We start from the raw sequence: 41230 nt of genomic DNA, 5'->3' as shown, positions 1-41230 counted from the left end.
AGTTAGTGTTGTTTTACCATGGTCGACGTGACCAATTGTTCCCACGTTTACGTGTGGCTTATTACGTTCAAACTTAGCTTTAGCCATGATGACTTCCTCGTTCACATTGAACAAAAAACTGATGAATTCAGCATATCGACATGTTTGTAAAAACACAAACACCCAATACTTTAAAAGCAGACTAATAAGCCTGCTTTTTTAAAAACTGTGATTAAATCACTTAAACTATTTTTTCTAGAATCTGGAGCTCTTATCGAGATTTGAACTCGAGACCTCTCCCTTACCAAGGGAGTGCTCTACCACTGAGCTATAAGAGCGATAGCTTCGATGGAGCGGGAGACGAGGGTCGAACTCGCGACATGCAGCTTGGAAGGCTGCCGCTCTACCAACTGAGCTACTCCCGCATATTGGTTTTAAACCAACCACTTCATCCGAAGTATATATGGTGGTGAGGGAAGGATTCGAACCTTCGAAACTTTCGTAGCGGAGTTACAGTCCGCCCCCTTTGACCGCTCGGGAACCTCACCATATCGCACTGCATTGGTAGTGCAGTTCCTTTTAAAACATCATGAAACATATGATTGGTGCCGACACTCGGATTCGAACTGAGGACCTACTGATTACAAGTCAGTTGCTCTACCAACTGAGCTATGTCGGCGTTTCATATTGTTTCGTACGTTTCGTATCGGAACGGTGTGCAGTTTAGCAAAACTTGCAAATGTTGCAAGTGATTTTTCCATATATTTTAAAAAAAACTTATAAAATCAGCCCAGTTGATGATAATTCAACCGCCTTGATCACTGCGCGAGCTTTTATTTGGGTTTCATTCCATTCTGAATCAGGATTTGAGTCAGCAACAAGACCTGCACCTGCTTGCACAAAGAACTGTTGTTCACGAATAACGCCTGTTCGAATAGCAATAGACATGTCCATTTTACCATCCCAACCTAAATATCCCACTGCGCCACCAAATACACCACGCTTCACAGGCTCGATTTCATCAATAATTTCCATTGCACGAATTTTTGGTGCACCTGATAACGTACCAGCGGGGAAAGTGGCTTTGAATACATCTAAAGCATCAACCCCCTCTTTCACCTCACCCTCAACATTTGACACAATGTGCATCACATGAGAATAACGTTCAATGACCATCTTATCCGTCACTTTGACCTTTCCAACCTTTGATACACGACCCACATCATTACGGCCAAGGTCGATCAACATTAAGTGTTCAGCAATTTCTTTTTCATCTGAGAGCAAATCTTGTTCTAATGCCAAGTCTTCTGCTTTACTTTGACCACGTGGGCGTGTTCCTGCCAATGGTCTGACAGTTGCAATGCCGTTTTCAAGCCGTGATAAAATTTCAGGTGATGAACCTACTATTTGGAAAGGTTTATTATTCTCTAAAGTGTACCCTTGAACTAAAAACAAATAAGGTGATGGGTTTAAATGTCTTAATGCACGATATACTTGTAATGCATTACCGTCAAAATAAGACACCATTCGATGGCCTGGGACCACCTGCATGACATCCCCTGCACGAATATATTCTTTGACAACTTCAATAGATGCTTTATAGGCATCTTCACCCGTCAGAGAAGTAAATTGAGGTGCAGTGTGCGGCTTGGCTGTTAATACTGCAGGTCGGCTTAGATAAGCTTCGATTTCATCAAGCTTTTGCTGTGCCGAGTCATAGTCATCACCAGCTTGTATATCCGCATGTACAACAAGGTAGAGCGTATCTTTTAAATTATCAAATACAATGACGGTTTTTGATAGCATCATCCAAATATCAGGCAAGCCCACCGGATCATCTGTTGGTATATTTTGAAGCTTAGGCTCTATATAACGTACTGCATCATAGCCAAAATAACCAACTAGCCCGCCTGTAAAGTGTGGAAGCCCTTCAATTTCTTCATGGTTTGGTACATGAAATTGTGCTTGAAATTGACGGATATAATCAAAAGGGTCTACACCTTCTTCATGGTGAATATGACCTTGTGGGTCTTTTACCGTCAAAACGCCTGCATTGAAAGAAAAAATGGTCGACTCACCCAAACCAATCATGGAATAGCGCGCCCAATTTTCTCCGCCTTCAACAGATTCAAACAAATAAGAAGGCACAGATTCATCATCTAATCTGGCATATACGGATAAAGGGGTTTCTGTGTCCGCCAAACGTTGGCGATAAACTGGAATGGTGTTGTAGCCTTGCTCAACTAATTTTTCAAAGTTTGTACGTTGCATGATGTAGAGATCTCATAAATTTAATTAAATGAATTAAGTGAATTTATGAGTGACGCCATCGAAGAATTCTATGTAGTTGCATGCTCTACCCATCCAATTGATCAACAAATTTACTTGTAAGAACACTATGATTTAGCCAGTGCTAATTAACAAAATTGATTCTTGTGATCTAAGATAGCAAATCATATTCAAGAACACCACGCTATTTCACCGCATAAATGGGCTGTTTCATACTGAGTTGCCTCTTTTTAGGCATAAAAAAAGTATGCCTCAGCATACTTTTTTACATCACTTAAATTACTTACTCATAGACCAGACCACAAAAGCAATAATAATAGCAACAACAAATATTACTATACCAACCATACGGGAAGACTGTTGCGGGGCTTTGGAAGGCGTTTCTTGCACTTCAGTTGCATGATCTTTCACAACAGATTGTTTCTGCTCTACAGATGCATCGTTCGACTGTGCAGGCTGTTGATGTGTTGACTCATGAGCTACATCATTGACGTCTGCATTTTGTGTGTCTTCGTTAGCATACGTTGTAGATTCATTGGATGCCAATACACGAAACTGCAAATCAGCAAATTGAATGACATCATCAGATTCAAGCTGTGTAGGTCTGTCAATTTGAATCTCATTGATAAAAGTACCATTAGATGATTGCAAATCTTCTAGCCACAATTGTTGGTCTTTAATATGAAACGCTGCATGCTTACGTGAAATTTTCGATGACTGCAAAACCAAGTTACAGTTCTGATGTCGACCAACTAGAACAGTGCTGTCTATAATCTCGAAGTTTTGATTGTCTAGCTCACTCGAAATAGCTTGTAATGTCCACTTCATATTTATTTCACTCATTTTTCTAAAAAGCCAAAACAATGTTCAGTATTATTAAATTGGTTTTATTTAAATCAAACACCAACCACCCCAATAATAAAAAATAAAACTACATTAACCTTATAAACGTACAGATCTGTATTATCATAACTATTTATATGCGTACTGGTCTGTACAGTTTATAATAATTGCGCTGATTTTAATCAAAGCCTTTAAAATAATAAATGAACATTTTTGCAGATTAATTAAATTATAAAGTCTTCCAATTGAGCGCCTTTTTTTAACTCTGCAACTAACCAACGCGGTTGTTTACCACGACCAGTCCAAGTTTCTTCTGGGTTGTTGATGTTGCGGTATCTTGGCTCAACCGCTTTACGTGTCGTGGTTTTACGCTTTTGTGAACCATATTCTAAAAGTTCTTCAATAGATAGCTCTAATGACGCTGCGATTTCCATGACCTTATGATAGGCATCATAAATAGCCTTTTCTTTTTTAGAACTGATTAATGCTTCAGCTTCTTGTTGTAAACGTTTTAATTCATCGACCGTTAGTTCATTAATACTAATATCTTTCATATAATCCACCCAATTAAAAAATTAAAAATTAAATTTCACTCATCATAATAAATAATTATTAATAAGTATATCAGTTTGTATTTAATTTAAAGATCAAGTTAATTCAAAAAACAAATCCACTTATTAATTTGATTGATTTTATCTTATATAAACTGAATCTTTATTTGATTAATAATAACCATTTAGGCTGTGATATTAGTTATTATATTTATAATACTTTGTAAGCTATTTCGTACATTTGTAGTAGTTTTATTTAAATTAATTTATTTTAAAAAAATATTAATACTAAATATTAATTTTTAGAAACTTAGTATCTGTTTCGAATATTTGATTGAGCTGTTCAACTAAATGATTATCATTTTTTATATTGGCTTTGATTCTTAGATAATTCATGAGGACGTGGTTAGGAAATTCTTTTAAAATGCTGTTTGCATCATTAATTCGTCCTGTTGCCTCATATACACAGTACTTGGTGAAGCTAAATACCGGCATTGGCATATAACGATCTTGCCAAATTTCAATTTGTTGCTCTATATCCGCATAATTTGGATGTTCACAAAGTATTTTTTGCTCAAACCACATAAAAAAGACATCTTGATCAAAACGGTCTTCTAATAAATGGGTGACTAATAATTCATGTTCGATCGCCAATTCAGGAAAACGAGCTAGAATTTTTAGCCACAATACTTTATTTGAATACACCGCTTCCGCCATCTGCTGTTCTAAACCAAGATAACGTGCTTTTAACTGATCCCTTTCTTCAGTTGATGCATGATCAAAAGTTTGTAAAATGGTGATTAACCATTGATGATTATCTTCTGGCGTTAAATTTCCATAGGTTGTTGCATTCAAGTATGCCCAAGGAAATTGTATGGCAAATTGTCCCCACAACTTTGCAATATACTGCGTATAACCATGCTGTAAGCTTAGTAGCCATGATGCAGGTTGGTGATTAGACAGTTTTTCTAAACGCAAAAGTGCCTGATCTTGCTGATGGTCTAAGATAAGCGTTTCAATATAATGCAACTCAGCAAGCTCATAAGCTGCAGGAGGCGTTTGTTCGAGCAAAGGATATACGGCGTCATACTCACCTTTTTTGCGTAAAAAAGATGCTTTAATTAAGGTATCTAGTAATGCAGATTGAGAAAAAATATCTTGAATCATTTGTTCTTTTTCAATATCAGCATCAAGTAACCAAAGTACTGCTAATTTCTCATAAGGATGCAATGTCTCAAATGAAATGACTTGCTGTGTTCTGCGATGACGACGTGACAAATAACGTTTAGCCAAATACCACACCACTTGAAATAACAGACTTGCTGTACATAATAAAATGACCAATACCAAGACATTGGTCTGCAATTCCCAGCCTCGAAAAAACAAATAGACATACCCAAGTCCACTGCCATAACTAAACAGTAAACATGTCAGAACCAATGTGGTTAAGACCAATGCATATGCACTTAAGATTTTTTTCATAACAATAACTATTTCAGTAATGCAAAAGTATGGAGTTTTGGTGGGTCATACAAAGGAATATTCTTTGCTTGCTGAATTAAAGCGAGTACTTCTTTTTTATTTAACATCGGTGATTGATGGCACAACGCTAAAATATCATCTAAGGCATAGCGGTATTCACTGTATTGCCCTGCATCAATCATTTGCTTGGCAATGATCAATCTTAATTGCGCCTCTTTAATCACAATAGACTGCCCCATTAAATTGGTTTTAGCTTGACTGCTTGGCTGTAAACTAAACCAACTAAAGCCGCTGTGCTTATGATCATCATTAGGTGAATAACTTAATGTGTTTTTCTTCATGAGCTGATTTAATAATTGGTCGAGTGAACGCAAAGTACGGTAAGCATGTTTAACTTGAATGCTATGCTGTAGATTAAATTGACTGATATTTTGTTGGTCTTGCAGCAACGAGGTATAAACACTTTCTCTTAATGCAGGTGCAAAGTCATAATTTAAAACTTTTTCTGATAAAAGCTGTAATCGCTCTAAAGCATAGACCGTTTGCTTTTGCTGTAATGCAAATTGAATTAAGTCGAGTTGTTGCTGAATTAAAACAATTGGATTAATGGCCATATGCTGGTCAGAAATAAGATGTTGTTCAGCTTGTGAAGGCACAGCTAAATTCATTTGTCCTTGATCTGCTTGCTGAGTGAGCGGCTGTACTTTCCGCTGAAAAGCAATCAATTGATCATTGATATTATCTGCATTTTGTTCAACTTTGGTGGCTTGGCGCTCCAAGACATCAAGCCGCTGGGTATACTGTTGCTGATCATAGGTTAACTTAGCAATCCAGAGTATTGATAAACATAAAAGTCCAATCCATAACTTTTTCATACGCGCTTCTGACCCTTGACCATGACCTGACTGATTGTTGTTGCATGCAAGTTTTCAATTTCATAAACATGCGTTGGATCAACTTCTGCCATCAGTAGCGTGGTCAAACGTGCTCCAAGCGCTACATAATAGCAGTCTTGTATGAACGAGAGATGATGATGACAGATTGATTTCCAATTTAACCAGCTTGCTTCACTGCTAATACAGACATAGATATTAGGCTGATACATTTGAATTTCAGCATAGTTTTGTAGTAGTTTTTGTTGCGTCGATACAGGTAAAGCACGTTGATATAATAAAAAGTTACTAATTTGTAACCCTTTTGATGCCAAATGTTGCATCATAAATTGTCGCCCACCTATCCCGCGCCAAAATGCCACATGATGAGTAGCATGTTGTTGCAGCACAGGTATATCTAGCATGCCTTCAGAAGTTTCAACTTCAGGCACATAGGGATTGAGCCCCGCTTTCTTTAACACCGCTGCTGTTTTTTCACCTACAGCAATCCAATGAATATGACTAAGCAAAGACAATGAAATATGGCATGCTTTTAAATATGCAAGTCCAATATCAGCTGCGGTTGGGCTAACCACCACAATCACCTCTGCACTCGGCAATGATAAAAACAGTTTTATCAATGCCTCATCTAAAGGCAATGTAGACAATTCAAGAAGCGGTAGATCAAGCACTTGAATGCCTGTTTCTTTTAACTTGGTGGTTAATTGCTGCGCCCGATCACTTGGGCGCGTATTAATAAACAACATCTATGAATGCAGTGCGTCAAGCAAAGGCTGAGCACCAAGCTCAAGTAAGTCTTGTGCCAACTGCTCACCAAGTTGGGTTGCATGTTCAGAGACATCAATGCGTTCAGCTTTAAGTAATGTTTGACCGTCTGTACTACCGACACGACCTTGCATAGTTAACTGATGGCCTTGTAATGTGGCATAACCTGCGATAGGAATTTGGCAACCACCCTCTAAATAAGCATTAAAAGCACGTTCAGCACGGACACATACTTCGGTTTCAAAATGACGTAATGGTTCAATTAATGCTAAAACATGTGCATCATCTGATCGGCACTCTAAACCCAATGCACCTTGTCCAACTGCAGGCAAACTAATCACAGGGTCAATAGAATGACGAATTCGCTCAGCTAAACCTAAGCGCTCTAGTCCTGCACAAGCCAAAACAATACCATCATATTCGCCTGCATCCAGTTTACCCAAACGCGTTCCCACATTGCCACGTAAGTCTTTAATAACAAGGTCAGGGCGGTAATGCAAAATTTGGCTTTTACGGCGTAAGCTTGATGTGCCAATCACAGCGCCTTGTGGCAAATCGATAAAGCTTTCATGGTTATTTGAAACAAATGCATCAAATGGATTTTCTCGTTCACAGATAATCGGTAAATCTAATCCTTCAGGTAAACGCATAGGTACATCTTTCATTGAGTGAACAGCCAAATCGGCTCTGCCATCCAATAACGCATTTTCAAGCTCTTTTACAAAGAGCCCTTTCCCACCAATTTTTGCCAATGGCGTATCTAAGATTTTATCCCCTTGTGTGACAAAGGTCACTAGCTCAACTTTTAGCCCAGCATGCAAGGTTTCAAGTTTTGCTTTGATATGTTCAGCTTGCCATAACGCCAATGGGCTTTTACGTGTTGCAATTTTTAATGTACTCATAAATTCTCAAAGCCACTCTTTCTTGATGCTTTAAACTAAACATCTTATAAAAAATTGCAAGCAGGATTTTTTAACTTGCCTCAAATTTGATATGAACTATATTTTTGTATGGGTTTTATTCCGCATACAGCTTGCCATAAGTGTGTAGTATAACGCAGAAATAAAACTTGATAAGAATGACTATGGTGCTTATAAATTATACATATCACTGAATAATACAAGTTTTCACCTTTAGATACGACATAGATATGCTTTCTAGGTATGAGTAGAAAACATAAATCTGCTAAAATGATTTGACCCATTCAAAATACTACAAGCCTACTGTTTTTAAAGATCATTCAGCATTTACATGACAACAATACGGAGTAACTATGGCCACATCTTCAAATATTCCAGATTCGCAATCTCAAACCTCTGGCATGTGGGGTGGACGTTTTACCGAAGCAACGGATGCATTCGTCGCTGAATTTACAGCATCTGTTCAATTTGACCAACGCTTTTATAAGCAAGATATTGCAGGCTCGATTGCACATGCCACAATGCTATGTAAAGTAGGCGTGTTAACAGAAATTGAACGTGACCAGATTATTCAAGGTTTAACAACTATTCAAGCGGAAATTGAAGCAGGTCAATTTGTATGGCGTGTTGAACTCGAAGATGTTCATATGAATATCGAATCAAGTTTGACAGAACGCATCGGAATTACCGGCAAAAAGCTGCATACTGGACGTAGCCGAAATGACCAAGTTGCCACAGATATTCGTTTATATTTACGTGATGAAATTGATGACATCTTAACAATTTTAAAAAAACTACAACTGGGTTTACTCAGTTTAGCTGCTCAGCATACTGACACCATTATGCCTGGCTTCACCCACTTACAAACTGCTCAGCCTGTCACTTTTGGTCATCACTTATTGGCTTGGTTTGAAATGCTCGTTCGTGACACTGAACGTTTAAAAGATTGCCGTAAACGTGTAAATCGCTTACCGCTTGGTTCTGCTGCCCTTGCAGGCACCACATATCCAATTGATCGACACTACACAGCCGAGCTGCTTGGCTTTGATGAAGTGACTGAAAACTCATTAGATGGCGTATCAGATCGTGATTTTGCAATTGAGTTCAATGCTGCTGCTGCATTAATTATGATGCATTTATCACGTATGTCGGAAGAATTGATTTTATGGACATCTGCACAATTTAAATTTGTACAAATTCCTGATCGCTTTTGCACAGGCTCATCTATTATGCCGCAAAAGAAAAACCCTGATGTTCCTGAATTGGTACGTGGTAAGTCAGGCCGTGTCTTTGGTGATTTAATGAGCCTATTGACGCTGATGAAGGGCCAACCTTTGGCTTACAATAAAGACAATCAAGAAGATAAAGAGCCTTTATTTGATGCCATCGATACCGTTCGTGGCAGCTTAATGGCATTTGCAGACATGGTTCCTGCATTGGTTCCTCATCAAGAAATCATGCGTGAAGCTGCATTACGTGGCTTCTCAACTGCAACAGATCTTGCAGACTACTTGGTTAAAAAAGGAACTGCTTTTCGTGATGCACATGAAATTGTTGGTAAAGCTGTGGCATTGGCCGTCAATGAAGATAAAGACTTGTCTGAACTCAGCTTAGAGCAATTACAACAATTCTCGGATTTAATTGGCCAAGATGTATTTGATCAAGCATTAACTCTTGAAGCATCTGTTCACGCCCGTAACCATATTGGTGGCACTGCACCGGCTCAAGTACAAGCTGCAATTGAACGTGCACACCAACGTATCAATGCACTTTATGCCTAACCCAAAGGAATTTAATATGTCAAACCAAGTATTTTGCCGAAAGTATCAACAAAATATGGATGCTTTAGATTTCCCTCCTTTTCCCGGCATTAAAGGACAAGAGTATTTACAAAGCGTGTCAAAACAAGCATGGCAAGAGTGGTTACAGTATCAAACAACATTGATTAATGAAAAAAGATTGAATGTTTTTGAGCCTGAAGCAAAGCAATTTTTGGAAGAACAGCGTGAAAAATTCTTCTCAAATGACCACTCTATTGAAAAAGCAGAAGGTTGGAAGCCAGAATAGTCTAGAAAAATGAATTGTTAGGTCGTATAATTTCCATATTACCTAACATTTTTTGACCGAAATAACCTAATATTACAAACTTGTAATAGAAACACACAACCTTTTACAAGACTTGTCATGACTTAAGTCAATTCACGCATTATTATGTACACATAGAGAAGCAGATTGCACTTCCTGAAATTATAACAATAACAAAAAGCAATCATCTATATTAATCCCAAATCTCCCCCAAGGTTTGGGATCTTTTTTTGTCTAAAGAAAAGTATATCAATGATCTTTAAACATAAGATGATTGCTTTTTAACTGGTGATGACCTTAATCAATACGGTGAATTTTTTGTTCAACTTCATCAATACTGGTATGTCTTACATCAAAACCTTTCACAATATAAATCACTTGCTCTGCAATATTGCGAGCATGATCCCCAATGCGCTCTAAAGAACGAAGTACCCAAAGTACTTGAATCACTTGTGATATTTTTCTTGGATCTTCTATCATATAAGTCATTAAAGTACGTGTTGCAGACTGATATTCTCGGTCGGTATCGGCATCTGCACGTAACACTCTTAACGCTTGCTCTGCATCTAAACGTGCAAAAGCATCTAATGCTTCATGTAACATGACTCGGACTTGATTACCAATATGGCGTGCTTCCATAAATCCGCGTGTGCTGCCATCTGCTTCACACAGCTCTTTAGCAATGCTTGCAATTTTGTTTGATTCATCCCCAATTCGCTCTAAGTCTGTATTGGCTTTACTCATGGCAATCACCATACGTAAATCAATTGCTGCAGGATGACGACGCGCTAAAATAATTGTTAAACTTTCATCAATTTCTGTTTCAAAGCGGTTAACAATATTTTCTTTTTCTTGAACTTCTAAAGCCAATGTAATGTTGGCATCAAGTAAGGCATGAATTGCATCCGCCACTTGCTGCTCTAACAACCCACCAAGCGACATAAACTTAGTATTTACTTCTTGTAGGTCTTCATTAAACTGCGATGATATATGATGAGCTAACATCGGATTTTTCAAGCTCAAGGTGATCTCCAAAATATTGAGATGTATGATGCAGCAGAGAGATTTAACCATTTTGTTTTGACAAAATTATGACATAAATATCTGCCTAGATTTGCGCTCAATATAACAAAGCTGTAGGTATGTAGAATATAGGAGTTTTATTACCAATTGAGTGAAATGTAAATTCGTGTTGATTCTCTTAACTAAAAGTCGTCATTCCTTTACAGTCTAAAATAATAAAGGCATGCATAATGAGTATATATCCATTAAGTACATCAATTGACTGGAATATATGACGCATCGCTATATGAAAAGCAAGGTCATTATTTTATCTGTGGTCATCGGTTTATTTTCGACAAGCTGTTATAAATTGCCTTTGCCTATAGATCGAAATGATCAACATTCTGAACATATTTTGCCTTTAGCAAAAGACACATGTGATTCATTAAGAGATCAGATTCAGCAAATCAATAGTCATAGTACAGTTGTCATGCTTGATCAGATTAATTTTCATATCACACAGTGTTTACCGCATTTGGCCATGGATGACCGTGTCTTATTACTTTATGCATCAACTGCCATGTATCAGCGCTTTTTGTCTGCAGATATGAATCGAACTTCTGAGCAAGAAGCCAATTTTCAAAAGCTCTTATCCAATACTGATATTTACTCACCAACCCGTATTCAACAGGCTGCTAGAACCAGTTTAAGAGATCAGTACTTATTAAAGTATCAAGGTCAATCGTATTATGAAATTTATAATGCAGGTGGGCATGAATGGACTTATCGCCGCAAACCTGACTACCTAAAAGATATATTTGCGCCGTTTTTACCTAAAGCAGAGCAAATTTTTATCACGCATTTGGCGGAACAAAATCAGCAGCCGGCTGTTTCAGATAATACATTTAACTTATCTTGGTCAGAAATTGCAGATCGTGCTCAATTTTGGGAAAACTATACCTCAACATACCCAAACAGTATGTTTATTGAAGATGCACGTCGCTTGCAATTGGCATATGCTGGATTTTTATTTCATGGCTTGGCCAACATGCCAATCTCAACCAACTATGAAAATGAAGACAGTATTCACCCAGAAGCCTTACAAGAAATTAAAGCCATTGCTGCCAATCAAAGTCAAAGTGTTTTGACGCAGCAAGCGATTAAATTTTTAAAATTTATTCACTTACCACTGAGTGAAAGAAATCAAAATATTCCTGTTACGCTCAGTCCCGTTGAAACACGTGCTAAAAGTCAACAGAATATTAAAAATATGCGTCAGCTAGACCAATATATCGGTTTATATGACCCGCTTGCACTTGATAGCACCCACATTAATCGTGATTGTTTTAGTGATTCTATTTGTGTGACCCATATTGGTGGCGTGACCTCGGTGTCTCCACAAAAATAATATTTCTGCTTTAACATTTTGAAATAAAACATGCTACTCTTGGGCTAGAGCTTGACGGAGCGCGAGTAATAACTCGCTGAGATCACCTGAGTTTATCTTAAGGGTGAGTACCGTTGAACCTGATCAGGTTAACACCTGCGTAGGAATCAAGCCACCCTCAAACTGCGGTCTGCCTTTATGTCATGTGACATAAAAGTCTTTGTTTTTGGTTGTGCTTGATTCGTTGATTATCATTAGGATCACAGTCATGAACCAATTAACGAATCACTCAAAAATACAATTCCAGCATGAACAAGATGCAAAAGATTTAACACGTATATTACCTGCATCTCACAAAGTCTATATTCAAGGCTCACGTCCTGATATTCGTGTTCCAATGCGTCAAATTGCCCTTTCTGACACTCCAGAAGGTCTAGGTGGCGGGGAAAATGCTGCTATTTTGGTCTATGACACATCAGGCGTTTATACTGACCCAACTGTAACTATCGATTTAAATCAAGGCTTGCCTTCTTGTCGTAGTGCATGGATTGCTGAACGCCAAGATACAGAACAGCTTGACGGTTTAAGTTCAATTTTTGGTCAGCAACGTGCCAAAGATATCCGTACTGAAGATATTCGTTTTCAGCATATTGTTAAACCAAGACGTGCAAAATTAGGCAGTAATGTCACGCAAATGCATTATGCAAAGCAAGGCATGATTACTCAAGAAATGGAATTCATTGCCATTCGCGAAAACCAACGCCAACAGCATGAAATGAATCAACACCAACATCAAGGTCAAAATTTTAGTCGTCATCGCCCTGCTGAAATTACCCCCGAATTTGTTCGCCAAGAAGTGGCTGCAGGTCGTGCCATTATTCCTGCCAACATTAATCACCCTGAAAGTGAACCCATGATTATTGGACGTAATTTCTTGGTAAAAATTAATGCCAACATTGGTAACTCAGCACTCAGTTCTTCTATTGATGATGAAGTAGCAAAAATGACTTGGGCAACACGCTGGGGGGCAGATACCATTATGGATTTGTCAACAGGTAAAAATATTCATGAGACCCGTGAATGGGTTATTCGTAATTCACCTGTGCCAATTGGAACAGTACCTATTTATCAAGCACTTGAAAAGGTCAATGGTATTGCTGAAGATCTCAATTGGGAAATCTTTAAAGACACTTTAATCGAACAAGCAGAACAAGGCGTAGATTACTTCACTATTCATGCTGGAGTATTACGTGATTATATTCCGCTCACTGCAAATCGTTTGACAGGCATTGTCTCTCGTGGTGGTTCAATTATGGCGCAGTGGTGTTTAAGCCATCAATGTGAAAACTTCCTATATACTCATTTTGATGACATTTGCGAAATCATGAAAGCTTATGACATCAGTTTTAGTTTAGGCGATGGCTTACGACCGGGCTGCATTCAAGATGCCAATGATGCTGCACAGTTTAGTGAACTAAAAACATTGGGCGAACTTACACATCGGGCATGGGCACATGATGTACAAGTGATGATTGAAGGACCGGGTCATGTACCCATGCATATGATTAAAGAAAATATGGATTTACAACTTGAAGTATGTCAAGAAGCTCCATTTTATACACTCGGACCTCTCACTACAGATATTGCACCGGGTTATGATCATATTACCTCAGCCATTGGTGCTGCCATGATCGGTTGGTATGGCACAGCAATGCTCTGTTATGTGACCCCAAAAGAACATTTGGGTTTACCCAATAAAAAAGATGTCAAAGATGGCATTATTGCCTATAAAATTGCAGCACATGCAGCAGATTTGGCCAAAGGACATCCGGGTGCTCAAGTCCGTGATAATGCATTATCAAAAGCACGCTTTGAATTTCGTTGGGATGATCAGTTTAATTTAAGCTTAGACCCTGACACTGCGCGTGCAATGCATGATGAAACATTGCCTAAAGATGCACATAAATCAGCACATTTTTGCTCAATGTGTGGTCCACAATTTTGCTCTATGAAAATCAGCCATCATGTTCGACAAATTGCTCATGAAGACATGAATTAACCTGCATTTTGTCTATCACAACAGATGACTTGGAAAACAAGTCATCTTTTTTTGTCTTAAGACCAAGCTCTATAAAATTATATTTTGTACCATTTAATAATAAAATTTTTTTATGTGAGAACTATCACATAAGTCTATAAATTAAATATTTATTAACCAACTTAACTCAGATAGCATAATCTCATCTGCTTAAACAACCACCGAAAAGTAATGGTTAAAAAACGTTATACGCATGAAGATATTGAAATTTTAAAACGGGAAACACTCTATAAAGGGTTTGTTCATCTTGAAAAAGTACAACTCAAGTACCGTTTATTTGATGGGGATCAATATTCAGCCGTTGTTGACCGAGAAATTGTTTTACGTAAACAAGCAGCTGGGGTCTTGGTATATAACGATGAAGAACAACGTTTTTTACTGATCGAACAATTTCGTGTGGGTGCAGTGGATTATCTTTCACAAACTCCTTGGCATTTAGAAGTTGTGGCAGGCTTATTAGATGGGGATGAATCTCCAGAAGCATGTTTATACCGAGAAAGTGTAGAAGAAACAGGCTGTGAAATTCGAGATTTAAAACACCTGTTTACTTTTTTCCCGTCAGCTGGCGGTTCAAATGAAATTTTTCATCTTTACACAGCACAAGCTGAACTTCCAAAAGATGGCAGTATTTTTGGTTTAGAAGATGAAGGGGAAAATATTAAAGTACATCTATTTCACTATCACGAACTAGATGATCTATTTACACAACATGCGCTTACAAATGCTCCTGTTATTATTGCTTTGCAATGGTTACAACAACATATAAAACAGCTTCATGCCAAGTGATTTCTCTATTTAAAAGAGTTAGATCTTATGAAAACGATTGTTCAAATTAGTGATACTCACCTGATGGATCTGCCTGATAAGAATTTTATTGAACTCAATCCTGAACGTACGTTCCATCAAATTATTGATGAAATTTTGTCACGCCACCAACATATTGATACGATTTTACATACTGGGGATGTTGCACAAGTTCCAAAACCTGTCACTTATCAGCGCTATTTAAACTATATGGGCAGCTTAAATATTCCCTTTTATCAAACTCCGGGGAATCATGATGATCCAAGCTGTTTTCCTTACCCACAAAAAAGTAAGTTGTCAGTCATTTCTCTTGACCGTTGGTGTGTCATTTTATTAGACAGCGCAGTGGTTGGAAAAGTAGATGGATTAATTGATGAAGAACAATTAAATCATTTAGAACAAGCACTCAAACAACATCAAGATCAACATATCTTAATTGGTTGTCACCATCATCCTTTAGAAATGAAATCAGCATGGATTGATCAACACTGCTTAAAAAATACTGATCAATTGATGAATATTTTGTGTAAATATCCGAATGTGAAAGCTGTAATTCATGGTCATGTACATCAAGAAGCAGAGATTTATTTCAAGCATATTCCGATTTTTTCTGTACCTTCAACGTGTGTGCAATTTAAACCATTAAGTCAAGATTTCGCTTTAGATGAAGATACACCGGGCTATCGACTCCTCAATTTATATGATGATGGGCGCTTAGAAACTGAAATTTTTCGAGTTGAATCTATGATAGAAAAAATAAATTTGAATATTTGTGGCTATTAACTTTTAATTTTTATCTATTTATATTAATTTAATTCGCCATATATATGGAGTTAGTCCATATTATTCACATAAAGACTATCCAACTTGACAAAAAGTCTTTATGATGACGAGCCCTTGCAGGTGGTTGCATTTCAAGGGTACATAATAAAAAACCTGCATATCACCGTAATACATACGTAGCTTTGACGTATATGATGAGGAATGCCCTGTATGGCGAATGATACTCTAAACCAAGTCTTAGATGAACAAACCAATAGTCCTGACGGCGAAGCACCGAAACGTGGTCGCAAGACAAAGCCTAAAACGATTGATAATCCTGGCTCAACAGCAAGTCTTTTTGGTTTTGCGCCGTATGAACCAAAGAAAAATGAAGAGTACATGTCTGATGAGCAGCTTGAACACTTCAGAAAAATTCTTGTGGCTTGGAAAAATGACTTAATGTCTGAAGTTGATCGTACGCTCAGCACCATGCAAGATGAGTCAAGTGCATTACCTGATGTAAACGATCGGGCGACGCAAGAAGAAGAATTTGCAATTGAACTGAGAACACGTGACCGTGAACGCCGTCTGATTCGCAAAATCGAACAGTCATTAGAAGCAATTAAAAATGTGGATTATGGCTTTTGTGAAACATGTGGTATTGATATCGGTTTACGCCGTTTAGAAGCACGTCCAACAGCAACGTTATGTATTGATTGCAAAACATTGGCTGAAATTAAAGAAAAACAAAATAAAGGTTAATCGATGGGTGAACCCTTTTCACCATCGTCACAGTATATCGGTCGGTTCGCGCCCTCGCCAACCGGCCCTTTGCATTTTGGCTCACTGATCACAGCAGTTGCAAGTTACTGTGAAGCAAAGTCTCAGCATGGCCAATGGTTAGTTCGGATTGAAGATACAGATATTCCTCGTATTTATCCCAACAGCGAATGCCATATTCTTGATTGTCTTGATGCTTTTGAATTTGAAATTGATGGTGACATTCTATTTCAAAAAGACCGCCTTGATATTTACCATCAAGTCATCCATACGTTACAGCAGCAAGGCTTGGTCTATGCCTGTCAATGCACGCGAAAAATGTTAGGTTCAAATGCCATCTATGCAGGTCACTGTCGCCATCTCAACCTTGGCTTTGCAAATCAAGCAATTCGTTTGAAAGTCGAAGATCAACTGATTTGTTTTCATGACCAATTACAAGGTCTTCAATGCAGCAACTTACAGCATGATTTGGGTGATTTTGTCTTGCTCAGACGCGATGGCATTATCAATTATCAGCTTGCTGTAGTGGTAGATGATTACTTACAAGGCATTACCCATGTGGTCCGAGGTGCAGATTTGCTGGATAACACGCAGCGACAAATTTGGCTTGGGCAATGCTTAAAATATCCGCAATTAAATTATATGCACTTGCCGCTTGCAATGAATGAGCATGGTCAAAAGCTTTCAAAACAGAATATGGCTGAAGCACTTGATGTCAAACAAGCCCCTCAGCTTTTAGCTCATGCTCTGTCTGCCTTAGGTCAACCGTCTATTGAGCTGAACTCACCACACTTGATGCTTAAGCAAGCCGTTGCAGCATGGGATTTTAAAGCCATTCCGCAGCAGCTCACATTAGATGCAATTTACCGCTAAAAGTTAGACAATTCTTGATCAGGGTTTTCTGCTTTGGTTGAAGCATCAACCTTTAATACCAATGTAATCATCACTGCACACATCATCAGTGATGATCCACCATAACTGATAAAAGGCAAAGTCAAACCTTTGGTGGGTAACATCCCCATGTTCATTCCGGCATTGACCAAAATTTGCATTAAAAAGATAAAACTGATGCCATATGCTAAATAACCTGCTCTTAAATAGTTATTTTTTAAAGCACGATAGCCAATTTTAATACAGCATGCCAACATCATAAACTCAAGGCTCAGCACAGTGACAATACCAAAAAAACCAAACTCCTCACCTAAAATAGCAAGCATGAAGTCGGTATGTGCTTCAGGTAAATAAGACATTTTTTGCATGCTATGCCCCAAGCCCACACCAAACCACTCCCCTTGTCCAAATGCCATCAATGCATTCGACAATTGGTAGCCTGTACCCAATGGGTCTGCCCACGGATTGGCAAAAGAGGTTAACCGCTCTAAACGGTAAGGCTCAAAAACAATCAATGAAACCAATGCCATGGCAATCACACCGCCCATCACAATGAACTGCTTAATGGGTGCGCCTGCCAAGAAAAACACACCTACCATCATCATGACAATCACGGCTGTAGACCCAAAGTCAGGCTCTAAAATAATAAGAATAATAGATACAAACATAACCAAGGCTAAACGTGACAACCCAACCCAACCGCTTTGGCGGACTTCACTTGCACGTCTCACCACATAGTCTGCTGTAAAAATAGCCATCACCATTTTTGCAACTTCTGCAGGCTGTAACGTAAAAAATGCAAGCCGTATCCATCGCCTTGCGCCATTGACTTCTGTACCTATTACAAGCGTAAGAAGTAATAAACCAATGGTAAAAATCCAAAATAAGAAAATATTTTTAAACCATATTTCTAAAGCAAACTTTGACACTACAAAAGCTGCAATCATTGCGACAACAATTGAAATGGCATGTCGTTCAATGAAATAAAATGGATCATTTTGCATGGTTGCAGCATAAGGCATGGAAGCAGATGCCACCATGACTGAGCCAATAATTAACAGTGCAAAGACGCAAAACACCAACACATTTCTTGCTGTAATTTCTGCAGGCAAGCTGTTTGCAATCTTGTCATACACTGCATTGATTTTAGAGATTGAATCAGTTTTATTGGCGACTATGGCACCATTTTTTTTATTGATCATCGTTATAATTTCTCTACACAAGCAACAAATTGTTGCCCGCGATCTTCATAGCCTTTAAACATATCAAAACTTGCACATGCAGGTGATAAAAGCACCACATCATTTGCTTCAGTTGCAGCTTGGCAGGCAGTAACCGCATGTTGCAATGTTTCAGCATATTGAATGTCTGCACAACCTTCAATGGCTGCGGCAATCAGTGTAGCATCTTGCCCAATCAATACCACAGTACGTACATATTGCTCTATTGCTTGGCGTAATAGCTTAAAGTCTTGTCCTTTGCCTTGACCACCCAAAATCAATACCACTTGACCTTGTTGATGCTGAATAGCTTGTCCAAGCCCTAAAATTGCAGCAATCGATGCGCCAATATTGGTCCCTTTTGAGTCATTATAATAGCGAATATTGGCCTTGGTTGTGACATATTCACAGCGATGGGCCAAACCTTTAAATTGTTTTAAAGTTGCTAACATGCTCTCTTTTGCTATACCAATAAATTCGCCTATCGCTAAGCATGCTAAAGCATTCGCGACATTGTGCGTACCTTGAATATATAAATCTGCACTTTTAATCAAACGCTCTCGACCGCGTGCTAGCCAAATGGTGCCGTCTAAATCTGTTAAAACACCATATTGGTTCATGTCTGGTGCATTCAAACCAAAGCTTTTCATTGGCGTTGCATCCGGGACAAATGGACGTGTCAAACTGTCATCACGGTTATACACCACATGCTTCACACCTTGAAAAATACGGTGCTTGGCTTGGTGATAGTTCATCATATTACCATGTCGATCTAAATGATCTTCACTCATGTTCAAGACCACAGCAACATGTGCATGTAAGTTTGATGTCGTTTCAAGTTGAAAACTCGACAACTCAAGTACAATCAACTCAGGTTGGTCTTTAAGTAAATCAAGTGCAGGACGTCCTAAATTACCACCAACTGCAACTTGCTTACCCGCCTGCTGTAGCATTTCATCAACCAGTGTGGTGACTGTACTTTTGGCATTTGAACCTGTGATGGCAATTATTGGAAGATCTGTAGCACGGCGTAATAATTGAATATCACCAATCACAGGAATTCCTTGCTGAGCAGCAGCATGGATTTCTGGTGTATTAGGTGATAAACCTGGGCTTAAAATAATTTCTTCAGCACGAAGTAATAAAGCCTGATTAAATGCACCAAAATGGGTTTCAACGTCTGGTGGAATTTGATCATGTCCTGGTGGCACTGCTCTTGAATCGGTCACAGCCACACGGTAGCCTTTTTCAAGTAAAAACTGAACAACAGATACGCCAGATACCCCAAGCCCTGCGACAACTTTTAATCCACCACGTTGTATTAACATCGATATATGCCCCAATCACCAACTGATTATTTTTCGTGGTTGATGTTAGCATTTTGTTTTTCGGATTACTTTTATAAGATGACAGTCGGCTTTATTTTTTTGTGTTATTCACGTAAAAGCCGCCTTTTCAGGCGGCTTTTACGTGAACGTTTTATGGTTTATTTCCACTTCACTGCTTTCACCACATCGGATGAAGCAGGTGACTCTGATTTTTTTGTTGATGCACTCGGCCCACAACCACAGCCACCGCCACAGCCTGCTGCTGCAACAGGGCGCAATTTAACAGCCAACTTTTGAAATCCGCGTTGCTCTGCAAATTGTGCCAGTGCTGTAAATACACGTGCTGAAGATTTTGGAAATACATTTTTGAATGTATACAATGCACTCCAAATGACCAATGCTGCAATAATAATCACTTCGATCATTTTAGCCTCCTTCATTTAGCCAAAATAATGTGAGGCAATTTGATAAGTTAAGAAGGCTGAAAAATACGCCAATCCAAACAAATAAATTGTCATAAAGGCAACCATTTTCCATGAACCTGTTTCACGGCGAACAGTTGCTAATGTCGAGATACAGTGTGGTGCATAAATAAACCATACCAAAAGCGAGAGCCCTGTTGCAACAGACCACCCAGACCCTGGCGAGCTAATTAAATGCGTTAAGCCTTGCGCCACTGCATCATCGTCAGCACCTGATAAGGCATACACTGTTCCAAGTGCTGCCACCACCACTTCACGTGCTGCCATGGCAGGAATTAATGCAACACAGATCTGCCAAGTAAAACCAATGGGCGCAAACAGAGGTTGAATAAAGTGCCCCAATTGCCCGGCAAAACTATAGTCAATTGCCGGCATGGTCGCATTTTCCGGTGGCTGCGGAAATGTACTTAAAAACCACAGCAAAATAGATAGCGCAAAAATAATTCCGCCCACACGCTTTAAGAAAATTTTACCGCGGTCTAATAAACCAATCGCTACACTTTTTAAATTAGGTAAGCGATAACTTGGTAATTCCATGAGTAATGAATATTGCGATTTATCTTTACGAAACAATTTGATAATAGACGCAACAATAAGTGCACTCACAATCCCTGCCATATACAGCGCAAGTAACACCAAACCTTGTAAACTTAAAAATCCAAATACTTGATGGTTTGGAATAAATGCTGAAATTAATAATGCATATACAGGTAACCGCGCTGAACATGTCATGAGAGGAGCAACCAAAATCGTTGCTAAGCGGTCTCTTGAGTCACTAATACTTCGGGTGGCCATAATACCGGGTACAGCACAGGCAAAGCTGGATAACAGCGGAATAAATGCACGACCACTTAATCCCGCTTTATACATGAGCTTATCAAGCAAGAATGCTGCACGGGGTAAATATCCAGTTTCTTCTAAAATCAAAATAAAAAAGAATAGAATCAAAATCTGTGGCAAAAATACCACCACACTGCCTGCACCAGTAATAATACCGTCGACTACTAGGCTATGCAGCATTGGATGAGTAATGAATGCACCAGCTTGACCACCTACCCATTCAAATACCCCTTCAATCACCGCTTTAAAGGGTTCTGCCCAAGTAAATACAGCTTGGAAAACCACAAACATTAACAAGGTCAGCGTGATTAAACCCAATACAGGATGAAGAAAAATTCGATCTAGGACTTCAGTACGTTTATCTTCTTGATCTGCATAAATCACAACATCATTGACAATCGACTGTACATGTTGATGTGATGCTGTAGAGCGTGTTGAATCTGCCACTGAAAAGCGTTTTTGTTCCAGTGCTTTAACAAGCGTTTCAACACCTGCTGTATTTTTTGCTACGCTTTCAATCACAGTGACGCCCAAACGCTCAGAGAGCTTTTGTGCATTGATTTGAATACCACGGCGGCGTGCTTCATCCATCATATTCAATACAAGTAAAATAGGGCGTCCAAGCTGAATCACTTCAAGCACTAGGCCCAAATGTAAACTTAAATTGGTCGCATCAACAATACATAAAAATGCATCTTGCTGTGCTTCTTCTTCAATTTTTCCCAAGCATACGTCACGGGTCACCGCTTCATCTAAGCTGGTGGCATTTAAACTATAGGTTCCTGGTAAATCTAAAACACGAACACGATCACCCGAAGGTAAATTAAAAAAGCCAACTTTACGTTCAACGGTTACCCCAGCATAGTTACCTACTTTTTGCCGTGTTCCTGTCAATTGGTTAAATACAGAGGTCTTACCACAGTTCGGATTGCCGATGAGTGCAATACGTAATTCACCACTCATGCAATTGATCCTTGTTCAAGCATAATCTCAATCTTTTCAGATTCCGCTTTTCTCAGTGCAAAACGAGTAAATCCTATTTGAATCAACATCGGATCGCCCCCAAAAATACCGCGCGCAATCACTTTGACTGTTGCGCCAGGAATAAAACCTAAAGTCTCGAGTCGGCTTGCAATCAAATCACTTTGTGTTTCAGCCGAAGACTGACTATTAACTTTTTTAATAACAGCAGCTTGCTTGACTTTTAACTCTGATAATAGCACTGTATCAATCCCTAAAACGTTTCCTTGATTATAAACATAAATGATAATAATTTACACAATCGAAATGTATGTAAAAGTGAATCCTTGTTCGACTTTTGCTGAATAATCTATTAAATTCATTCTTATTTATCTCGTTTAATATGATGAATAACAAAAAACCGCGTATTCCTGCACCTATCAATATTCCAAAGCAATATACATTTTTAATTGCTTATCGTGATTATTTAATCTCTCAAACCGTCAGTGCACATACACGAAATGCCTATTTATCAGATTTAATTCAATGTGCACAACTACAGCATGACCCTCTGCCGTCATGGAACAAAGAGCATATCTCTGACATACTGATTAAATTGAATCAGCAAGAAAAAAGCCCGCGCTCAATTGCACGAATGATGTCAGCACTGCGTTCTTTTTTTAAATTTCTCCGTGAACAAAAATTAAGAACCGATAATCCACTTGCTTCTTATAAAACCCCCAAACTCGGACGAAACCTCCCCAAAGATTTAAGTGAAGCTGATGTTGTCGCCTTAATTCATGCACCTGACCTGACCACCCCACTTGGTTTACGAGATCGAGCCATGTTAGAGGTTTTATATGCCTGTGGACTTCGCGTGACAGAACTGATTCAACTGCGAATTGAGCTTTTAAATTTAAAACAAGGTTATTTACGTATTTTAGGCAAAGGCAATAAAGAACGTTTAGTGCCATTGGGACAAACGTCGATTATGTGGCTTGAGAAATACTTAAATGAAGCAAGACCACATTTATATCGTTCAACCATTGATTATGTATTTTTAACGCAACATGGCGGATTGATGAGCCGACAAAATTTTTGGTATGCCATCAAAAAATATGCACTTCAAGCCAATATTACCGCAGAACTGTCGCCACATACCCTTCGTCATGCCTTTGCAACACATTTAATTAATCATGGTGCAGATTTAAGGGTGGTACAAATGTTACTTGGACACAGTGATTTGTCTACCACACAAATTTATACTCATGTAGCACAAATTCGATTACAGCAATTACATGCGCAATTTCACCCAAGAGGCTAAGCTGGCTTGATGCTGTTTGCAGAGTTACACATGAAATTCAACACGGCTTGATGCATTTTTTGTTATGCTAACATCCATTATTTCCCGATCACTCATTCGTTAAGGGGTTTTTATGGCCTTTTCTTCTCACAAAACAGTACTTGTTTGTGCACTTTCTATGGCTGCTTTATTTTCTGGCTGTTCGAAAGAAAAATCAGAACAACAAAAAAATGCTGCACTTACCGCCACAACACCTGCAACTGGCGAAGCGTCTCCAATTTTAGAGCGCAACGAAAAGCAACGTTTAATGACAACGTTCCAAGAACAGCTGCAAAAAGCCAATATTAATATTAAAGTCACGGATATTAAAAAAACCGAAGTTCCCAATATTTATTGGGTGAATTTACAAGGTATGCCTTCAATTTATGCCACTGCTGATGGCAAATATGTATTCCAAGGCGATATTTTACGTTTAGGCGACAAACAGCTATATAACGTTGGTGAAAACTTACAAGCTGCCGAAAACAAAAAACATTTTGCAGCACTGAATGTCAAAGATCTGATTGTTTATCCTGCAGTGGGTAAAACACAACACGTCATTTATGTGTTTACTGATGCCAGTTGCCCATACTGCCATAAATTGCATGAATCAATTCCTGAAATTAATGCCCAAGGCATTGAAGTTCGTTATATCGCATGGCCACGTGGCGAACAATTCATGCCAACCATGGAAAGCATATGGTGTAGCAAAGACCGTAAAGCTGCATTTGCCGCTGCGGTTAAAGGCGATGCAATTGCACCTGCACAATGTCAAAACCCAGTTAAAGACCAATATTTATTGGGTATTAACGTTGGTGTAAATGGTACGCCTGCCATCTACAATCAAGATGGACAATACTTAGGTGGCTACTTACCAGTGGGCGATATTGTCAAACGCTTAGCAAAATAATTCAAAAATAGGTGAAGATTGCACGATCTTCACCTACACCTCTGCTCTTTTTTTAGCTATGATCTAGAATCAATCGTTAGATTAATTTTGGAGCGTAACGTGAAACCTGTTCGTTTGGCCATTCTTGGCCTTGGTACTGTTGGTGGTGGAGTACTTCAATTATTACAAGAAAATGCCACAGAAATAAAACGCCGCACAGGTCGAGAAATTCAAATTACCCACGTCGGAACACGCCGTCCACGCCCTGATTTAAATTTAGAAGGTATTCAGCAAAGCGATAATTTATTAGAAATCGTTCGTCAACCTGATGTTGATATTGTGGTTGAACTGATCGGTGGGCTACATCCTGCAAAAGATATTATTATTGAAGCCATTAAGCATGGCAAACAAGTGGTTACGGCAAACAAAGCCCTACTCGCTGAACACGGCAATGAACTGTTTACTCTAGCAGATCAACATGTTGTACAAATTGCATATGAAGCTGCTGTGGCAGGTGGTATTCCAATTATTAAAGTAATGCGTGAAGGTTTGGCTGCTAACCGTATTAATTGGTTAGCCGGCATTATTAATGGCACAGGCAATTTTATTTTAACTGAAATGCGTGAAAAAGGCCGTCCATTTGAAGATGTGCTCAAAGAAGCGCAAGAACTGGGCTATGCTGAAGCAGACCCAACATTTGATGTTGAAGGCATTGATGCTGCACATAAGCTCACCCTCTTAGCTTCAATTGCTTTTGGTATTCCACTGCAATTTGATAAAGTTTATACCGAAGGGATTAGTAAAATTACTGCACAAGATGTGCAATATGCAGAAGAACTTGGCTTTCGTATTAAACACTTAGGTATTGCTCGTCGTGCTGAAAAAGGCATTGAACTTCGTGTTCATCCAACTTTAATTCCAAAAGAGCAACCACTTGCTAATGTGAATGGCGTACAAAATGCGATTGCTGTTAATGCAAGTGCTGTTGGTCAAACCATGTATTATGGTCCAGGTGCAGGCGGTGGTCCAACAGCATCTGCAGCAGTTGCCGATATCATTGATTTAGTGCGTGATATTTCATATACCGAAGATGGTTCAGGTACTATTCCTCAGCTTGCATTTGAATCACTCAAAGATATTCCAATTTTACCGCGTCAAGAAATTACTAGCGGTTATTATTTACGTATCAATGTCGAAGACTTAACGGGTGTACTTGCAGATGTCACCACGATTTTAAGCCATTTAGGGATTAGTATCGATGCCATCTTGCAGCAACCGCGCTTGAAAAACCGCATTCCTATTGTGATCATGACTGATCCAATTGTTGAATCAAAAATGGATGAAGCCATTGCAAAAATTCAAGCTTTGCCTGCAACACATGGCGAAGTGATTCGAATTCGTTTAGAATCGCTTGAACACTAATCAGTTTATCAGCGAGGAGCCCTCTCCTCGCCAGTTTTAATACAATCTATTGGAACATATCATGTCTAATGCCAACCGCTACACTGGTCTTGTAGATCGTTATCGTGATCGTTTACCTGTATCTGCATCTACTCGTGCAATTTCTTTAGGCGAAGGTAATACGCCACTGATTAAGCTTGAGAATATTCCGCGTATTATTGGTAAAGATGTCGAAATTTATGTCAAATATGAAGGCTTAAACCCAACAGGCTCATTTAAAGACCGTGGTATGACCATGGCTGTAACAAAAGCAGTTGAAGAAGGTTCAAAAGCAATTATTTGTGCATCTACAGGCAATACATCAGCGGCAGCAGCAGCCTATGCAGCACGTGCTGGCATTAAAGCATTTGTATTAATTCCTGAAGGAAAAATTGCAATGGGCAAACTTGCTCAAGCAATGATGTATGGTGCAATCACTATGCAAATCCGTGGTAATTTTGATGATGGCATGCGCTTGGTGAAGAACATTGCAAGTGAAGCACCTGTGACCATTGTAAACTCGATTAATCCATATCGTTTACAAGGTCAAAAGACCATTGCATATGAAATTGTTGAAGCACTTGGTCGTGCGCCAGATTATCACTGTTTACCTGTTGGGAATGCAGGCAATATTACAGCGCATTGGATGGGCTACACTGAAGCAGTTGCAAACCAACCTGCGGATGAATTTCAACAAGTTGTTTATGATGCGGCAACAGACCGTTTTACAGGTCCATCACCTGATGGTCGTCCAAAAATGGTCGGTTACCAAGCATCTGGCGCAGCGCCGTTTTTAAGAGGTGCGCCAGTTGCGAAGCCTGAAACTGTGGCAACAGCCATTCGTATCGGTCACCCACAAAGTTGGGACCATGCAAAAGCTGTGGTACGTGATTCAAATGGTTGGTTTGATGAGCTACATGACAGTGAAATCTTAGATGCTCAGCGTATGCTTGCAATGTATGAAGGCGTATTTGTTGAGCCTGCTTCTGCAGCATCACTTGGCGGTGCAATTCGTGACATCAAAGCAGGTAAAATTGCTGAAGGTTCAGTCATTGTATGTACCGTCACTGGCAATGGCTTAAAAGATCCAGATACAGCGATTCAACAATGTGCTGATGCTGTCATGCTGACGATTGATGCCACCATGAACGATGTGAAACACTCAATTTTATCCAATATGGATTAATTGAACCACGCATAAAAAAAGCCCTGAAACAGGGCTTTTTTTATGCGTTGCAAATGTATGTTAACGTCTTTTTAGCTTAAATGTCTTGTGGTAAACCGCTTAGCCAAGTCAATAAATCTGTTGCATCAGCATTACGTGCTTGTGTTGATGGTTCTCCCATTAAAACCACCACAGCAGGACGTGAATTCACCGTTGTATGCATCACAACACAACGACCTGCTTCATTAATATAGCCTGTTTTAGACAAATTAATATTCCACTCGCCATTACGTACCAATGCATTGGTATTACTCGCATTTAACATACGATAGCCAAGGTTAAAGTCATAATGTGGTGTAGATGAAAACTGACGAATCACGCCATATTTATATGCTTCCGTCACTAAAATTGCTAAATCACGTGCTGAAGAGACATTACGTGCATCTAAACCTGTCGATTCATAATAACGTGTTGATGTCATACCCAATTGGTGCGATTTTGCATTCATGGCAGCAATAAACGCAGGTTTACCGCCTGGATATGTACGCGCTAAAGCAGCTGCTGCAGGGTTCTCTGATTTCATGAGTGCCATTAACAGTACTTCGGCACGGTTCATGGTATCCCCTGCACGTAAACGGGTACTCGCTTGTTTTGGACCGACAAAGTCAATCGGATCAAGCGTAATCTCTTCTGACATATTTAAATGTGCATCTGCTGTAATAATTGCAGTCATTAGCTTGGTAATAGATGCCATTGGACGCGAAAAATTGCTATTCTTACTGAATAAGACTTCGCCAGTTTTTGCATCCATCACTAAAGCAGAACCTGCTTGAACAGATGGTCCAAGGTTATTAGAATAGCGTGTATCTGAAACAGCAGTAGGTGCGCGCCCAAGTCGTAATGTGGTTGAAGATGTCGTACTGCCTTGAGGGGTTAAATCAATGCCTTCTGCATCTTCAGACAATAATAATTCTTTTGCTTCGTTGGTTGACCAACTAATTGGTCTTTTTTGTGAAGTAACAGGGTTACTATTTAAAGTCAGGTCTGCAAAGCTTGAAACACTCAGACCCATTAAAAGAGACATGCCTAGCATGTATTTAAACGTTTTTTTAAAAGTTTTCACAGACTCAACTCGACTCAAAGTGCGATAAGATACATTTGCTTATTTATACCAAGATGACTTACATTGGGATCAAATGACATTTGATGTAAGTTAGGTAACAATCCACAACTTTTAAGTTGCATTTTAGGATAGCATTGCGAATTTTATAGTTCTATTGCAAGTTTAATTTGCTTTTATTTGCTTTTAGTAACAAAAAAGTTAACCCATGAGGTAAAAACCGTGATTTCAGTTCTAGTTGTAGATGATCATGAGCTTGTTCGTACAGGGATTTGTCGTATGCTTGCAGATCAAGTCGATATAAACGTGATTGGTCAAGCTGAATCTGGTGAAGAGGCGCTTACGCTTGCTCGAGAGCATCACCCGAATATTATTTTACTTGATGTAAACATGCCAGGGATTGGTGGTATTGAAACAACAAGACGCCTTGTACAGAGCATTCCTGAAACACGTGTGATTGCTGTGAGTGGGCTAGCAGAAGAACCTTACCCATCTTTAGTACTCAAAGCCGGCGCTAAAGGTTATATTACAAAAGGTGCGCCAATTACTGAAATGGTGCGTGCCATTAAAAAAGTGATTCAAGGTGGTAAATATTTTAGTGCTGATATTGCAGAACAATTGGCAAGCTCGTATTTATCCGACACACAAATGTCACCGTTTGACCAACTGTCAGAGCGTGAAATACAAGTTGCAATGATGGTGGTGAATTGTCATAACGCACAATCCATTGCAGATAAGTTGTTTGTGAGTGTGAAAACCGTCAACACTTACCGCTATCGTATTTTTGAAAAACTAAATATTGATAGTGATGTAAAATTGACTCATCTTGCAATTCGCTACAATCTTATTCAGCCTTAATTATGCAAATTACAATATCAAACGCTTTTAAAAGATTTTATCGGCTAGGCGTTTGGTATGGAATTTATCGTTTACTGATTGCTTGTGCCTTACTTGCAATCTTTTTTTTAACGCTGAGTCAGGCAGAAACACGTTACCTTGATTTTTATTTGTTGGTGGTATTTTTCTATACCCTCATTAATATTTTTCAGCTTATTGCTTTGATTCTGCGTCCAAGAACTCTGCGCTATATTATTATCTCTTTCATTAGTATAGATATTTTAGCTTTTAGTTTAATCAGTTTTATTGTTGGCAGCACCAACTTGCATATTAGCTTGTTGTTTGTCACAAGTATCTTTATTAGCAACTTGCTAATACGCAAAAAAACAGCACTCACCATTACATTAATTGCTATTATTTCAGTCACCTATGCTCCTTTTGTTGGCTCATGGTTTAGGTTTGCAACACTCGACAACTTAACCAACAGCATGATTTTAACGGCGATTTTTCTTGCAGTGTATAGCATCTCGCAATTTGTAGTGAAACACTTCCAAGTCTTACAACAAGTTAATAAATATCAGTCTCTTGAACTGACTCAACTGCAAGACTTAAACCGTTATATTTTAGAACAAACTGACATGGGGTATTTAATTTTAAATGAAAATCGATCGATTATTTTAATTAACCCTGCAGCACAGTCTTTACTGAACATTCCAACCACAGTGCTTACCCAACGACAGCCACTGTCTTTAATTCATGAATCTTTAAATTTTAAATTACAACAAAAAAACTTTTTTGAAGGTGAACGTTTTCTGTTTGAACAACAGATTCCCGAAGGCCAAGTCAATATTGACATTCGCGTGCAAAAACTGACAGTACCACGTCAACAATTGACTTTGCTTATTATGCAAGATGCAAAGCGATTAAATCAGCATGTTCAACAACTTAAACTTGCCGCTTTAGGACAACTGTCTGCCAGTATTGCACATGAAATTCGTAATCCGCTATCAAGTATTGTACAAGCCAACGAACTCACGTTAGGTTCAGATTATGAACAGCAACAAATGTTGCAACAAATGATTGAAAAACAAAGTCAACGCATCAATAAAATCATTCAATCTACGTTAGATATGGCTCGTCACACAGCACCTGAGCCTACCCATATTCATTTAAAAACTTTTATTAACACATTGTTAAAAGAAGATTTATCTGACATTCAAGATCAGATTTTGTTAGATTTAGACACTGAGATTGCCATTTACTTTGATGAATTGCATTTACGGCAAATTCTTATTAATTTACTGCGTAATGCCATTCGTCATAATGCAAAAAATCATCGTTATATTAAACTTCAAGCATCTATCAAGCATAATAGTGCTATGATTGATGTACTTGATTTTGGGGTCGGAATTTCTGCGTTACATGCAGCAAGTTTATTTGATCCTTTTTTTACAACCGAGCCTAAGGGTACTGGCCTAGGGCTTTATTTATCTCGCAGTTTGTGTGAAGCCAACCAAGCAACATTGAGTTATAGCAGACAGGATAACACCACCTGCTTTCGCATTGAATGTCCGCTTGCAGAGATAAATATTTAAATACAGTGGGGCATTATGAAAAACAACTTACCCATCGTCCTTCTTATTGACGATGAAGTCGATTTATGTATGCTGATTCAAATGAGTTTAAAACGCTTAGGCATACGTTCTGAAGTGGCGCACACCATTAGCCAAGCAAAACTCAAGTTAAAAAAACAAAGTTATGATGCATGTATTACCGATATTCACTTGCCTGATGGCAGTGGTCTTGAGTTGGTACATCATGTGGTCCAAAATTATGATCATTTACCCATTGCTGTACTAACAGCTCATGGCAACATGGATCTTGCTATTGATGCCTTAAAAGCAGGCGCTTTTGATTTTATCAATAAACCGATTGATACCGATGCACTCAAAAAATTACTCAATAAAGTCATTCAATACCAAAACTTACAAACGGATGGTCAAAACGATTCATTTGATGCGAGCCAAACATTAATTGGTACGTCCCCTGTCATTCAAAAACTGCGTTCTGATTTAAAAAAAATGGCGCAAACACAAGCCCCTGTGTTTATTACAGGTGAGTCAGGCACAGGAAAAGAAGTTGCAGCTCGCCTTATTCATCAACATAGCCCGCGCAAAGACAGCCCTTTTGTTGCAATTAACTGTGGTGCTATTCCAAGTGAATTGATGGAAAGCGAGTTTTTTGGTTATGCCAAAGGCAGTTTTACAGGCGCACATCAAAATAAAGTTGGTTTAATTTTAGCGGCAGATGGCGGCACACTATTTTTAGATGAAATTGCTGAACTGCCGTTGAATATGCAAGTCAAACTTTTACGTGCTGTTCAAGAAAAGAAAATACGTCCTTTAGGAACAGATACAGAAATTCCTGTAGACTTTCGCATTATCAGTGCCACCCATCAAAATTTAGAACAATTGGTACATCAAGGTCGTTTTAGACAAGATTTATTCTTCCGTTTACATGTCATGGACATTTATTTACCTCCACTGCGTGAACGTGGTGAAGACATCATGTTATTGGCGGAACATTTTATAGCTGAAATTTGCCAAGAATGGCAAGAAACAAAAAAAGAGCTCACCACTGATGCCAAAGCATGGCTAAATCAGCAGCCATATCATGGCAATATTCGTGAGTTAAGGAATGTGTTAGAAAAAGCGATTACGTTATGTGATGGGGTCGCAATTGATTTAATCCACCTTCCTATTCAAACCAAAGTGATCGCAGCGCCACAGAGCTCGCCTGAGCCACAGCAAGTATCCTACAAGGCTGTTTCTGCACCAATTGATGTGCCACAAGCCAATCTGCTTGAAGACGGGCTTGAAGCCTACCTTGAATCGATTGAAAAAAGCATTTTAATTGACACGCTTAACCAAACCTATTGGAATCGCACGCAGGCTGCAAAAAAACTTAATATGTCCTTTCGTTCCCTACGTTATCGTTTAAAAAAGTTTGGCTTAGACGATGCGAAAGAATACTAATAACAGCTTGCATTAACCGATGTAATGCAAATAAAAATACAAGCTAAAGTGTCTGTTTTTGCAGTTAAACTTTAGCTTGTTGCCATAAATGATCACTTCCCTAAAGTATTTCAAACACACCGCAATTCATGTGTTGATGGTTTGCGTTTAATTGGATTAATAAATTTTATTTTTCTCAATTTTTAATATCAAATACCAACCGTCCTGCTTATTTCCTGAAATACTGAGGAGATTCATTCAAGTGTTTTTTAAACATGGCACTAAAAGCACTGCTACTACAATAGCCCAAAGATGATGCAATTTGTGAAATAGATTCACCACGTGATAATTTTCCTAAAGCAAGCGCAATATGCATTTGCTGAATCCAAGCACGATAATTTAGTCCTGTTTCTTTTTGAAATAAGCGAATTAATGTTCGACTACTTGTACCAATCTGATCTGCCCAAAAGGTTAAGTTTTTATAGGTGTTGGGATGTTGCATCAGCTCTTCACAAATTCGAATTAAACGCGCATCTTTTGGCCAAGGAATGGTCATGGGAACGGTGAAAGCGTGTTTAATTTCATCGAAAATTAGGATTTGTAAAGATTTTTCAATGGCTTCATCTTGCTCGTTTTTGTTTAAGTCTAAACGGTTTGGCTGGTTAAGACGTAAAATTAACTCACGTAACAAGTGACTGACCCGAACAATAAAACATGTTTGACCGAGTAAATTGGCAGCTTTTTTCTCAACTAAAACGGTACTTAAACAAACATTGCTTAGAGAGACTACGCGATGTTCAATATTTGCAGGAATCCATAAAGCGTACTGAGGAGGAATCACCCAAACATTATCTGGAGTATAAACGCGGATAATACCTTCAGAAGCATACAAGAGTTGTGCTTGATTGTGTGTATGTGGTGCAATAACACTCTGATAAGCATATTGAGAACCGAGTCCAACCATAAGCTTTTCGGAAGATATAATAGATTGACTCACAAAGGCCTCAAATTAAACATTTAAAATGTCACTTATGCGATGATTATTGGAACTTAAGCATACAGATGACAAATTAAAATACCATATTCATCAACCAAGGGAATGATATGTAATGCAAGGATCTGCTCAAAAGGCTTTGAAGATAGAAAATACACAAAAACAAAAAATGGTTGTTTCCATCATTTGTGCGATTGCATCTGCACATTTTCTCAATGATTTAATTCAAGCGATACTGCCTGCAATCTATCCATTATTAAAAGAAAATTTTTCGCTGAGTTTTACACAAGTGGGGCTAATCACGCTTGTTTATCAAATTACAGCCTCATTACTACAGCCATGGATCGGCCTGTATACAGATAAAAATCCTAAACCCTATTTATTACCAATAGGAATGGTGATTACCTTGATTGGAATTGGATTATTGGCAATTGCGCCAAGTTTTGTCGTTGTATTAATCTCAGCTATTTTTATTGGCATAGGCTCATCAGCTTTTCATCCAGAAGCATCTCGTGTCGCACGATTGGCATCAGGTGGCCGATTTGGTACAGCACAATCAGCATTTCAAGTAGGTGGCAATTCAGGCTCTGCCATCGGTCCATTGTTAGCTGCTATCATTATTGTGCCGAATGGACAAATCGCAACTGCTTGGTTTATAGGGTTTGTAATTCTTGCAATATTTATCTTATTTAAAGTGAGTCAGTGGACTGTTCAATATACACAGAAAATGTTAACCCGCGCAGTAGCTACGCCTTATAAACTACAAGGGAACATATTCATACGTGCTTTGGCGATTATGTCATTGTTGATGTTTGCAAAGTTCACATATATTGCAAGTCTAAGTAATTATTATACTTTTTATTTGATAGATAAATTTCATATCTCCTTACAGCATGCACAACTGTATTTGTTTGCATTTTTAGCAGCCAGTGCAGTTGGAACTTTTGCTGGTGGACCCATTGGGGATAAAGTTGGACGTAAAGCTGTAATTTGGATCTCGTTTTTAGGCATGATCCCATTTGCGATCTTATTACCTTATGCAAATTTATTTTGGACGGTTATTTTTGCAATGGTTGCAGGACTTATTCTGTCTTCTGCTTTTTCAGCAATGGTGGTTTATGCACAAGAAGCAGTTCCTGGACGCGTAGGCATGGTTGCAGGAGTCATGTTTGGTTTTATGTTCGGAATAAGTGGGATCGCAGCAGCTGGAATAGGTATGTTTGCAGACCAATATGGGATTGAATGGGTATTTAAAGTGTGCTCATTTATCCCGTTACTTGGATTAGCAACCTTTTTCCTCCCTAAAACCAATGCATAAACTTAAAAACCTCAAAAATAAATGAATATCAATTATTTAAACACTATTCGTTTGGCGTTTGGTGTTTAAGTAAACTTTCGGTCACATTATCAATATATTGGCTGTCTTTCACATCGGCAGCCAATGGTATTTTTTCATTCGGCTCAATACCAATACCATCAATCATGCTGCCATTGGGGGTAAAATAATGTGAAACCGTCATTTGAATGGCTGCGCCATTGGGCAAAGGAAATAATTTTTGCACTACACCTTTGCCATAGCTTTTTTCACCCATCACCCAAGCCCGTGAATGGTCTTTTAAAGCAGCTGTAAAGACTTCCGCTGCAGATGCAGAACGATGATTAATCAAAATACCTAATTTTAAATCTTTAAACTCTTTATTGGGTAAAGCTTGAAAGGTTTGACTGCCTTCTGAACGGCTTTTGGTACTGACAATAACACCATTATTTAAAAACAAATCTGCTGTTTCGACTGCTGCTGAAAGCAAACCGCCAGGGTTATTTCGCAAATCAAACAACACCACATTAATTTTTTGCTTGTTTCGTGCATATTCTTCTAAGATATTTTTAATTTCATTGGCTGTTTCTTGTTGAAACACAGGTACTTTAATCACTAGAACCTGATTTTTTAATAAAGTTTGGCTAATTTCTATTTCAATTTTTTTGTTTCGAACTACAGTAATTGCGGGGCTTGATGGTGATGTTTGCACATTAAGCACAGTACCTACAGAGCCATATAAAATATTACGGACCTGTTCTGGATTAAGCCCTTTTAACTCTTGATTATCTAGCTTATAGACCAACATGCCATTGGCTAAGCCCAATTTCAAAGAATCTGCCGAACCACGTAAACCTTGGATATACCATTGATGACGTGATTTATCGTATTGCAAATCAAAATCGACTGATGCTAAATCGCCTTCGGTATATTGTAATAATTGCTTATAATCTTCTGCAGATAAATATCGTGAATACTTGTCTAATCCGCCGACCAAGCCACGAATTGCTTGCTCAAAGAGCTGATCATCTGGTTTTTCATCGACATAATTTTCTTTAACTAGCGCATAAATTTGCACAAAACGCTGAATCGACTCTACAGGTATTTCTTGTGTTAACAATAGGTTATCTGTATTGTCTTCATCTGTTGCAGCAGCTTGCTGCGCAAGCACGGGCTCAGCAGCAAGCGAATAACTTGAGCAACCCATTAAGCTGATCCATAGGCAGAGGGCTTTGAGTTGCTGAGTCATTCATCATCCTTTTGTACTTACGTTGTCAAAGTAATCAGATTACGTCCTTCCATTTCTTTAGGAATCGGCAATTTCATTAAACTTAACAACGTTGGGGCAACATCTGCCAAAATCCCGCCACTTGCAATCGTTGCTTGCGTTGGGCCAACATAAATAAACGGTACAGGCTCTGTGGTATGTTGTGTATGCAACTGACCACTTTCATAATCCTGCATTTGCTCTACATTACCATGATCTGCTGTAACAATCATGTGTCCTTTCTTTGCAGTTACTGCATCATAAACACGGCCAACACATGTATCTACCGTTTCTACTGCTTTAACTGCTGCATCAAAGACACCTGTATGCCCAACCATATCACCATTTGCATAGTTAATGACGATAAGATCAAATGCTTCAGATTCAATCGCCTCAACCACTTTGTCTGTGACTTCAAATGCGCTCATTTCAGGTTTTAAGTCATATGTTGCTACATTCGGTGATGGTACTAAAATCCGTGTTTCACCTGGATATTCATCTTCTCGGCCACCGCTAAAGAAGAATGTTACATGAGCATACTTTTCAGTTTCAGCAATTCGAAGCTGGGTTTTACCCAAGTTTGATAAATACTCACCTAAACTGTTGTGTAACTCGCCCGGCATATAAGCAACAGGTGCATGAATAGTCGCTTGGTAACGCGTTAACATGACAAATTCAGATAATTTTGGCTGTACTTTACGTTCAAAGCCTGTAAAACCATCTTCAACAAATGCACGCGTCAATTCTCGAGCACGGTCTGCACGGAAGTTCATAAACACGACGCTATCGCCATCTTGAATCGGTGTTTTATCGCCAATTCGAGTCGCTTTAACAAATTCATCGGTTTCATCTGCTGCATAGGCTTGTGCTAAACCGTCTTCAGGCGTTGTAGCTGTACGTAATGCCTCACCTTCTGTTAACAAGCGATATGCTTGTTCCACGCGATCCCAACGATTATCACGATCCATTGCAAAGTAGCGACCAATCATCGTGACAATGCGGCCTTTATGTTCATAACTTGCAAACAAATCATTGAGTTTTTTAAGCGAAGATTCAGCACTTTTTGGTGGCGTATCACGTCCATCTAAAAACGCATGTAAATACACGGTTGCTGAACGTTCTAGTGCAAGTTTACACATGGCAACAATATGGTCTTCATGCGCATGAACACCGCCTGCAGAAAGCAAGCCAATGATATGCACGGCGCCTTGAGCTGCTTTTGCTTTTTCAACCGCATTCACCAATACTTGGTTTTCAAAGAAATCACCAGTACGAATATCTTTGGTAATGCGTGTGAAATCTTGATAAAGCACACGGCCTGCACCAAGATTCATATGTCCAACTTCCGAGTTCCCCATTTGCCCATCAGGCAAGCCGACATCTTCACCAGAACCAGAAATTAAACCATGCGGATGTTTTTGTTTCAATGCGGTCAAATTAGGTGTTTTTGCTGCCAAAAAAGCGTTGTCTTCAACGGCTTCACGGTGACCTACTCCATCCATAATAACCAAGATATGCGGGATCTTGCCAACCTTAGCGTCCGTCATCGTATATTCTCTTCGTTGTCTACTGAAATTTTTATATTACCTAAGTTTTTGGCAAGAAACTATGTTACCAAGGTGGTAGGCTACAAAGAATGTACACGTATATTACGGACTATTTTGCGCGATTTAACAAATAGCCACCCGCCACTAAAATTAAGACAATTGGGCCAAAAACAAACCACGCAGGTGATGGTAAATAAACCAAACTCGCATAACCCAAGAAGTCTTGAATATAATAAAAACCGAGCCCAACAAAGAGTGCAATCACCAGTCGAAAACCCATAGATTGCTGACGCAATGGACCAAATATAAATGAACAAGCCACCACCACGAGCGCAATCAAAGAAAATGGCATGCCCACTTTTTTCCAAAATGCCAATTGATACGCTTTCGGTACTTGGCTATATTCAGATAAATAATGAATAAATGAAACCAATTGGCTTGGGGACAAATCTTCAGGATCTATTGTCACCATGTGGACATAACGTGGTTGTAATGCAAATGGAAAAGCTGTTTGGGTTTGCTGATCTAAAATTGCATTTCCAGTTTGCTGAATTTTCACTTGATTGACTTGATTTAAAGTCCACTGCCCATCTGATTTAAACTGCCCTGTTTTTGCATTGACTAAAGTGTTTAAGCGGTATTGGTCATCAAAATCGAGTACTTGAATATTGCGTAATGCTCCTTCAGCATTGGCGTAATCAATATAAATAAAGCGCTGTCCTTCACGTGTCCAATAGCCTTTAACTTCACCTAAGGAGGCAACAGTTTGATGCCGTTTCAAACCATCTGCACGTTCATTACTATAAGGAATAACCCACTCACTCAATGCAAATGAAAGAATCACTAAAATCATGGCTGAACGAATGACCCAGCCCACAATACGCCACAAACTCACCCCAATCGAGCGCATCACTACAAGTTCACTATTCGATGCGAGTGTCCCTAAACCAATCACCGACCCAATTAATGCTGAAATAGGTAAAATTTGATATAAATAACGCGGTGTATTCCAAAAGACATACTGCAATGCTTGTACCGCGTTATAGCCATGTTTAAGTTGGCTTAACTCGGATAAATAAGTAAATAATGCTTGTAATAAAGTTAAAACAGCAGTAGCCCCTAACATCGCTAGTGCGGTCGTACCTGTCACATGTTTTGCAATAATACGGCGTGCGAACATTGATAAGACCTCACTTGCTCGATGTAGAAATTGTTTTTGGTGAACGTTTAGGTGTTCTCAAAAACCAATAGGTAACCAGCGCATACACGGCAAGAACAGTTGGATATGCCCATATGCCTAGCTCATCACGAGTAATTCGTGTTTTGACCGCCATTAAAGCCACAATTAAGCTGGCAAAAATTAAAATGCCTGGTAATAAACGGTAATAACGCCCTTGACGCGGATTCACTTCAGATAAAATGGTAGCGAGCATCAGCGCAATTACAATAATAAACGGTCCAAATACGCGCCATCCCAATTCACTTTGAATAACAGGATCATTGCGTTTATCCCATAAATTTAATAAAGGCATCGCTTCTGCTTCATCTCCTGATGCCGCTTCTGCACTATTATTTTCTATTCTTAACCGATAACTCTTAAATTCAGCTTGAGAATATTTTGGTTGTCCAGGATATAGCTCATAACGGCGCCCTTCAATCAAGTCAACGACATTGGCAGGATCGTTTGGAATTTCAACGCGTTTGGCTTCTTTGGCCAAAATAACAATATCTGGTTTGTTTTCACTTTGAGCACGCTGGTAAAAGACCACATTTTTTAAATTTTTTCGGTCTTCAGACAAATCACTTGCGTAAATGGTATAAGGCCCTGATGAAACGAACTCTTTTGGACGGACCAAATCAAACCCTGTACGAACAGCTTGTGCACTGGTCAATGCCTCAAACTTACGAATACCCCAAGGTGAAATCCAAGCCATTAAAGCTATTTGCACAATTAAAAAGACAGTGGTTAATGGAATCAGTAAACGTGCCAAACGATTACGGCTAATACCGCTGGCATTAAATACCGCCATTTCGCTGTCAGTATATAAACGTCCAAATACCAGCATTAAACCAATAAAAAAGCCAAGTGGCATAATGAGGGTGAGAAATTCAGGCAAACGATAGCCAATAATACTAAACAGCACACCTGTATCTAAACGGCCTTGCGCAGCAACCCCAAAATATTTAATGAGACGACCGCCCATCATAATCAAGGTCAGTAAAGCAATGACAACAATTGATGTTGATACAACCTGCTTAACAAGATAACGTCTAATAATCAAAAGGCTTGTCCATTAAATCAAAATTTGATGTCGCGTTAGTTTAACCGAATATAATGAAGAAAAAACCTATCTTCTTTTGCTTTCATCCACATAGATGCAGAATAAAGTGATGTTCCATCATAAAAGACTTGAATCAGCAACATTTAATGCGATTTAATGAATGTATCCAATAAGTCGTTTCTTCTTATTTTCAGTATCTATTTCATGGTATGAGATCATTGATTAATCACCATGTATGATATTTTACACGAAGGTTTATAAAAACATATGAAATTAACCATCACCGCGCCACAAAACCAACCTGCTGTTGTGTTTTCTTTGGTTGATCAGTCTGCTTTAGAACAGCTCATTGCCAATAAAAGCATTGAAACACTCAGTGATGTTGTCACTGCAACCCAATTTAAAGCCCAATTTTCTGAACAGCTACCACTCGTTGGTCTGAGCACAGAAACGCCATTTCTCACGCTCCTTGGTTTAGGTGACACTGAGCAATTGGCACAAAAAAAATTGGCAACGCTTGCACAACACATTATTACCGTTGCACAAAAAAAACATGCTGCAATTGAAATTAATGTCGCAGCATTGCCAGCAAAATTTCAATATATTTTTGCACTACAGCTGACCCAAGCCAACTATACTTTTGATGAGTTTAAATCGACTAAACACCAACAAGTGCTTGAGCAAGTCTATTTCTCCAATAGCCAATTAACAGCTCAACAGATTGAATTGTTAAATGCATTACAATCAGGTCAAAATCTTGCACGTGATTTAGGCAACAAACCGGGCAATACCTGCTATCCAGAATACTTAGTGACCGTAGCTGAAGAACTGGTTAAAGCATATCCAAACCATTTAAAATTAACAGTCCTTGATGAACAACAGATTGCAGACCTTGGTATGGGCGCATTTTTAGCGGTGAGCCAAGGTTCTGACCGCCCAGGTCGTATTATCACACTAGAATATAATTCTGATCGTGAAGAAGCGCCTGTGGTCTTGGTGGGTAAAGCAATTACCTTTGATACAGGTGGTATTTCATTGAAGCCTGGTGCTGGCATGGATGAAATGAAGTTTGATATGGGCGGTGGCGCTTCTGTATTTGGTACGTTGCGTGCCATCTGTGAAGCTAACCTCCCAATTCATGTGGTCGGTTTAATTGCAGCAGCAGAAAATATGCCGTCAGCAAAAGCGACTCGTCCAGGTGACATTGTGAAAACCATGAGCGGACAAACAGTAGAAATTTTAAACACCGATGCAGAAGGCCGTTTGGTACTATGCGATGCATTAACCTATGTCAAACGTTTTAATCCTGCTGTTGTGATTGATATTGCGACATTAACAGGTGCGTGTGTCGTGGCTTTAGGTAAAATTTTGACAGGTGCATTCTCACCTGATGATGAACTGATTCATGAACTAGAAACAGCGGGTGAAACTTCATTTGACCGTGTGTGGCGTTTACCTGTCATTGATGATTATCAAGATGGTTTAGACTCACCATTTGCAGACATTGCCAACATTACGGGCCCTGTTGGTGGCGGCGCAATTTCAGCGGCATGTTTCTTACAGCGTTTTACACGTGAATATCGCTGGGCACACCTTGATGTTGCAGGTACTGCATGGGTATCAGGTGCTGCAAAAGGATCATCTGGTCGCCCAGTAC

Annotated in this window: 36 protein-coding genes, 4 tRNA genes, 1 pseudogene and 1 riboswitch (1 of these 42 running past the window's edge); of the genes and pseudogenes, 17 read left to right on the top strand and 24 right to left on the bottom strand. The window is 39.0% G+C overall.

Annotation, left to right across the window (positions count from 1 at the left end; genetic code table 11):
* From CFY84_RS10170 to hemC, 12 genes are all read right to left on the bottom strand, one after another.
* The coding region (locus CFY84_RS10170) for a GTP-binding protein (RefSeq protein ID WP_001029592.1) at positions 1-87 on the bottom strand (87 nt) is incomplete at its 3' end.
* Between the two features lie 155 nt (positions 88-242).
* Positions 243-317: transfer RNA gene (locus CFY84_RS10165), tRNA-Thr, on the bottom strand.
* A gap of 11 nt (positions 318-328) precedes the next feature.
* Positions 329-404, bottom strand: a tRNA-Gly gene (locus CFY84_RS10160).
* A 39-nt stretch (positions 405-443) separates the two neighbouring features.
* A tRNA-Tyr gene (locus CFY84_RS10155) sits at positions 444-527 on the bottom strand.
* 55 nt (positions 528-582) lie between these two features.
* Positions 583-658 (bottom strand) — tRNA-Thr (locus tag CFY84_RS10150).
* A gap of 98 nt (positions 659-756) precedes the next feature.
* Entirely contained in the window at positions 757-2250 is a 1494-nt protein-coding gene (gene trpE / locus CFY84_RS10145; RefSeq protein WP_088824236.1) for an anthranilate synthase component I, read from the bottom strand.
* 297 nt (positions 2251-2547) lie between these two features.
* Positions 2548-3096 (bottom strand): FHA domain-containing protein, encoded by a 549-nt coding sequence (locus tag CFY84_RS10140; protein WP_171289076.1) that lies wholly within the window; start codon positions 3094-3096, stop codon positions 2548-2550.
* A gap of 239 nt (positions 3097-3335) precedes the next feature.
* Complete coding sequence (locus CFY84_RS10135) at positions 3336-3665, bottom strand: H-NS histone family protein (protein ID WP_088824234.1); 330 nt, start codon at positions 3663-3665, stop codon at positions 3336-3338.
* Positions 3666-3950: 285 nt separating this feature from the next.
* Positions 3951-5144, bottom strand: a complete 1194-nt coding sequence (locus tag CFY84_RS10130; RefSeq protein WP_088824233.1) for a heme biosynthesis protein HemY — start codon at positions 5142-5144, stop codon at positions 3951-3953.
* A gap of 8 nt (positions 5145-5152) precedes the next feature.
* Positions 5153-6019 carry a hypothetical protein gene (locus CFY84_RS10125; protein WP_088824232.1) on the bottom strand — a complete coding sequence of 289 codons (867 nt, stop codon included), beginning with the start codon at positions 6017-6019 and terminating at the stop codon, positions 5153-5155.
* Positions 6016-6783, bottom strand: a complete 768-nt coding sequence (locus CFY84_RS10120) for a uroporphyrinogen-III synthase (protein ID WP_088824231.1) — start codon at positions 6781-6783, stop codon at positions 6016-6018. Before CFY84_RS10120 ends, CFY84_RS10125 begins: the two co-directional genes overlap by 4 nt.
* Positions 6784-7704: a hydroxymethylbilane synthase gene (hemC, locus tag CFY84_RS10115; protein WP_088824230.1), complete on the bottom strand. Its 921-nt coding sequence runs from the start codon at positions 7702-7704 to the stop codon at positions 6784-6786.
* Positions 7705-8075: 371 nt separating this feature from the next.
* Between hemC and argH the strand changes: the two genes are divergently transcribed.
* The gene (argH, locus tag CFY84_RS10110; RefSeq protein ID WP_088824229.1) at positions 8076-9503 is read left to right on the top strand and encodes an argininosuccinate lyase; all 1428 of its coding nucleotides are present in this window, start codon (positions 8076-8078) and stop codon (positions 9501-9503) included.
* Positions 9504-9519: 16 nt separating this feature from the next.
* A complete protein-coding gene (locus CFY84_RS10105) occupies positions 9520-9789 on the top strand; it encodes an oxidative damage protection protein (protein ID WP_088824228.1) in 270 nt (89 codons plus the stop codon).
* Positions 9790-10104: 315 nt separating this feature from the next.
* Here CFY84_RS10105 and phoU read toward each other — a convergent pair whose 3' ends face one another.
* Positions 10105-10830 carry a phosphate signaling complex protein PhoU gene (gene phoU / locus CFY84_RS10100; RefSeq protein WP_088824227.1) on the bottom strand — a complete coding sequence of 242 codons (726 nt, stop codon included), beginning with the start codon at positions 10828-10830 and terminating at the stop codon, positions 10105-10107.
* 286 nt (positions 10831-11116) lie between these two features.
* On the opposite strand from phoU, the gene CFY84_RS10095 reads away from it, so the two are divergent.
* From CFY84_RS10095 to gluQRS, 6 genes and pseudogenes are all read left to right on the top strand, one after another.
* The gene (locus CFY84_RS10095; RefSeq protein ID WP_143218785.1) at positions 11117-12217 is read left to right on the top strand and encodes a hypothetical protein; all 1101 of its coding nucleotides are present in this window, start codon (positions 11117-11119) and stop codon (positions 12215-12217) included.
* Positions 12218-12262: 45 nt separating this feature from the next.
* A riboswitch (TPP riboswitch) is annotated at positions 12263-12380 on the top strand.
* A gap of 84 nt (positions 12381-12464) precedes the next feature.
* Positions 12465-14252 (top strand): annotated as a pseudogene (gene thiC / locus CFY84_RS10090) (phosphomethylpyrimidine synthase ThiC); the annotation flags it as partial.
* 213 nt (positions 14253-14465) lie between these two features.
* Entirely contained in the window at positions 14466-15080 is a 615-nt protein-coding gene (locus CFY84_RS10085) for an NUDIX domain-containing protein (RefSeq protein ID WP_088824224.1), read from the top strand.
* A gap of 27 nt (positions 15081-15107) precedes the next feature.
* A complete protein-coding gene (gene cpdA / locus CFY84_RS10080) occupies positions 15108-15881 on the top strand; it encodes a 3',5'-cyclic-AMP phosphodiesterase (RefSeq protein ID WP_088824223.1) in 774 nt (257 codons plus the stop codon).
* 210 nt (positions 15882-16091) lie between these two features.
* Positions 16092-16622, top strand: a complete 531-nt coding sequence (gene dksA, locus CFY84_RS10075) for an RNA polymerase-binding protein DksA (protein ID WP_088824222.1) — start codon at positions 16092-16094, stop codon at positions 16620-16622.
* Positions 16623-16625: 3 nt separating this feature from the next.
* Entirely contained in the window at positions 16626-17513 is an 888-nt protein-coding gene (gene gluQRS / locus CFY84_RS10070) for a tRNA glutamyl-Q(34) synthetase GluQRS (protein WP_088824221.1), read from the top strand.
* Here the strand turns inward: gluQRS and ftsW are convergent.
* The 5 genes from ftsW to CFY84_RS10045 form a co-directional block, all read right to left on the bottom strand.
* Positions 17510-18733, bottom strand: coding sequence for a putative lipid II flippase FtsW (ftsW, locus tag CFY84_RS10065; protein WP_088824220.1), 1224 nt, complete (start codon positions 18731-18733; stop codon positions 17510-17512). The two genes, gluQRS and ftsW, sit on opposite strands and share 4 nt — an antisense overlap.
* 2 nt (positions 18734-18735) lie before the next feature.
* A complete protein-coding gene (gene murD / locus CFY84_RS10060; RefSeq protein ID WP_088824219.1) occupies positions 18736-20079 on the bottom strand; it encodes a UDP-N-acetylmuramoyl-L-alanine--D-glutamate ligase in 1344 nt (447 codons plus the stop codon).
* A gap of 158 nt (positions 20080-20237) precedes the next feature.
* Positions 20238-20519: a DUF6587 family protein gene (locus tag CFY84_RS10055; protein ID WP_322852951.1), complete on the bottom strand. Its 282-nt coding sequence runs from the start codon at positions 20517-20519 to the stop codon at positions 20238-20240.
* Positions 20520-22364: a ferrous iron transport protein B gene (gene feoB, locus CFY84_RS10050; protein ID WP_088824217.1), complete on the bottom strand. Its 1845-nt coding sequence runs from the start codon at positions 22362-22364 to the stop codon at positions 20520-20522.
* Positions 22361-22624 (bottom strand): FeoA family protein, encoded by a 264-nt coding sequence (locus tag CFY84_RS10045; protein WP_088824216.1) that lies wholly within the window; start codon positions 22622-22624, stop codon positions 22361-22363. Before CFY84_RS10045 ends, feoB begins: the two co-directional genes overlap by 4 nt.
* Before the next feature lie 143 nt (positions 22625-22767).
* Here CFY84_RS10045 and xerD point away from each other — a divergent pair, with 143 nt between their 5' ends.
* From xerD to thrC, 4 genes are all read left to right on the top strand, one after another.
* Complete coding sequence (gene xerD, locus CFY84_RS10040) at positions 22768-23685, top strand: site-specific tyrosine recombinase XerD (RefSeq protein ID WP_088824215.1); 918 nt, start codon at positions 22768-22770, stop codon at positions 23683-23685.
* Between the two features lie 112 nt (positions 23686-23797).
* Positions 23798-24613, top strand: coding sequence for a DsbC family protein (locus CFY84_RS10035; protein ID WP_088824214.1), 816 nt, complete (start codon positions 23798-23800; stop codon positions 24611-24613).
* A 99-nt stretch (positions 24614-24712) separates the two neighbouring features.
* A complete protein-coding gene (locus tag CFY84_RS10030; protein ID WP_088824213.1) occupies positions 24713-26014 on the top strand; it encodes a homoserine dehydrogenase in 1302 nt (433 codons plus the stop codon).
* A gap of 61 nt (positions 26015-26075) precedes the next feature.
* A complete protein-coding gene (gene thrC / locus CFY84_RS10025) occupies positions 26076-27218 on the top strand; it encodes a threonine synthase (RefSeq protein WP_088824212.1) in 1143 nt (380 codons plus the stop codon).
* A 76-nt stretch (positions 27219-27294) separates the two neighbouring features.
* On the opposite strand, the gene CFY84_RS10020 is transcribed toward thrC, so the two are convergent.
* Positions 27295-28320 (bottom strand): serine hydrolase, encoded by a 1026-nt coding sequence (locus tag CFY84_RS10020; protein ID WP_143218784.1) that lies wholly within the window; start codon positions 28318-28320, stop codon positions 27295-27297.
* Between the two features lie 219 nt (positions 28321-28539).
* Between CFY84_RS10020 and gacA the strand changes: the two genes are divergently transcribed.
* Genes gacA through CFY84_RS10005 form a run of 3 tightly spaced genes read left to right on the top strand, consistent with a single transcriptional unit; the run spans position 28540 to position 32189 of the window.
* Positions 28540-29175, top strand: coding sequence for a response regulator transcription factor GacA (gacA, locus tag CFY84_RS10015; protein ID WP_088824210.1), 636 nt, complete (start codon positions 28540-28542; stop codon positions 29173-29175).
* A 2-nt stretch (positions 29176-29177) separates the two neighbouring features.
* A complete protein-coding gene (locus tag CFY84_RS10010; protein ID WP_088824209.1) occupies positions 29178-30749 on the top strand; it encodes a sensor histidine kinase in 1572 nt (523 codons plus the stop codon).
* Between the two features lie 15 nt (positions 30750-30764).
* A complete protein-coding gene (locus tag CFY84_RS10005) occupies positions 30765-32189 on the top strand; it encodes a sigma-54-dependent transcriptional regulator (RefSeq protein ID WP_088824208.1) in 1425 nt (474 codons plus the stop codon).
* A 208-nt stretch (positions 32190-32397) separates the two neighbouring features.
* Here CFY84_RS10005 and CFY84_RS10000 read toward each other — a convergent pair whose 3' ends face one another.
* Complete coding sequence (locus tag CFY84_RS10000) at positions 32398-33165, bottom strand: AraC family transcriptional regulator (RefSeq protein WP_171289075.1); 768 nt, start codon at positions 33163-33165, stop codon at positions 32398-32400.
* A gap of 112 nt (positions 33166-33277) precedes the next feature.
* Here CFY84_RS10000 and CFY84_RS09995 point away from each other — a divergent pair, with 112 nt between their 5' ends.
* Entirely contained in the window at positions 33278-34480 is a 1203-nt protein-coding gene (locus CFY84_RS09995; protein WP_088824206.1) for an MFS transporter, read from the top strand.
* A gap of 43 nt (positions 34481-34523) precedes the next feature.
* On the opposite strand, the gene CFY84_RS09990 is transcribed toward CFY84_RS09995, so the two are convergent.
* The 4 genes from CFY84_RS09990 to lptF all read right to left on the bottom strand — a co-directional run bounded on the left by CFY84_RS09990 (position 34524) and on the right by lptF (position 39573).
* On the bottom strand, positions 34524-35726 hold the full coding sequence (locus tag CFY84_RS09990; RefSeq protein ID WP_088824205.1) for a S41 family peptidase: 1203 nt from the start codon (positions 35724-35726) through the stop codon (positions 34524-34526).
* A gap of 17 nt (positions 35727-35743) precedes the next feature.
* A complete protein-coding gene (gene gpmI, locus CFY84_RS09985; protein ID WP_088824204.1) occupies positions 35744-37291 on the bottom strand; it encodes a 2,3-bisphosphoglycerate-independent phosphoglycerate mutase in 1548 nt (515 codons plus the stop codon).
* A gap of 109 nt (positions 37292-37400) precedes the next feature.
* The gene (lptG, locus tag CFY84_RS09980) at positions 37401-38471 is read right to left on the bottom strand and encodes an LPS export ABC transporter permease LptG (RefSeq protein ID WP_088824203.1); all 1071 of its coding nucleotides are present in this window, start codon (positions 38469-38471) and stop codon (positions 37401-37403) included.
* A 10-nt stretch (positions 38472-38481) separates the two neighbouring features.
* The gene (lptF, locus tag CFY84_RS09975) at positions 38482-39573 is read right to left on the bottom strand and encodes an LPS export ABC transporter permease LptF (protein WP_088824202.1); all 1092 of its coding nucleotides are present in this window, start codon (positions 39571-39573) and stop codon (positions 38482-38484) included.
* A gap of 267 nt (positions 39574-39840) precedes the next feature.
* On the opposite strand from lptF, the gene CFY84_RS09970 reads away from it, so the two are divergent.
* Positions 39841-41230 carry the 5' portion of a leucyl aminopeptidase gene (locus tag CFY84_RS09970; protein WP_088824201.1) on the top strand. The gene runs 38 nt beyond the window's last position, so the window shows 1390 of its 1428 coding nt (coding positions 1-1390); it begins with the start codon at positions 39841-39843; the stop codon falls past the right edge of the window.

This window comes from Acinetobacter apis, from assembly GCF_900197575.1.
In the GTDB taxonomy this organism is placed as follows: domain Bacteria; phylum Pseudomonadota; class Gammaproteobacteria; order Pseudomonadales; family Moraxellaceae; genus Acinetobacter; species Acinetobacter apis.
The sequence above is the reverse complement of the archived record's forward strand: the minus strand, read 5'-3'. Positions and strand labels throughout refer to the sequence as shown.

What these genes read in the sequence shown, in the direction of transcription:
- trpE (WP_088824236.1), bottom strand. Translation starts at nt 2,250, where the DNA reads ATGCAACGTACAAACTTTGAAAAATTAGTTGAGCAAGGCTACAACACC.
- CFY84_RS10140 (WP_171289076.1), bottom strand. Translation starts at nt 3,096, where the DNA reads ATGAAGTGGACATTACAAGCTATTTCGAGTGAGCTAGACAATCAAAAC.
- CFY84_RS10135 (WP_088824234.1), bottom strand. Translation starts at nt 3,665, where the DNA reads ATGAAAGATATTAGTATTAATGAACTAACGGTCGATGAATTAAAACGT.
- CFY84_RS10130 (WP_088824233.1), bottom strand. Translation starts at nt 5,144, where the DNA reads ATGAAAAAAATCTTAAGTGCATATGCATTGGTCTTAACCACATTGGTT.
- CFY84_RS10125 (WP_088824232.1), bottom strand. Translation starts at nt 6,019, where the DNA reads ATGAAAAAGTTATGGATTGGACTTTTATGTTTATCAATACTCTGGATT.
- CFY84_RS10120 (WP_088824231.1), bottom strand. Translation starts at nt 6,783, where the DNA reads ATGTTGTTTATTAATACGCGCCCAAGTGATCGGGCGCAGCAATTAACC.
- hemC (WP_088824230.1), bottom strand. Translation starts at nt 7,704, where the DNA reads ATGAGTACATTAAAAATTGCAACACGTAAAAGCCCATTGGCGTTATGG.
- argH (WP_088824229.1), top strand. Translation starts at nt 8,076, where the DNA reads ATGGCCACATCTTCAAATATTCCAGATTCGCAATCTCAAACCTCTGGC.
- CFY84_RS10105 (WP_088824228.1), top strand. Translation starts at nt 9,520, where the DNA reads ATGTCAAACCAAGTATTTTGCCGAAAGTATCAACAAAATATGGATGCT.
- CFY84_RS10095 (WP_143218785.1), top strand. Translation starts at nt 11,117, where the DNA reads ATGAAAAGCAAGGTCATTATTTTATCTGTGGTCATCGGTTTATTTTCG.
- CFY84_RS10085 (WP_088824224.1), top strand. Translation starts at nt 14,466, where the DNA reads ATGGTTAAAAAACGTTATACGCATGAAGATATTGAAATTTTAAAACGG.
- cpdA (WP_088824223.1), top strand. Translation starts at nt 15,108, where the DNA reads ATGAAAACGATTGTTCAAATTAGTGATACTCACCTGATGGATCTGCCT.
- dksA (WP_088824222.1), top strand. Translation starts at nt 16,092, where the DNA reads ATGGCGAATGATACTCTAAACCAAGTCTTAGATGAACAAACCAATAGT.
- gluQRS (WP_088824221.1), top strand. Translation starts at nt 16,626, where the DNA reads ATGGGTGAACCCTTTTCACCATCGTCACAGTATATCGGTCGGTTCGCG.
- ftsW (WP_088824220.1), bottom strand. Translation starts at nt 18,733, where the DNA reads ATGATCAATAAAAAAAATGGTGCCATAGTCGCCAATAAAACTGATTCA.
- murD (WP_088824219.1), bottom strand. Translation starts at nt 20,079, where the DNA reads ATGTTAATACAACGTGGTGGATTAAAAGTTGTCGCAGGGCTTGGGGTA.
- CFY84_RS10055 (WP_322852951.1), bottom strand. Translation starts at nt 20,519, where the DNA reads ATGAAGGAGGCTAAAATGATCGAAGTGATTATTATTGCAGCATTGGTC.
- feoB (WP_088824217.1), bottom strand. Translation starts at nt 22,364, where the DNA reads ATGAGTGGTGAATTACGTATTGCACTCATCGGCAATCCGAACTGTGGT.
- xerD (WP_088824215.1), top strand. Translation starts at nt 22,768, where the DNA reads ATGAATAACAAAAAACCGCGTATTCCTGCACCTATCAATATTCCAAAG.
- CFY84_RS10035 (WP_088824214.1), top strand. Translation starts at nt 23,798, where the DNA reads ATGGCCTTTTCTTCTCACAAAACAGTACTTGTTTGTGCACTTTCTATG.
- thrC (WP_088824212.1), top strand. Translation starts at nt 26,076, where the DNA reads ATGTCTAATGCCAACCGCTACACTGGTCTTGTAGATCGTTATCGTGAT.
- CFY84_RS10010 (WP_088824209.1), top strand. Translation starts at nt 29,178, where the DNA reads ATGCAAATTACAATATCAAACGCTTTTAAAAGATTTTATCGGCTAGGC.
- CFY84_RS10005 (WP_088824208.1), top strand. Translation starts at nt 30,765, where the DNA reads ATGAAAAACAACTTACCCATCGTCCTTCTTATTGACGATGAAGTCGAT.
- CFY84_RS09995 (WP_088824206.1), top strand. Translation starts at nt 33,278, where the DNA reads ATGCAAGGATCTGCTCAAAAGGCTTTGAAGATAGAAAATACACAAAAA.
- CFY84_RS09990 (WP_088824205.1), bottom strand. Translation starts at nt 35,726, where the DNA reads ATGACTCAGCAACTCAAAGCCCTCTGCCTATGGATCAGCTTAATGGGT.
- gpmI (WP_088824204.1), bottom strand. Translation starts at nt 37,291, where the DNA reads ATGACGGACGCTAAGGTTGGCAAGATCCCGCATATCTTGGTTATTATG.
- lptG (WP_088824203.1), bottom strand. Translation starts at nt 38,471, where the DNA reads ATGTTCGCACGCCGTATTATTGCAAAACATGTGACAGGTACGACCGCA.